General features: G+C 55.5%; 45 protein-coding genes and 1 riboswitch (2 of these 46 cut by a window edge). Of the genes, 16 read left to right on the top strand and 29 right to left on the bottom strand.

The features are described 5' to 3' along the window. Positions 1-109: riboswitch (cobalamin riboswitch) on the bottom strand; it reaches 84 nt to the left of the window's first position. A 1,478-nt stretch (positions 110-1,587) separates the two neighbouring features. From J2Z70_RS23390 to J2Z70_RS23360, 7 genes are all read right to left on the bottom strand, one after another. After that, positions 1,588-4,710, bottom strand: a complete 3,123-nt coding sequence (locus J2Z70_RS23390) for a GAP1-N2 domain-containing protein (protein WP_209877176.1) — start codon at positions 4,708-4,710, stop codon at positions 1,588-1,590. After that, on the bottom strand, positions 4,707-5,969 hold the full coding sequence (locus tag J2Z70_RS23385) for a hypothetical protein (RefSeq protein ID WP_209877174.1): 1,263 nt from the start codon (positions 5,967-5,969) through the stop codon (positions 4,707-4,709). Before J2Z70_RS23385 ends, J2Z70_RS23390 begins: the two co-directional genes overlap by 4 nt. Positions 5,970-6,017: 48 nt before the next feature. Beyond that, the gene (locus J2Z70_RS23380) at positions 6,018-6,653 is read right to left on the bottom strand and encodes a beta-mannanase (RefSeq protein ID WP_209877173.1); all 636 of its coding nucleotides are present in this window, start codon (positions 6,651-6,653) and stop codon (positions 6,018-6,020) included. A gap of 29 nt (positions 6,654-6,682) precedes the next feature. Next, the gene (locus tag J2Z70_RS23375) at positions 6,683-7,954 is read right to left on the bottom strand and encodes a vWA domain-containing protein (RefSeq protein WP_209877171.1); all 1,272 of its coding nucleotides are present in this window, start codon (positions 7,952-7,954) and stop codon (positions 6,683-6,685) included. A gap of 948 nt (positions 7,955-8,902) precedes the next feature. Next, a complete protein-coding gene (locus J2Z70_RS23370; protein WP_209877169.1) occupies positions 8,903-11,329 on the bottom strand; it encodes an FtsZ/tubulin family protein in 2,427 nt (808 codons plus the stop codon). Between the two features lie 4 nt (positions 11,330-11,333). Next, positions 11,334-14,723, bottom strand: coding sequence for a tubulin-like doman-containing protein (locus J2Z70_RS23365; protein ID WP_209877167.1), 3,390 nt, complete (start codon positions 14,721-14,723; stop codon positions 11,334-11,336). 85 nt (positions 14,724-14,808) lie between these two features. Continuing rightward, entirely contained in the window at positions 14,809-16,629 is a 1,821-nt protein-coding gene (locus J2Z70_RS23360; RefSeq protein WP_209877165.1) for a vWA domain-containing protein, read from the bottom strand. A 244-nt stretch (positions 16,630-16,873) separates the two neighbouring features. Between J2Z70_RS23360 and J2Z70_RS23355 the strand changes: the two genes are divergently transcribed. The 3 genes from J2Z70_RS23355 to J2Z70_RS23345 are packed head-to-tail and all read left to right on the top strand — an operon-like array spanning position 16,874 to position 19,802. Further along, positions 16,874-17,026, top strand: a complete 153-nt coding sequence (locus J2Z70_RS23355) for a hypothetical protein (protein ID WP_155991665.1) — start codon at positions 16,874-16,876, stop codon at positions 17,024-17,026. Next, positions 17,019-17,942: a hypothetical protein gene (locus tag J2Z70_RS23350; RefSeq protein ID WP_209877163.1), complete on the top strand. Its 924-nt coding sequence runs from the start codon at positions 17,019-17,021 to the stop codon at positions 17,940-17,942. Before J2Z70_RS23355 ends, J2Z70_RS23350 begins: the two co-directional genes overlap by 8 nt. Before the next feature lie 57 nt (positions 17,943-17,999). Next, on the top strand, positions 18,000-19,802 hold the full coding sequence (locus J2Z70_RS23345; protein WP_209877161.1) for a hypothetical protein: 1,803 nt from the start codon (positions 18,000-18,002) through the stop codon (positions 19,800-19,802). A 481-nt stretch (positions 19,803-20,283) separates the two neighbouring features. On the opposite strand, the gene J2Z70_RS23340 is transcribed toward J2Z70_RS23345, so the two are convergent. The 9 genes from J2Z70_RS23340 to J2Z70_RS23300 form a co-directional block, all read right to left on the bottom strand. Beyond that, entirely contained in the window at positions 20,284-20,619 is a 336-nt protein-coding gene (locus J2Z70_RS23340; RefSeq protein ID WP_209877159.1) for a hypothetical protein, read from the bottom strand. 80 nt (positions 20,620-20,699) lie between these two features. Continuing rightward, positions 20,700-22,112 carry an MFS transporter gene (locus J2Z70_RS23335; protein WP_209877157.1) on the bottom strand — a complete coding sequence of 471 codons (1,413 nt, stop codon included), beginning with the start codon at positions 22,110-22,112 and terminating at the stop codon, positions 20,700-20,702. Next, positions 22,109-22,765 carry a cysteine hydrolase family protein gene (locus J2Z70_RS23330; protein ID WP_245368467.1) on the bottom strand — a complete coding sequence of 219 codons (657 nt, stop codon included), beginning with the start codon at positions 22,763-22,765 and terminating at the stop codon, positions 22,109-22,111. The genes J2Z70_RS23335 and J2Z70_RS23330 overlap by 4 nt, the downstream gene beginning before the upstream one ends. Positions 22,766-22,789: 24 nt before the next feature. Beyond that, complete coding sequence (locus J2Z70_RS23325) at positions 22,790-23,836, bottom strand: ABC transporter substrate-binding protein (protein WP_209877235.1); 1,047 nt, start codon at positions 23,834-23,836, stop codon at positions 22,790-22,792. A gap of 42 nt (positions 23,837-23,878) precedes the next feature. Continuing rightward, positions 23,879-24,766, bottom strand: coding sequence for an ABC transporter permease (locus J2Z70_RS23320; protein WP_209877155.1), 888 nt, complete (start codon positions 24,764-24,766; stop codon positions 23,879-23,881). Between the two features lie 31 nt (positions 24,767-24,797). Beyond that, positions 24,798-25,583, bottom strand: a complete 786-nt coding sequence (locus J2Z70_RS23315) for an ABC transporter ATP-binding protein (RefSeq protein ID WP_209877153.1) — start codon at positions 25,581-25,583, stop codon at positions 24,798-24,800. A 118-nt stretch (positions 25,584-25,701) separates the two neighbouring features. Beyond that, on the bottom strand, positions 25,702-26,076 hold the full coding sequence (locus tag J2Z70_RS23310; RefSeq protein WP_209877151.1) for a Na-translocating system protein MpsC family protein: 375 nt from the start codon (positions 26,074-26,076) through the stop codon (positions 25,702-25,704). Positions 26,077-26,260: 184 nt separating this feature from the next. Beyond that, a complete protein-coding gene (locus J2Z70_RS23305; RefSeq protein ID WP_209877149.1) occupies positions 26,261-26,431 on the bottom strand; it encodes a hypothetical protein in 171 nt (56 codons plus the stop codon). A 30-nt stretch (positions 26,432-26,461) separates the two neighbouring features. Next, entirely contained in the window at positions 26,462-27,346 is an 885-nt protein-coding gene (locus tag J2Z70_RS23300) for a hypothetical protein (protein WP_209877147.1), read from the bottom strand. 162 nt (positions 27,347-27,508) lie between these two features. Here J2Z70_RS23300 and J2Z70_RS23295 point away from each other — a divergent pair, with 162 nt between their 5' ends. After that, positions 27,509-28,210: a class I SAM-dependent methyltransferase gene (locus J2Z70_RS23295; RefSeq protein ID WP_209877145.1), complete on the top strand. Its 702-nt coding sequence runs from the start codon at positions 27,509-27,511 to the stop codon at positions 28,208-28,210. Between the two features lie 620 nt (positions 28,211-28,830). Here the strand turns inward: J2Z70_RS23295 and J2Z70_RS23290 are convergent. The 5 genes from J2Z70_RS23290 to J2Z70_RS23270 form a co-directional block, all read right to left on the bottom strand. Continuing rightward, the gene (locus tag J2Z70_RS23290; RefSeq protein ID WP_209877143.1) at positions 28,831-29,757 is read right to left on the bottom strand and encodes an ADP-ribosylglycohydrolase family protein; all 927 of its coding nucleotides are present in this window, start codon (positions 29,755-29,757) and stop codon (positions 28,831-28,833) included. A gap of 36 nt (positions 29,758-29,793) precedes the next feature. Beyond that, positions 29,794-30,792, bottom strand: a complete 999-nt coding sequence (locus tag J2Z70_RS23285) for a Gfo/Idh/MocA family protein (protein ID WP_209877141.1) — start codon at positions 30,790-30,792, stop codon at positions 29,794-29,796. A gap of 111 nt (positions 30,793-30,903) precedes the next feature. After that, positions 30,904-31,695 carry a hypothetical protein gene (locus J2Z70_RS23280; protein WP_209877139.1) on the bottom strand — a complete coding sequence of 264 codons (792 nt, stop codon included), beginning with the start codon at positions 31,693-31,695 and terminating at the stop codon, positions 30,904-30,906. A 217-nt stretch (positions 31,696-31,912) separates the two neighbouring features. Continuing rightward, positions 31,913-32,224: a hypothetical protein gene (locus J2Z70_RS23275; RefSeq protein ID WP_209877137.1), complete on the bottom strand. Its 312-nt coding sequence runs from the start codon at positions 32,222-32,224 to the stop codon at positions 31,913-31,915. Between the two features lie 13 nt (positions 32,225-32,237). Then, positions 32,238-32,951 carry a YceI family protein gene (locus tag J2Z70_RS23270; protein WP_209877135.1) on the bottom strand — a complete coding sequence of 238 codons (714 nt, stop codon included), beginning with the start codon at positions 32,949-32,951 and terminating at the stop codon, positions 32,238-32,240. Between the two features lie 144 nt (positions 32,952-33,095). On the opposite strand from J2Z70_RS23270, the gene J2Z70_RS23265 reads away from it, so the two are divergent. From J2Z70_RS23265 to J2Z70_RS23250, 4 genes are all read left to right on the top strand, one after another. Continuing rightward, a complete protein-coding gene (locus J2Z70_RS23265) occupies positions 33,096-33,776 on the top strand; it encodes a response regulator transcription factor (protein WP_036731306.1) in 681 nt (226 codons plus the stop codon). Next, positions 33,764-35,194 (top strand): sensor histidine kinase, encoded by a 1,431-nt coding sequence (locus tag J2Z70_RS23260; protein ID WP_036731304.1) that lies wholly within the window; start codon positions 33,764-33,766, stop codon positions 35,192-35,194. The genes J2Z70_RS23265 and J2Z70_RS23260 overlap by 13 nt, the downstream gene beginning before the upstream one ends. A 179-nt stretch (positions 35,195-35,373) precedes the next feature. Continuing rightward, positions 35,374-35,889 (top strand): hypothetical protein, encoded by a 516-nt coding sequence (locus tag J2Z70_RS23255; RefSeq protein WP_209877133.1) that lies wholly within the window; start codon positions 35,374-35,376, stop codon positions 35,887-35,889. A gap of 156 nt (positions 35,890-36,045) precedes the next feature. Then, on the top strand, positions 36,046-36,783 hold the full coding sequence (locus J2Z70_RS23250; protein ID WP_209877131.1) for a hypothetical protein: 738 nt from the start codon (positions 36,046-36,048) through the stop codon (positions 36,781-36,783). A 136-nt stretch (positions 36,784-36,919) separates the two neighbouring features. On the opposite strand, the gene J2Z70_RS23245 is transcribed toward J2Z70_RS23250, so the two are convergent. Beyond that, a complete protein-coding gene (locus J2Z70_RS23245) occupies positions 36,920-37,846 on the bottom strand; it encodes a DUF6612 family protein (protein ID WP_209877129.1) in 927 nt (308 codons plus the stop codon). A gap of 212 nt (positions 37,847-38,058) precedes the next feature. On the opposite strand from J2Z70_RS23245, the gene J2Z70_RS23240 reads away from it, so the two are divergent. Continuing rightward, entirely contained in the window at positions 38,059-39,516 is a 1,458-nt protein-coding gene (locus J2Z70_RS23240; RefSeq protein WP_209877127.1) for an amidase family protein, read from the top strand. Between the two features lie 63 nt (positions 39,517-39,579). On the opposite strand, the gene J2Z70_RS23235 is transcribed toward J2Z70_RS23240, so the two are convergent. Beyond that, positions 39,580-40,137 carry an SLOG family protein gene (locus tag J2Z70_RS23235; RefSeq protein WP_036731292.1) on the bottom strand — a complete coding sequence of 186 codons (558 nt, stop codon included), beginning with the start codon at positions 40,135-40,137 and terminating at the stop codon, positions 39,580-39,582. Between the two features lie 238 nt (positions 40,138-40,375). On the opposite strand from J2Z70_RS23235, the gene J2Z70_RS23230 reads away from it, so the two are divergent. From J2Z70_RS23230 to J2Z70_RS23220, 3 genes are read left to right on the top strand one after another with little or no spacing between them, the layout of a single operon-like run. After that, positions 40,376-42,028, top strand: coding sequence for a spore germination protein (locus J2Z70_RS23230; protein ID WP_209877233.1), 1,653 nt, complete (start codon positions 40,376-40,378; stop codon positions 42,026-42,028). 28 nt (positions 42,029-42,056) lie between these two features. Beyond that, positions 42,057-43,160 carry a GerAB/ArcD/ProY family transporter gene (locus tag J2Z70_RS23225; RefSeq protein WP_209877125.1) on the top strand — a complete coding sequence of 368 codons (1,104 nt, stop codon included), beginning with the start codon at positions 42,057-42,059 and terminating at the stop codon, positions 43,158-43,160. Continuing rightward, positions 43,153-44,346: a Ger(x)C family spore germination protein gene (locus J2Z70_RS23220; protein WP_209877123.1), complete on the top strand. Its 1,194-nt coding sequence runs from the start codon at positions 43,153-43,155 to the stop codon at positions 44,344-44,346. The genes J2Z70_RS23225 and J2Z70_RS23220 overlap by 8 nt, the downstream gene beginning before the upstream one ends. 86 nt (positions 44,347-44,432) lie before the next feature. Here the strand turns inward: J2Z70_RS23220 and J2Z70_RS23215 are convergent, their stop codons facing one another. Then, on the bottom strand, positions 44,433-46,463 hold the full coding sequence (locus tag J2Z70_RS23215; protein ID WP_209877121.1) for a beta-galactosidase: 2,031 nt from the start codon (positions 46,461-46,463) through the stop codon (positions 44,433-44,435). A gap of 119 nt (positions 46,464-46,582) precedes the next feature. Here J2Z70_RS23215 and J2Z70_RS23210 point away from each other — a divergent pair, with 119 nt between their 5' ends. After that, a complete protein-coding gene (locus tag J2Z70_RS23210; RefSeq protein WP_209877119.1) occupies positions 46,583-47,419 on the top strand; it encodes an AraC family transcriptional regulator in 837 nt (278 codons plus the stop codon). 105 nt (positions 47,420-47,524) lie between these two features. Here the strand turns inward: J2Z70_RS23210 and J2Z70_RS23205 are convergent, their stop codons facing one another. Beyond that, positions 47,525-48,439 carry a LysR family transcriptional regulator gene (locus J2Z70_RS23205; protein ID WP_209877117.1) on the bottom strand — a complete coding sequence of 305 codons (915 nt, stop codon included), beginning with the start codon at positions 48,437-48,439 and terminating at the stop codon, positions 47,525-47,527. Between the two features lie 147 nt (positions 48,440-48,586). On the opposite strand from J2Z70_RS23205, the gene J2Z70_RS23200 reads away from it, so the two are divergent. Further along, the gene (locus J2Z70_RS23200) at positions 48,587-48,817 is read left to right on the top strand and encodes a hypothetical protein (RefSeq protein WP_076078884.1); all 231 of its coding nucleotides are present in this window, start codon (positions 48,587-48,589) and stop codon (positions 48,815-48,817) included. On the opposite strand, the gene J2Z70_RS23195 is transcribed toward J2Z70_RS23200, so the two are convergent. The 4 genes from J2Z70_RS23195 to J2Z70_RS23180 form a co-directional block, all read right to left on the bottom strand. Next, positions 48,807-50,903, bottom strand: coding sequence for a beta-galactosidase (locus J2Z70_RS23195; protein WP_342593048.1), 2,097 nt, complete (start codon positions 50,901-50,903; stop codon positions 48,807-48,809). The genes J2Z70_RS23200 and J2Z70_RS23195 overlap by 11 nt on opposite strands. Positions 50,904-51,006: 103 nt before the next feature. Next, a complete protein-coding gene (locus J2Z70_RS23190; RefSeq protein ID WP_209877116.1) occupies positions 51,007-52,311 on the bottom strand; it encodes an ABC transporter substrate-binding protein in 1,305 nt (434 codons plus the stop codon). A 59-nt stretch (positions 52,312-52,370) separates the two neighbouring features. Further along, positions 52,371-53,204: a carbohydrate ABC transporter permease gene (locus J2Z70_RS23185; protein ID WP_209877114.1), complete on the bottom strand. Its 834-nt coding sequence runs from the start codon at positions 53,202-53,204 to the stop codon at positions 52,371-52,373. Next, positions 53,204-54,085: a carbohydrate ABC transporter permease gene (locus J2Z70_RS23180; protein WP_076078881.1), complete on the bottom strand. Its 882-nt coding sequence runs from the start codon at positions 54,083-54,085 to the stop codon at positions 53,204-53,206. Before J2Z70_RS23180 ends, J2Z70_RS23185 begins: the two co-directional genes overlap by 1 nt. A gap of 132 nt (positions 54,086-54,217) precedes the next feature. Here J2Z70_RS23180 and J2Z70_RS23175 point away from each other — a divergent pair, with 132 nt between their 5' ends. Together J2Z70_RS23175 and J2Z70_RS33415 are read left to right on the top strand one after the other, a co-directional pair. Next, positions 54,218-56,056: a sensor histidine kinase gene (locus tag J2Z70_RS23175; RefSeq protein WP_209877112.1), complete on the top strand. Its 1,839-nt coding sequence runs from the start codon at positions 54,218-54,220 to the stop codon at positions 56,054-56,056. Further along, positions 56,053-57,671, top strand: partial view of a helix-turn-helix domain-containing protein gene (locus J2Z70_RS33415; protein WP_245368466.1) — the 5' portion only. 319 nt of this gene lie beyond the right edge of the window; the window shows 1,619 of its 1,938 coding nt (coding positions 1-1,619); it begins with the start codon at positions 56,053-56,055; its stop codon lies off the right edge, out of view. The genes J2Z70_RS23175 and J2Z70_RS33415 overlap by 4 nt, the downstream gene beginning before the upstream one ends.

Here is a 57,671-nt window from a genome sequence, read left to right as displayed (position 1 = left end):
CTCAGGAGTTGCTCCGTATTTACAGTGGCGGGACCGCGCCGGACTTACACCGGGCTTCCCTTTTAAGCAGATTCCTCTATTAGACATAGCCCTGCCAGCATCTGCTAGCGACAGCGCACGGCCTCTAAGGCAATCTGCACCTTTTCCCAAAGCTTATTAAATTTTAATATTCTCAAACCATCATATCGACTATTCCCCTGTATGTCTATAGACAAGCTATTTCTATTCCATCCACTCGAGTCCCGCCCATTCTGCACAAAAATCCTGAATAGCACATGCCCGCTCCCCCGGCACATCGTACTATTCAGGACTATGGAGTGACTCTTCTGCTGTTAATTAAGCCGTTGGCGTTACTAACGGAGACAGCGGCAGCAGGCGATTGTATTATGTACATTAGAATTCGTGTAAAAGCGGCCGATAACGCATTCTGCTGCATTTTATACAATCGATTGTGGCAAATAACCCTCCGCCGGGCCAAATTCCCAAAATCTAATGTACCGAATACAACAGAACACCATATTAGGCTCGATATGCCTCATTCTAGTGTACAAAGTGCACTAGAGCAGCTTCATTCGGACACTAGCACACTTAACTAATTACTTTACGCTCGTATCAGCCTGCCGGAGCGCAAATCATTGTACTACATAAAGTAGTATGCACCAGGCTCTGACCAGCCCACCATGCCGCGCTGTATGCGCCCACAGCAGATCAGCTACCGCTAATCGATCATCAGATTCTAACTAATCAGCATTCATTTAATCCCCTAGCTTGCTGGGGGGCTGCCGTACCCCGACTAACTAAGGTACTATTCTAGCTCCAAACGTTATGCTTAAATGCAATCTGTACAACTAAATCGTCTGATTTACTGCCAAATGTACTTTTAGCTGTATTTCGTACATCTAAAATGCTTCTGTATCCGCCTTTTAGCCCATTCGGGCAAATTTAGTTGTATAGAATACAGTTAGGAGAGGTGCGCCTTCCTTTTTACTGATTTTAGTTGTATAGAGTACACCTATCACTGTAAGCAATGCTACTCAGTACCATCACTTGGTATCGACTCAAAACCGTCAGTTAGTTGTATAAGTCGGCTGAGTGACTAAGGAGCGTTACTCGTTAGCGTTAGTTAATAGTGCTACTCAGTAACGTCAGTCGGTTGAGTGAGTCAGTAGCGTTGGTCGGTAGCGTTGGTCGATAGCATCCGTCGATAGCGTTAGTCGATTGCGTTGGTCGATAGCATCAGTCGGTAGCGTTAGTCGATTGCATTGGTCGATTGCATCAGTCGGTAGCATTAGTCGATTGCGTTGGTCGGTAGCATCAGTCGATAGCGTTAGTCGATTGCGTTGGTCGATAGCATCAGTCGGTAGCGTTAGTCGATTGCGTTGGTCGATTGCATCAGTAGGTAGCATTAGTCGATTGCGTTGGTCGATTGCATCAGTAGGTAGCGTTAGTCGATTGCGTTGGTTGATAGCATCAGTCGGTAGCGTCAGTCGATTGCGTTGGCCGGTAGCGGCAATCAATTGCGTCAGTCGATTGCATTATCCGATCGCGTTAGTTAAAAGCTTACGCAGCCTGCTTGTTGCCGCTGTGTTATTCCGCATCCTTGTCCGCTTCCGGGCTTGCGGAAGCGGACGGGTCCGCACTAGGCGCGGCTGTGGCTGTAGTCTCCGGGGCGCTGCCCGGATCTGCCGCCAGCTTCAGCGAGTATCTTCCAGCGGTGATCATATCACCTGCTGCCAGCTTCGCGCCTGCTGATAGCTCCACCGTCACCTCGTAGACGCGTGACGGAGGAGTCCCCGCCGCCGCCGGAGAGGCGGCAGCTCCACTATCCGCGCCGCTGTCTACTCCAGCTCCTGCCTCACCCTTCGCATCGCCGTCCGCTCCAGCTCCTGCCTCACCCTTCGCACCGCCGTCCACTCCGGCGCCTGCTTCACTCTTCGCACCGCCGTCCGCTCCGGCGCCTGCCTTACCACTCGCATCACCGTCTACTCCGGCTCCTGCCTCACCCTTCGCATCGCCGTCCGCTCCAGCGCCTGCTTCAACCTGGCAACTGCTAACCGTTGCCTTAACCTCGTAGTCCGTAACGCCGCTGGCGGACTCCACGCCGATCCGCTCCGGCTTGAAGGCGGAGCATTCCGCAGCATCAGTGAAGCTGAACAACAGCTTAACGCCGTTATTCTTACCCGCTTCTCCGCTTCCCTCATCACCGCTACTATTCCCGCCAGTCCCCGTGTCACCGCCGACAAGCCGGACAGAGACCGGGGCCGCTACAGCGGCTTGTCCGGTCACTGCCGGAAGCGGGCTGGGGCTGGCCACCGGCGCAGCTGTATCCTTGCCGCGTCCCCCTAGCTGGCTCAGCAGGATAACCGCCGCAATCAGAATGATCCCGAGGATGCTCCCTGAGATCAGGATTTGAAATCGGCTGCGGCTGACCCACCGCGCCAGCGGCGAAGCCAGCTGGGCGCGGGCTTCATTGTAGACAGTCTGCATGGCAGGCGTTGCTGTGTCGAGATGGTTTTTGCGGAATTCACGGTTCTTGAATGCCTCGCGGTCGCTCTTCAGGAAATATCTCAGCACAGCCCGCTTGTAATTCGGCCACAGCTTCTTGCCAGAGCTTGCGAACAGCCAGCTATGCTGCGACCAATCCAGGAACCGGTACACCGTCTCCTTGTCATTGCCCGCCTTGCGGACCACCAGATCCAGCAGCGCATCATAATCCAGCGGCCCGCCTTCACGTTCACTGCTGTGATAGAAGGCCAGCGGCAGCCGGTCGAACGGCTCCAGGCTCCGCGCTTCCTTCAGCCACCGCGCACCGAGCAGCTGTACATCGTCCAGCTCACGGGGCGTCAGTCCGGCAAAAATCTCCTCGTCCGGCGACTCCTCCCCGAACCAGCGGTAGGCTGCGCGTAGCGCATTCGCTTTGCGCTTCGCAATCGCGTCGAGCGGCGGCTGCCAGTCTGCCGTATCCCGGTAACGCAGGAACGAGATCTCCAGCAGCTGCTCCATTGTCAGCTCGTCCAGCGAGAGCCGGTTCAGCAGGAAGCGGTCAGCAACCGTGCCGAGCTCCTCCATAACGGACAAGGCCTCCGGGTATACGCCGCCTCTGCGGCGCTGCTTCTCTGCCTGCTGGACCGCTTCATGAACAGCCGTTACCGCCGCTACTGGATCGGATTCCCGCTGCAGCTTCTCCAGCAGATATTCCTTAAAGGTATCCCGTACCGCTGCCTGCTGAAGCACCTCCGGAAGACTCCGGCCGAAGTGGCCCACGAGGCGGAGGATATCCGCCGTTCCGGCAGCGGCAGCCAGCCGGGATTCCAGATACGGCTCGAACAGCGCCCTGCGGAAGAGAGATTGGGACAGCACTTTTTTGAAGAACGCCTCACTAAGCTCCGCATCGCTCTCAATAATCCCGTAAGCCGCCGCCAGCACATCCTCCCGGCCCCCGGACTGGCAGTTCAGCATCCCGTTGATGAAGTAATCGACGATCTTCACCCGGTAATTATGGCCCGGCAGAGCGTAATACGCCTTGAACTGTTCCAGGATCTCCGTTGACGGAATCCCCTTCTTACGGATCAGATCATATTCGCGGTCGAACCGCTCCAGGAACATATCATTCAGCCGCACCCGCGAATCCAGCTTCCCCTCCGGCTTCAGATAGGACAGCAGGCCGCCGAGTATAGCGTTCTTGTTGTCTGTATATAGGGCTTCATTACCTTGCTCGATTTCATAAAAGACCGCCAGCTCATTGTAGAGCGCCAGCGACAGCTTACGCTCCGCACTCTCCCCGAGCAGCAGGCTGTCGGCAAACTTAGCGAAATCACGGAGGCTTCCGCCCTTCTCCACCAGCGTCTTCCAGGCCAGATCGGCATAGATCTGCCGCGACTCGCCGAAGTCGGTATTCAGGAACCTTGCGCCGGCCAGATCGAAGATATAATCCTTCTCGATATTGCGGTCGCCCGGACGCAGAGAGCCCTTCTCGACGAAGGTCAGGTGAATGTATTTGCGGCTCTGCGGCTCCTTGGCATACGTGATCACTCCCAGCCTGCGGCGGAAGTCATACGGCAGCGCAGCGAAGAGAACCTCCGTCAGCCGGGCCGCACGCTGCGACAACTCACTGATCGGCACATCCAGCGCTACATAGATTTTCTTCTTCCCGGCTACGGACAGCATCACCGCCTGCAGCAGGGCCTTGAACAGCTCTTCTGTGAATCCTAGACCTGACAGCACCGTACGCGGATCAGACGGCTCGTCCAGCTCGCGGGTTGCCACAGGAATCGAATCCAGCTCAGGCAGGGTTCCGCCAGGCTCTCCCTCATAGCTCCGGGCAAACCCCGCATGCAGCCAGTCTCCGTACCCCTCGACAATCTCTTCGGAGCGGATAGGCGGCACCACGAAATTATGGGCAAAAAAAGCGCTCCGCTGACCCGTGAAATCCGCCGCCAGATAACGGCTCTCTCCGATCACAGTCTCGTTGCTCTCCGTATGGAACAGATGCAGCGCAGCCGGATACAGCTCCTCATCCTTCTCGCCGCGTGCCGTAAGCTCAGCCGGGGCATCGTAGAGGCAGAAGGGATGCAGAATTTTTTTGACAAAATTATTATCGAGACTCTCCGATTTCGCTACCGTATCGAAGCCCTCTGTAGACCGGTATACGCCCCGGCGCTCGCGGGTATACATCTGCTGGGTGATCATGGACCCTGAGAATCTGTTCACGGCCCGTCGCTCCCCTCAATATAATTCAGCTTGTGCAGCAGCCAGATGAACGGCTCATCGACCCGGATCGGACTGACCACGCCTTCCACCTTCTGATTGACCGGATTGCTGCCCAGCGCAGACACGGCGAAATATCCCGTATTGGCAAAATACACATCCATCGTATCCTTGAACGGACGGTCCACCTTCTCAATAAAGCGCCGGATTTCACCGTCGATGTTGTGGAACTCGTTCAGGTTCAGCGTTTTGCGGTGTACATAGTTGTTGAACACATTGCTGTTCGACTTGATATAGTCGCCATCCTCATCCTTGAGGGAGTGGAGCATATCGCTTTTGGCCAGGACGACTGCGGTCGGAATCTCGGTCTTGCTCTTCTCCTGATAAGCGATGAAATCACCGAACATAGTCAGCACCACATCACGCGGCTCATCATACTGCGATACCCACTCCCCCGGACGGTCACCGAAGTTAATGCGGATCTTCTCCCGGACCGAACGGATCTGGAGCGGATCGACCATGAACAGAATCCCTGCGGAGTTCTTGATATGCTGGCCGTGCAGGCCCAGATAATCCTGATCGACCATGCCTTCACCGGCCACATCGAAGAACACCAGCGTCAGCGGGGGCTTGGACTCATCCTTGAACACGAACTGGAAAATAAACGGCTCCTGCATCTTCTCCTTCTGGGTAGACGCCAGCAGATCCCCCCGCTCGAACAGCGGCTCCTCATACAGGGTGCGGAATTTGCGGCTGATCTCGGCATTCAGCGGCATACAGGCTGCGTCGAAATGCCCTGCCGTTGTATGCTGGAGCGTATGGATCAGCGAGGTCATATAGACAGACTTCCCGACCTGGGAAGCTCCGATAATCGAGATAATATTGCTAGGCACCTTGCCGGCTGTTACAGGCAGCTCGTTATGACAGGACGGACAGAGCCGTCTGCGGGTCATCACCCCATAGCGGTCGGTGAGCCCGGTCAGCACGTTGTCGGTATAATGATGGTACTCCTCCGGGATATCCGCCGGATGCAGAACCGCTTCCATATCATCTACCGTATCGAGGCCGAAGCGCTCCCGGTATTTATTCAGCAGATCATCCTCACCGAGCGCATAATTCTCATCATCCTCACGGCTGTGCATGGCCCGGAACACCACTTCCTCCGGCTCAAAGCGAGTGAAGCAGAAAGGGCAGACAATATCGTAATACAGCGGCCTCGCTGCGGGCTGATTCTTCTTCATGAAACGGCTAAAAAAAGACATCTCTCATCCTCCTCAGGGTGTTGTCAGCACCCGGTATGCTGCTCCCGCTCACTCGGGAACCAGCTCATAATACGCCCCGTATTTAGGCCCATCGGTGAAAAAAATACGGATAAAGTCGTCCTTGCCGACCTCAATCGGCGGGAGCTGGTTGCGCCCGGGAGCGAAGTCCTGGACGAACGGGAACCTTGCACCGTCCTCCTTGGAGGATGGATGCGCATCCCGCTTTTTGACGTAGCAGAGCACTTCCTTCGGCACCGGCACCTCGGCAGTAATCGTCATCTGCACGGTTTTCAGCTTGCTGAATAACCCTTTTTTGTGCTGGACCGCGTAGTAGATCCTCGCTTTACCCGCGCTGACGAGCGCCTGGTTACCGCCATCCTGCTGGCGGACCAGCAGCGTCTCTCCATTCTCGCTAAGCCGCACATAAATGGTGTAAGCCACCATCCCGATCTCGTCCAGCCGGTCCCGGTACCCGTTATTCGCTTTGTATTCTTCACGCGTGTAGAGCTTCATACCCGGAGGCGGATGCTCATGACTGTCCGGTGCCTCCGCAGAGGCCTTATGAATATATACCGCCTGTACACCGTCCGGCCAGCGCCAGCGCAGCGTACAGAACCGGTCCTCCACTCTGGATACAACTTCGGTAATCACCGGTGCTCCAGCGTCTGCCTCGGCGTACTTCATGGCAACCTGCCCCTTTCCCTGCATCTGGCTTAGAACCCTTTACTGCCGCGGTTACGGCGGGGTGAATGAATACTGTCAGCAGGCGCATTACCAGCTCCGGCAGCTCTTCCCCGGCGCGACAGGCGCCCTTCCCCTACAGGCACGATATATGTGAACAAGGTGAGAATAGCCGCCAGAACGAGCAGCGCCAGCAGCCGGGTCATAGGGTCCCAGAGCGTGTCGCCGTTCAGGCCCGATTCCAGAATCAGCCCCGCCACAAGTCCCGATACCGCGCCCCCGATACTGAAGCTCCGGGCCAGATGGCGGTTATCGAACACAATGCCAAGGCCCAGACCCAGCGCCGTGCCGAGCAGCATCAAGGCCAGCACACGCACCACAGCATAATAAGGGCTGTCCGCGGTCTGGTCGCTGCGCTCGGTCAGCAGTGTCCGGTCGCCCAGACGGTCATAAATCTGCTGAAATACATCGCCAAGCCGGTTCGCATCGGCCACATCATAATACTGTCCGCCGGTGCCGCTGGCGATATTCTGCAGCAGATTTGCGCCGGACGGATCATCCAGGGCCAGCCCGATCGTATTTACTTTAATTCCCCGCGCCACATAGTCTGTCAGCTCCGTAGAGGTATTGAACTGGCTGACGCCGTCGGATAAAAGAATAACCATCGCCCCGCGGTCCGCGCCGTCTTCATGAATCACCTTCATTGCTTCGGCCAGCGCGCCGCTGATGTTCGTTCCGCCTTCGGTCGTCTTCAGACTGCTGATGACCTCCATGACCTTCTCGCGGTTCGCCGCTTTGGAGAGCGGGAGCAGCGGCTGGACCACGGAAGCTTCGTTGCTGAAGGTGACAACGGCGACTTTGTTGTCTTTTTTGAGCTGCTGCACCAGATTCTTGGCCGCCGCGTAGCGCCGGTCTGACGGGTCGCTCTGCGACATGCTGCCGGAATCGTCAATCACCATGACGACATTCTTAACCGGCTTGCTGCCGCCGAAGTTCAGCTCGTACACGAACTCGGTCAGCGTGCCCACGCCAAGCAGCAGCACGACCATGAGCGGGAACATTTTCCACGAGGTCCCCAGGTAACGCAGCTTCCAGGACTGTCCGTTCAGCTTGGGCGAGAGCGTCTCTGCCACCAGAGCGCCTATTCCAACACATAAGGCCAAGATGGCAAAATAGATGCCGACCAGCACCATCTGAGGTAAATCATACGGCCTGCGGTCCAGCAGCAGCTCACCGAGCACAAACGCTACACCCGCGCCGAGCAGACTGAACAGCAGCAGGAGCAGATTGATTTTTCGCTGCATTGCATTTCATCCTTTCCGGGAAAAGCTTGATCAACACACGCTTCCCCATTCCATTCTATTGCGCATCCGGCAGCAGAATGAATGAGAATTGTCCTACAAAGCCTGTTAGTGCAGGCCCGTACCCAGGTCCGAGACCCGGAGCCTGGGCATTATTATGGTGAACCCTTGGAATTAGGCCGTCCCCCTGTAATCAGGGGCACTAGTGCTCCTCATTTGGTGGTTCGGCGCACTTTCGGTGAATTCAGGGGCACTAGTGCTCCTCATTTGCTGGTTTGGCGCACTTTCGCTGAAATCAGGGGCACTAATGCTCCTCATTTGGTGGTTTGGCGCACTTTCGCTGAAATCAGGGGCATTAGTGCTCCTCATTTGGTGGTTTAGCACACTTTCGGTGAATTCAGGGGCACTAGTGCTCCTCATTTGGTGGTTTTGCACACTTTCGCTGAAATCAGGGGCATTAATGCTCCTCATTTGCTCATCTGGCGCGCGTACGGCGAAATCGAGATCACTATTACCGACACTCGTCAGCATTAAAGGGATTTATCCCTCTCTTTCCGCCATCTGGCCTACTTTCACCAGCATTAAAGGGATTTATCCCTCTATTTCCGCCATTCGGCCCACTTTCCACCAGCATTAAAGGGATTTATCCCTCTCTTTCCACCATCCGGCCCACTTTCAGCAGCATTAAAGGGATTTATCCCTCTCATCCCGCCATCCAGCACACGGTCAGCCGCCGAACTCGCGTGGACTATAGATCCTGCGGTTGTGTTAGCCTGACCTAATATGATTGTGATAGTCTGACTTAATATAATAGTTTGTCATAGCACTCATCTAATCTAGTCTCCGCTCATCAGCACTCCACTAATCTAATCTAATCTAGTCTCCGCTCACAGCACTCCGCTCATCTCATCCCGGCTCTGCTCATCAGCACTCATCCCATCTATTCGCTACTCATCTCATCTCCGGCAGCTGCTCTTCTTCCAGACCGTGGAGCTGGTATCCGTTGCCGGCATAAGTCTCGTAATAGACCTTGCCGTTGCGGTAGTAGAGCAGATCCTCCAGGTGGAAGCCGCCCATCAGGTTCAGCTTCTCCACGCCGCTGCGGCGCTGCTCATGTACGAAGCCGAGCCGGTAGATGCGGGTGGTCTCGTCTGCACTGAAGGCATAACGCAAGAATTCAGAGGAGCTGTCGCCGAAGAAGTACTTCTCCTCGTGGCGGTGCTCCTGCGTGTACTCGAACAGGCGGACATTCATCGCCGCCTCCTCCTCCAGACTGCGGTAGAGCTGCTTGAACAGCTCCTCCTTGGAGACGATATCCCGGTTCTCGTAAGCTGCTGCAACATTGGCGCGCCGCAGCAGCTCCTCCTCGAACGGGAGCGTGAACGGCCCCGCCGTAAGCAGCTCCCGGCGGCACAGCCCGATCAGCCGCTCAGCCACCGCCTGGCCGCCTCCGTTCACCAGCAGCCCGGAGAGACTGCCCATGAACCGCTCGCTGAAGAAGATCCCCGCCCCGCGCCGGTTCTCGATGTCCTTCATAACCTCATCCGTCACCGTGCGGTAGTACTCCATAATATTCTGATCTACCGTCTCCTTGCTGCGGCCGATGCTGGCCAGAGCGACACTCTGCAGCTCCTCCTCCAGTGCTTCCATCTTCGCAACCTTGGTCTTGCTGTCTGCATGCAGCTGCTCCAGTGCAGCGTCATAGCGGAGACAGAGGGCCAGCTCGCTCTCCAGCAGCAGAAGCTCATACTTCTTGCCGTAGACGGACTCGAACAGGTAATGAATGAAATTGCGCACCGTCCGTTTGTCCAGCAGCGGCACCCGCTGGAACGGCTGGCGCTCCACGCTCTCCGCATAGAGCCGCTCCAGCTCCTCCTGACCGGAGAGCAGAGCGGAACGTAGTCCGCCCATATGCTGGCGCAAGGCCTGCAGGACGCTGCCTCCCTCACCTGTCTTCTCACTGGTCCATTCCGCCAGCTGGTAGAAGGTGACCGGGGAGGCTCCCGCCTCCTCGGCAGCCAGCACTCCGGCCCACTCCCGGGCCGGATCAATCCCGGCAGCCCTACGAGCAGACACCTCCGCAAAATTACTGCGGAAGTAAGCCTGCGCCCCTTCCCCGAACAGCAGCTCCTCAGCCTCGCGCAGCGAGAGCATCCGCAGCTGTGAATAGGACGGGTGTCCGTGGCTCATCAGCCCGGTCATCTCGGCGAGAGCGGACTGCTCCGGCAGCAATTCCGCCGCGCGGTCCCGCAGGGTATCCGCTCCAAGGCCAAGCATCGCCTGCCGCTCCTTAAGACTCCGGGTATGGCCTGCACGCAGCCGCCCGGACAGATAATGCAGTGCATGGTACAGCACCGCCAGTGCAATCTGGCGGTTCGGCCGCCGCACCGCCGAGAAGCCGGCAGACGCATAGCCTTGTCTGCCTGTGCTGCCGCGGATGCCGCTTTTGAACGTCATATTATTGTAGCCGCCGTGCCCGGAGGCCTGATCGGCCGCAGGCCGGACCCGGTTCTTCAGCAGGCTGATGTGGGCGATAATCTCGTAATTGTCGTCCATGCCATGGACCGACATCAGTCCGCGCTCATTCTTGTCGGAGAGCAGATAGACCAGATCGAACAGCGGAGAAGGACCATGCGTCACGGGAATGGACAGCCCTTCCTCCGTCACCAGCAGCGGAGCGCTTAAGGCATAATCCGCCGCCTGCATCCCGTCCAGCTCACGCAGACAAGCCAGCCCGACCGAGCTGGAATAGCCGAAGTTATCCCCCTGCTCACGTTCGTTAATCAGCGCGTACAGATCAATCTGTACCGATTTGAACGACTGGCTGAGAATTGCGCGGGCCAGCAGCACGATCTCCGGCAACAGCACATTCTGCGGGTCATCGACCCGTGTAATGACAGACAGATGGATGACGTCAAAAGAAGAATACAGCCGCCCGTAATCCGCTATGCTGTTGCTTAACTGACGCAGCGTCCGGTTCATTCCGGCTAAATACTGGCTATCCTCATGAAATTCACGGTACAGCTCACGCCGGACCGTACGCGGATCACGCCCTGCCGTATCCGGCAGGGTCATGTGCATCACGCGTTCATGGACACTGCTGTTACCGCTGCCGATCCGCCCCTTGACCCCCTCCTTCTCCTGCGTACTGCCGCTGCCGTTATGCGAACCGGCATGCAGTGCCATTACGCCGCCTGCGTTGTCCCATTTACGCTGGCAGCGTTCCAGCACCGGACCGATGGCCGGGGTCACCTTATCGCCCAGGAACAGGAACAGCGCAGGGTAATGGATACTGCTGCGCCCATCCCCCTTATGATGCTGTGCTTCCTCCTGGGCAGCGTATTGCTCAGCATATTGTAAGGCTTGATCTCTGATCATAGGCCTACTTCAGCTTTCTGCGGATGCTGCCAAGCTTGCCGGTCAGGCTCTTGTAGAAGCCGTACATTTCATCTCCGTTGGCATGCTCTACCCGCTCATATTCCAGAGCATCACGTGCCTCCAGGAACGAGACATACATCCCTTCCAGCTTATACAGCAGCGGAGTTACATCTTCGGCTGCCGTCATTTCTCCGGCCCGGCGCGCTGCCTTGCGGAGCAGGAGACTGCGGCTTTTCTCATCCAGCTCACGGAAATGGCGGTAGACGGCATACTCCACATAGCTGCGTTCCTTCATCAGATTCGCGAACGGCTCCCAGGCATCCTCGTCCTCGTCACGGTCATAGACATAGAGCGCGCCTTTTTTGGTAATGGTATCGGTGTACAACGCCTCAATGAACTGGTCCAGCCATTTGTCTTCATCCAGATGCTGATGCACCAGCGCTTCCAGTTCCGCAGATTTGGCCGCCAGCGCATCGTATTTCGCCAGCTCCTCACGGACACGGGCGATGAGCTGCGGGGAACGGATCAGGTTCTCCTGGGCCAGCTCCAGATTAATACTGCCGAAGATATCCTTCACGGCTTCACGTTCAATACCTGCTGTGCGGAGTGCTTTGAGCTCCTCAGCGGCCTTGCGCACTTCACCCAGATTCGGACGCGGCGCATCCAGCTGCAGATCATAAGCACCCAGCAGCTTGCCCAGATCCAGCGGCTTCGTGAAGATCACGGAGAAGCGGCTGCTGGTGTTCTCGTCCACACCCTTCTCTATGATCACACCGGACTCCAGTGCCCGGCCGAAATCTGCCCGCACTCTGGCATTGTACTCACGAACCCGCGGATTCGCATACGTATCGCCCCAGGACTTCTCCGGGATCGGCGAAGGCAGATAGGTCCAGTTGTCCTTATCGGTCATCACCAGATGGCGGCCGATGCCTTCCTTGTCGAGAATGGTCCGCTCGTAGTTCTCCTCATACACCCGCAGCGGCGTATATACGAACAGCGGCACCCCGTTGCGTGTATTCAGCCAGAAAATACGGTTCTTGACCTCGCTCTCCTTGATCGTGAACTGCGATTTGCCGAGTGCATTGTTCTGATAATTACGGATACCCTTCAGAATCCCCGGTGCCTTCACCGGTACGGAGACGAAGCCCCACGACGGGAAGTGCAGGCTGCCAGAGCTGTTGCTGAGGTGGAAAATCGGCACCGCATCCTCATCCAGACGTCCGGCAATAATCCGCTCCACGAACTTATCCAGCGGCTCCTCGCGCCCGTATTTCATCACCAGGAAATCCTCCATCGAACGGGTAATGAGGTCCCCGAACTTGTCGCTGAGGAACTCGGATATGGAGCGGACAATATCAATCTCCTGCTCCCTTACCCAGCGCCCGGAATGCTTCAGCATCTCACGTGTGAAGTCACGGATCAGATCATCGCCGTCCTTCTGGTCCATGATTTTGGAGATGGTCGCCGAGATATCCGGCACGTTGACGATATTCCAATAGTAGGTTTTGTTGCCCTTGTGGTCGGCCTGCTCTTCGCCGTTAATCAGAATGTCGCCGTTCTTCTCGAAGATCGAGCTGAGCGCGGTCAGAATCTCGGTGAACACACCGTAGATCCGGCTGTTCTCTTCATTCAACAGCTCATACAGATCCTCATAGAACTGGATCATCTGTTCGGTGCGCTCCACATCGGCATGCAGCCAGTATTCATTGATTTTGGCTTCAATATAGGCGTTCTTCTTCTTCTCCTTGGACACAAAAGCGCTCCGCGCATCGCCCAGCTTATCCTCTGCACTCTCCTGTGCGGTCTCAATATCACGCGGCAGGCGCAAGAGACTCTCGCGCAGCGCTTCAATATAAGACTGGATCAGCTTCAGGATGCAGAAGCCCTTCTCGGTGTACAGCAGCCGCGACACATAGAACGGCCCCTGCTCAGGATGCAGGAAGATGCGCTCCAGCTCTTCGCCGAACCGTCCGGCAATCTCACCCGGAAGCTGCTTCTTGGATTTGATATATTCCTCACGCGCACGGGCCAGGAAGTTCTGCTCCAGCTCCGTATCCATGCTGACGACCTGATTCTTGACGACATTGGCATGGCTGAGGCGCTCGCTGTTCTGATAACCCGGCAGCGGCTCCGGCACACGGGACTCGAACGTCTTGATCATCGTATCAAGATCGATGCCGAGCTTGCGTGCCATCTTCTCCACATCCTCCTGATTCGGGGCGTGATGGAACATCTTGTCCATTTTGTCGAAGAGACGGTAAGCCAGGTAAGTTGTCATTTCCTCAATCGGCAGCACGGCCGAGGATGCCCCGATAATGTTGTATTCATAGTTGGCAGGATAGGTCTTGTTCATCTGGGCAATGTTCGTGCGGATGTTGCTGATATAGTCATGGATGGCAAACTCCTCGCCGGAGGCCTTCTCTTCACTGGCCATGAAGTTGGTGATGTTCTCAGCCGTCACGTTCATGCAGTAATCGTAGGCGTTCTCCAGCAGCTTGCCTTCCGTATTCGTTGCGGAGATGAGATGACAGAGATTGAACGGCGGCAGCGGCGAGTTGACGCTAAGAATATTGCCGTACTTCTGGCGGAAGCGTTCGCCCCGGCTGTCCACGTTCATCCAGTAGTCCAGCTCTTTGAGCGCGGCATACCCGTTCTTGCGGATATATTCGCGGGTATGCTCGCTGAGGCTCTTGTTGGACAGATTGACATCCGGTGTGAACAGATAGCCCAGCGTATTGACACGGTCTATCCCGGCTGCGCCGTAGTCACGTTCAATAATGCCGCGCACGATGTAGGCAATATCCAGGAACGCCCCGCTGCCGGTTCCGCCGGACAGACCGGTAAGCAGGAAGACCATGAGCTTCTTGCTGGTGCCGACAGACAGCGTCTTGATCTTCTTGTCGATGGCGGCAACCACCTGGTTGATCTTCGTGAACAGCAGCAAGCGTCCGGCCTGACGCACCCCGGCGGCTCCGTTCATCCCGTCTGTGATGCTCAGCTCCGGCGACAGCCAGTCTGTAATGTAAGAATCCAGGATGCTGCGGTTCTGCAGCAGTCCGCCGATCTCGGCATTGGCCAGCAGCACGAATTCATTCTGCGGGTCGAGGCCGATGCCCTTGTATTTTTTGCCGCGGTCCTGTTCATTGGTCTCGAACGCCAGGAACTCCACGTTGTCGGGCTTATCCCGTTTCTTCTTGGACAACGGATCTTCAGGCAGCTTGAAGCGGCGGTTAATCTGGTATTTGAGCCGCAGCAGGGCATCGATGCCCGTGCCGCCAAGCCCGATAATGAGGATCGGGTTGTCGATGGTATCCACTCTGATCTTGTCGCTGACGATTCCTCCGCCAAGCGATACATCCAGCTGTTGAATATGTTCTCTTACTACCGGTTTCATAGGTTCTCCCCCAAAAGTTGTGATAGCCTACACATCCCGAATCACTTCGCATGATCGCTTCGGGAGCATACACTTAGCCTGCTTATCAGATCAAATATTCCAATAGAATCGTCTTGTCTACCGTCTGCAGAGAGACCGTTACCCGGTCACCGCTCTTCATCTCCAGGCCCCGCGAGGTATCAACAGCACGCCCCGAGCGCTCCACCGAGATCCCTTCGCCCCCGCGCAGCAGGAGCCGGTCATGGGTTCCCGGGGTGAAGATCAGCTTCTCGCTCTCCTTAAGCTCAGGAGCAAGCTGCAGGAGCTGGTGCAGAGTGAACTTGCCGCGGAAGGCAGCGAGCTTCTTGTACTGCGGATAGGTTTTCTCTCCGGTGTTGCCGTCCACCACTTCCACCACCAGTTGCCCGACGAACCCCCGGTTAGCCTTGCTGCGCAGCAGCCAGAATGCGGCGGCAGCAGCCAGTAGCAGCACAATGCCGCCGATGATATAGTACAGCGTGTTCGAGGTCTTCTCCTCAGCAGGCTCTTCGCCCGCAGGAGTGCCTGCTGACGGCGGGGTGGTCGCCACTGTTCCCGTCTTGGCATTGATGGTCAGCACATCGCTCTCCCGATAGAAGCTGCTCTCTTCGGCCCGGACCTTCAGCTCGTATTCATGATTATCCTTGATTTCAAAAGCACCCTTGAACTCGGCGCCCGAGTTATCCAGCGGAATCTCCTGTACCTGGCCGGTGTCCTTATCTGTAACCAGCAGCACGGCCTTCATATCCTGGTACAGGCTGCTCTCCGTTACCTCTGTTCCATTGCTGAACAGATGCGAGGAGATATCCACCGTATCGCCTTTGCCGTAAGACTTGGAGGGCAGAGCATCCAGCTTCAGCTCCAGATCGTAGTTGAATACCAGGTTAATATCGATCTTGTCCTTCGGCACTCCCTTGACCTGGAGCTTCCAGTCTCCCTCCTCCGGCGACAGCAGCTTGATCAGCGTATAGCTGGACGACTTGGATAACAGCACTTTATCGGAGGGAATCGCTACTTCCTTCCCCGCAGGATTACTGAGCTTCGCCGTCACCGGCTTCGAGGACATGATCGAGATATTCGCTTCAAGCACGCTGCCATTAGGCACATTGACCGTAACTTCCTGATAATCGCCGTTTGCCGTAATGGACGGCACCGGCACCACCTTCAGCTTCAAATGGCTGGCAAAAATCTCGCTGAGAATCTGCGGCAGATCATCGGCGGAATTCGTGGTGAACGCCTTGCCGCCTGTCTCGCTGGACAGTCCGGCCAGAATATTCTTGTTCAGCTTGCCGTCCGCATTCAGCCCTATGGTATATACGGGATACCCCTTCTGCTTGGCAGCCTCTACTGCCGCCTTCAGCTCCTTGTCGGAATCGGATTGCTTGCGGCCGCTGGCTTCATTCAGGTCATTGTTGCCGTCCGCCAGCATGACGATCATCGGCTCATGGCCGGGATCGCTGCCGTTCTCCAGCACCTTCACCGCCTCTTCCATCCCGACCGCCAGGTCCGTGTAGGGTCCGCGGCTAAGCCCGTCGATGAAATTCTTCAGATCCTCCTTGTCGCCGGCGGATTTGATGCCGAGCAGCGCCTTCTCGCGCTGCACCTTATCGGTGTAGGCCACAATGCCTACCTTATCGCCTTGGGTGGACAGCATATCTATGAACATCTTCATCGCTTCATTGGCTATCTTGTTCTTGTCGCTCTTGTTCATCGAATTGCTGACATCGATCAGCAGCACAGCGTCAATATGTGAGGGTGCGGCCGAAGCCGCGCTGGCTCTCGAAGCAGCATATGGGGATACAGTGATACATAGAATCATGAGCAATACAGGCAATATGCGCTGCAGTCTATTCTTGGCCTTGCTGAAATTACGTTCGTTACGAAGCATAAATAGGGCTCCTCTTGTGTGAAATTAGGCGGATATGGCAGATCCGTAACGCATAGCTAAATTCTGTCAATAGCATGCCATTATGATATAATTAAACCTTGTAAACATCAACATAGTGACCGCTGGACCGGCACTTCCGCTAGTGGCAATCGCCATCCTGAGCCGGATAGACTATTCTAAGTATACGCTGCAATCCTGAATATTTGATTAAAAGACCGTAACCAGAGCAGAAAGGAAGAGTTCCATGATTACATACGCCATACTCGGGATAACGTTTCTCTATGCTGTGATTCAGATCATTCTATATGCGTCCCGCCAGCGGAAGCCGCTCACCCGTGAGGATATCGACGAGCGCCTGCTGGCGGCATTGAACGGAGGAGATACGGCCCGTGAGTAAAAAGAAACCGGTGATCTTCCGTCCCTTCAAGGCTCCCCGTTACTCCTTCGAGAAGCTGCGCATCTGCCGCCGCTGCCGCCATTACACCGCTCTGAGCGAGGAACGCTGCGCCCACTGCGGCCGCGCCGCGCTGATTCCGGTGGAGAAGTATGCAGTGTCCCTAGCCGGGCGGAAGGTACAGACCCGGCTGCTCGTTATTCTCCTGCTGACCCTGGCCGGAATCTATTTCGGGCAGGATCTGCAGCAGATGGTGCTGTGCGGCGCAGGCGGTCTTGTATTAGCCGGACTGGTCTACTATACGCAGCGGAAAGTACGGCAGAACGAAAATCTGTATGCGCTGAATAAACTGCTTGGCCGCAATATTTTCAGCATCAAGGAAGATCTGGAGCTGAACCGCCAGGAAGCCGTGACGGTACTGCGCGAGAATGATGTGCTCGCTTATGAGAAGCTGCGCGAGATCTCCGTACTGCTGCGCGGAGACCGGATCTCCCGCCAGCGTGTCGCCCTGCTGCACGGGTTCCAGCTGCGCAAGGACATGACGCTGGAGCTGGAGCAGCTGCTGCTGAAGGACTTCGAGCCGCTGCTGGCTGAATATATCGGCGAGATCGCCAGGGTCCGTCCCGAGCTGATCAAGGACCGCACCCTGCGCTATGTCAAGAATTACGAGGTGCAGATTCTCGAAATGGATAAGGGGCTGGACATTATGACGGCCGTTGCCAGTGCTGCGGTTCGCATGAAGCGATACGCGCTGCTCTACTCCGGCATGATCGGCCGCTATGTGCAGGAGCTGCCCAAGGACCGGTTCCTGCGCTTATCCAGACTCATTGCCGCGAACCCTTATGAGCCGTGGAACGGCCTGGATGCCAAGGTGGAGGAGATCCGTGAGCTTAAGTACCGCTGGGACCCTGAAGTATAAGGTTAGAAGCTGACTGCCGCTCTAATCCTTATCTATGAAATAAAGGGGCTATATTATATGACGATCATACGGGCTATAACCCTGCGGAATATTTTGATTATTCTGTGTATTTTGATGCTGCTCCCGCTGGGACAGAAGGCGCTGGGGATTAAGAATAAGCTTCAGGATGTACAAGAAGCTGGAGAACTGTACGCTGCCGGGGAACTTATCGCTGCCGAGAACAAGTACCGTCTTGCAGCGGCCAATCATTCGATTCTATATAAAGAGAACGAAATTTCGGCGAAACTGACAGAGCTGGCTCCTATTACGAGCATCCGCACGAGTCTGAGCAGACTGTCCTTAACGCTGGAGGACCAGCTGACTGTGAAGGATTTTGCAGGGATGATGGAGAGCTATGCCTCCCTGCTCAGCCTGAAGAGCAAGTATATGACGCCGGGAGGACCCTATGAAGCTTATTATCGCCAGCTCTCGGCGGATTCAGGCGTCTCAGACAAGATGACAGCCGGGTTCCGGCAGTTCAAGGATGAGTATCTGGCCGGGCTTGCCGCAGGTGCATCTAAGGGCGCAGATTCAGGGACAGGCAGCGACAGTACAGACAGTCTCAAATGGAGCCTGCTGCAGATTCCGGCAGACTATTACGGGGGAACCGCCGCCAAGGATAAGCTGCTCGCTGCGAGCTTCAAGGCCCATGATACCGCGAGGCTCAAGGCTCTGGCCGCAGCCGGTAGCTTCGGGCCTATGCTGGAGAGCGCCCTCTCTATGGAAGAAGCTTATAAGAATCATAGCTATACCGCACCCTGGCTTAGCAAGCAGGTTCAGGAGAGCGCTTCGCTCATCCTGAACAAGGATCTGGACGGTGACCTCACCGCAGCCTTCGCCGGACATGCCGCCCGCTACCGCAGCTATGCGGCATCAGCCGGCATCACCAGCTCCAAGGTGCTGAAGCTGATCGACAACAGCATCGCCCGGCTGCTCCGCGAGGGCGCGCGCCATGTGCGCGGCGGCCGGTATGCGGATGCCATCAGGCTCTATGCGGAGCTGGCCCCGGTGCAGGACACCTCCGGAGAGACTGCTGCCGCAACGCTTGCCTGGAATACGGCCGAGCCACTCCGGCTGCTGCCGGGCGGAGAAGTGCAGGGCAGCTACTCCCTTACAGCCTCCGTCACCGACAAGTACGGGGCCAAGGTGGCTGTAGCCGGAGTAGACGCTGGCGGCAAGCTGGTCTACGCCGAGATGAGCAGGGACGGCACGGTCTCCACCCGGACCGGGGAGGTGATCCCGGGTTCGGGGATGCTGAGCGCTCTTTCTTTTGACGAAGCGTTGTCTGCTTACTCCGAAGTACCCGTAGTTGTAGCTAACGGCGGTGAGGCTGACGGACGAAGCATCTTCACAGGCTATACCATCCGGCCGGAAGGAATCTCCCTGCTGTTCAGCTTCACAGGCAGCAGCTATGAGCTGATAGCACAGGATGGCTCCATCCGCGTAATGAACACGGATCTGGCTGATGGTGTCGAGGGCAGGACCGCTATTTTCCGCCTGGTGAACGGAGCATATGAATTCTCGGAACTCTATCAGGAGTTCACTTACACCCCTATAGATGCTACACAGCTTGAGCTGTTTCCTTATGAGAAGGTGATGCTGTCCTGCGATATTTACTTTGATGCTGCCGGAAGAGCAGTTGCGCGTTCGAATGGACGTGAGCTGCTGCTTCAGGGCGAGGTGCCGCTAATGACCGGATCTGCCGCAGTCAGCGGCCAGTTCGCGAATGAATTCGGAGAGGTGGAGACGGAGCTTGGGGTGCAGACGGTGCCTGTGTTTGTGGTCGATTCGGCCCAGAGCTTAAGCCTGACGCCGCCTTGATGTGCGGAATACAGAGATTACAGGTCACTGAGGGATGGCTGCGGTGTCATCGCCGGGTGTTGCACGTTTCAGTGATGCATCAAAGAATGGTGTGGTGGAGCGGTGTGTGGGATAATGTGCAGTGTGCGGTGTGCGGAATGATGTCGTTGTGGTTGCGTAATTGTAGCGTGATGGCGGACAACTGGATGCTCCGCGGACTGTGAGGACTCTATTTGGTCAAAAAGACAATTTTTCTGCCCGCCACGGACTGAGAAGGCGTTAAAAGGTGCGGTGACGCTGAAAATGAGGCGATACAGGTTGGTTAAGGACCTCTGAGTCCGGATAGATTACCGGAATAGCGCAAATAGCAAAAATAGCGGCCTTCCAGTCCGCATGGACCGAAAATCCCAAAATGGAACACAAAAACGCAAGAGTCACACGGGATGTATGCCGCCCTGACTCTTGCGTTTTCTTTTGACGCGTGGAGATGCGTGGTTATCGTTCACGAACGGCGGCCCTTAGCGGCCATCAGACGCCCCTTCTTACAGCTGAACAGCCGGAGATACCGCTTCCGGGTAGACAGCACCTCCGCCGATGCGCTCAGCGTCTCCTTCACCTCGCCAAGCACCTCCTGAGTGTCCTTGACCGACTGCTTCATCCGCCCAAGCTCCGACTTCACTCCGTCACTCCGCAGCTTCGCCGCCTCCACCGTCTCCTGCATATTCGCTTTGAACTCATCCACCGGCGCCTTCAGTCCATCGACGGATTGCTTTACCCCGTCCAGTGACTGCTTCAGCCCATCGATGCTGCTCTTGAATTCCTTCAACGGATTGCCCATGTCGTCCCTCCTAAGCTCTCTTTCTCTATATTACCCAGAATAGAGGGAGCGGGATTCAACTTACCTGAAACTCTACTCTATTACGGTATGTGCAGATGCTCCGCGCTTTTGCGCTTGCTGCTGTGCCGGAAGGAATACAGCGGCCAGACGGAAGACAGACCTACTGCCGCAGCACAGGCTACGAACACCGCCACATAGCTTCCGTTCGGCCTGTTCCCCCCACTGATCATCAGACCGCCGGCCGCCGTTCCGAACATCATGCCGATGTTGCGGGATAAGGCCAGTATACTGCTGACCCGGCCAAGCTGCGATTTTGCCGCCAAACCCATAACGATGCTTGTGTTAGGCGAAGTAATCATTCCCATAGCACAGCCTAGCAGCACGACCGGCAGCACCATCGCACCCGCTCTCAAAGCAGGGGAGCCAAGGCCCAGCGCCAGCAGCGTGATACTCATCAGCAGCAGACCGGCGGTCAGGATGCCAACAGGCCCTTTACGGTCCGCAATACTCCCGCTGACAGGGGCAGTTACCACCAGCGCCAGCGGATAGCCAATCATAATCATGCCCACCCACGCAGGCTCAGCTCCGGCTAAGCGCAGCAGCGAAGGCAACGCCAGTTGTGCGGCAAAAGCAGCCATATACGTGATAACCGTAATCACAATTCCGGCAGCAAAGCTCCGGTCCGTGAACAGGCTGAAGCCGTTCTCCGCAGGCGGGGAGTTGCGCTGAGCGAAACGGGCATATCCTGTATAACCCGCTGCCAGCCCTACCGAGACCGCGAGCAGCAGCAGTACGGGTACAGACAGGAATGAGGAGCGGCTGCCGAGATCGACGGCAATCATCAGCGAAGTAAGACAGACAGCCATCCAGGCTGCTCCGGCCAGATTCATCCGGCCTCCGGCGGTCTCTGTATCCCGGGGAATCAGCCTATGCGCGAGCACACCCACGGCTCCCGCAACAACGGCCAGCAGCCAGAAGTTGCTCTCCCAGGCAAACCACTGGATCAGGAAGCCGCCTAAGGCCGGACCTGCCATCGAACCCGCAGCCACGAAGGTGCTCATCAGTCCCAGCGCCCGGCCCCGCTGCTCCGCCGGGAAGAGCGAGACGATCAAGGCCATGTTAGTCGCCTGATACATGGAGGCTCCCGCTCCCTGCAAGACTCTGAAGCCCAGCAGCATGGCTTCATTCCAGGCCAGCGCACAGCCCAGCGCCCCTGCTGCGAAGGCGAACAGCCCCAGATTATGCACCTTGCGGCGGCCGAACCTGTCGCCCAGCCGTCCCATTACAGGCAGCAGCACTGAAATGACCAGCAGATAGATGCTGACCACCCACTGTGCAGAGGCCACGGGAATCTGCAGATCAGCGGAAATATCAACCAGCGATATATTGAACATCCCGGCGGACAGATTGGACAGGAACGCCCCGAGACAGATGACCACCTTAACCGCCGTGAGGTTCACGACCCGTTCCGGTGACGGCATCGTGAGGCTCACGACAGTTGCTGCAGCACAGGCTGGTTCCAGATCTTCCAGCCCGCTTCAATCTCTGCGGCTGAAGCAACCACGCCGAAGTATCCCTTCATATTTTCCAGCGTCATGTCATGCGCCGCCCGGGAATAAGAGGCACAGGCGTCCTGAACCATCACAATCTGATAATCCAGCATGAACCCGTCCCTTGCGGTCGACTCCACGCAGACATTGGTGCTCACTCCAGTCATAATTAGGGTTTCGATCCGCAGCGAACGCAGCACCGAATCAAGCCGGGTGTTAATAAAAGCGCTGTACCGGTGCTTATTTACAATAATCTCCTCCGGAAGCGGGGATACCTCGTAGAATTCAGCCCCCCAGCTCCCCCGGCGGCAGACGCCCAGCGAGCCGCGCCCGGAGCGGGAGGTCCAGACCTGGGAATCGGTCGCTTTTTCATGGTAGGTCTGGATGTAAATGATCGGCACTCCCTGCGTTCTGGCCGCCGTAATCAGCCCGTGGAGCTGCGGCATCATCTCCCGCACAGCGGATACATCATTGCCTCCAGAAGCCAGTGCGCCCTCCTCATGGCAATAATCATTCTGAACATCTACTATAATAAGGGCCGTTTTATCAGGGATAATCAGATCGGCAGTTAACTCCATTTTGGTCACCTCTTTCATTTTTGAAGACCTGTGGGTCTCAGCTTACTTCGCTGCTGTTTTATTCACAAACTGCATATCGACCAGGTCATCATAGGTATACTCGCCTTTGTAGATTCCGGTCTTGATCATTACATCCATATCCTTATCCAGCGCCTCCTGCGAGATCACTCCATCCGGACTCCAGAGCTGGTCGTCATACGCCCGGTCAAGCGCAGCTTGGGCAGCAGCATCGGAGAGTGTAGGGAATTCCGCCTTCAAGACACGCATCGCCAGCTCTTTATCCTCCTGGATCACCTTCAGCGCCTTGACGACAGCATTCACCGCCTTCTGTACCGTTTCCGGGTCCTTCTCCAGGGTAGACTTCTTCACGCTCAGCACCGAGTAAGCATAGTCACCCAGATCATGGAATTTGTAAAAAGGTTCATCCCACACCCCCTTGCTCATCCCGTCACTGATCTGCGGCTCCGCGCCGTTCGCAATATCCGCGGCCCCCTGCTGGACCATCGCCACCACCGTGGAGCCATCCGCCGGCTCCAGCAGCCGGACATCCTTCTGCGGATCAAGCCCCAGCTCCAGCAGCAGATATTGGGTCAGCAGATTAGGCGTACCGCCATGCCGCCCGGCATTCAATTTCTTGCCCTTCAGGAAGGCTGCCAATTCCTCATCGGAGCTGCCTGCCGGGGCGGTCCCTTTTTTGGCCATCAGATAGACGTTCGCCCGGTTCACCACGTTGCTGACCGAGACAATCGGGTCGGAGTTGCCGATATTCGCCAGCGCATTGGACTCCGGCCCGCCGATGACGGCCCAGGCATCCCCGCTGACCACCGAGGTGACATGCGTGCCGCCCGCTGCCTGAAGCATCTCCACCTCAAGCCCCTCCTCCGCAAAATACCCTTCGCGCTGCGCCACGTACAGCGGCAGATAGCCTGTATAATGCAGCGGCTCGGCGATAACCAGCTTCTTCAGCTTCTCCGCACCGTTCCCGGCAGCGGCCGCCTCCACTTCAGCATTGCCTTTGCCGCCGCAGCCGGACAGCAGAATTACGGAGGCCAGCAGGACGGCAGACAGCTTTATTTTCGTAACATTCATCATTGGCTTCTCTCCTCTATCTTTGAAATGATGGCCCGCTTCTTAAGCCTTCTTCATCCCGTATCCCTTAGACAACCACTTCTCCAGCAGCACCACTCCTGCATACATGACCATCGACAGTACAGACAGAACTACAACTCCTACCCAGACCAGATTAATGTCGAGAATGGTCCCCGCATAGATGACCATACGGCCTATACCATGGCTTGAAGCGATGAACTCCCCGACAATCGCACCGGCCAGCGAAAGGGCAATATTAATCCGCAGACTGCTGATCATCCAGGGCATCGCCCAGGGAATGACCACCTTGGTGAACACCTGATGACGCTTCGCCCCAAGCGAATACATCAGCTTCTCCATATCCTTGTCCACACTCTGCACGCCGCTGTGCGCTGACAAGGCCGCCACAACCACTGTCATGGCAAAAGCAAGCGCCACCTTCGAGAAGAAACCGATGCCCAGCAGAATGACCAGCACCGGGGCAAGCGCCAGCTTCGGCATGGCGTTGAGCAGGATCAGAAACGGTTCACTGATGCCGGCAAATTTGCGGGACCACCAGAAGGACAGGCCGAGCAGCGAGCCAATCACCGTTCCCCCGATGAAGCCTAGAATCGTCGAGCTTGAGGTATACGCAATATCCTCCAGCAGCGTCCCCTCAGTCACCTGAGTCCAGGTTGTACTCATAATCCGCAGCGGGCTGCTCCAGTAGTACGGGTCCATCCAGCCGAACCGGGTGAACAGCTCCCAGCAGAGCACGATCAGCAGCGCCACGGACAGCCGCCCGATCCCGATGATCCGCCTCGTCCGGCGTCTGGCGGCTTCTTCATCAATAATGACAGGCTTCTTCTGCAGCTTCTCCGGCTTGACCGCCTGGACCGGAGCCGCCTCCAGCTTGTGAATGACATAGCCTTTCTTCTGTACACTCTCCATGGTTGTCCTCTCCTTCAACAGTTTATGAATTCTAAGAGATACGGGTGGCTGGCTCCTGATCCCCGCTTGACAGCAGATTCAGCAGGTGGGCCTTGAGCTCCATGAATGAAGCGGATACGGTATCCTCCTGGTGTCTGGGACGCGGCATATCTACCGAGATCTTGGAGATGATCCGTCCCGGCCGCCCGGAGAAGACATAGATGTCGTCAGACAGATAGATGGCTTCATCAATATCATGGGTAACGAATAACACCGTCTTGCGGAAGTCCTCCCAGAGCTCCAGCAGCCAGTTCTGCATCGTCAGCCGGGTCTGGGCGTCCAGGGCGCCAAAGGGCTCGTCCAGCAAAATAATATCGCGCTTATACAGCAGCGTACGGAGCAGCGCTGCCCGCTGGCGCATCCCGCCGGACAGCTCTGCCGGGTAATGACCGTCGAAGCCCTTAAGTCCATAGCGGTCCATCAGGGGCTTGGCCCGGGCTACGGCTTCCTTGCGCGGCACCCCGCGGATCTCCATGCCCAAAATAATATTGTCCAGTATCGTCCTCCAGGGCAGCAGCATATCCTTTTGCAGCATATACCCGACATATCCGGTCTTCCCTACGATATCCTCTCCGTCTGCAAGCACACGGCCGGTGGATGGCGGAATCAGGCCCGCGATAATATTGAACAGCGTGGACTTGCCGCAGCCGCTGGGGCCGATAATACTGACAAATCTGCCTTGTTCTATGGAGAGATTCGTCTCCTGCATGGCCATAATCTCCTGTCCGTCACGGCGGAACCACTTGCTGACACCGGCAATCTCAATTTTGGTTTTCATAGAATCAGCTCCCTAAGGTAGTAATAGCCTCACGACGATAAACAAAAAGCCGCCAGTTCAGGACACACCCCTGCAGGGAAATGTCCGAAAACTGACGGCAGGCCGGCTCTCCGGAAGATCAGAGTTCCAACGTAGCGTTCAGATAATGCTCAAGGTCCTTCTCCAAAATTATGATCGTACCGGAATACTCGGTCTCCACATCATAATCTTTAAGAACGGCCTTAATATTGACTTGAAATTCATCCAGAAATGCCTGCTTGATCTCGGCCTTGAATACTTCATGCAGCACCAGATTGATCTGGCGGCTTGCCGTGGGATCATGGGTATCCAGCACCTTGAGTACGGGCACCCGGCTGTTAATGGATAAAATAATAATCTTGTTGCCCACAAAATCGACCTTCTGCTGCTTAACGCCGGCGTTGAACAGCTTCTTGTTGATTTCGTTGTAGATCCGTAGAATGTCCTGTTTCCATTGTCCGGCGGAAGCGATCATTAGCGATCACACCTTTGCTGCAATAGATTATGTTATGAAATGTGACTCCCTAGCGACTATATCGCCTTTTGGCCCACCGCTTATACATCATTATAGATAAAAATAAAGACTTGTCAATAAAAATACGGAAGATAATATCACATAATTAAAAGAAAAATATATACTATGGTAGAATATATAACATTTAAGTCGTCGGGTTCACGCGAAGCTCCTCTAGCAGCTTCATGACTGCCGATTCTTCAACCGGAACAGAATAAGAACCGTCGGCAAAACGCTTCATCCTCCCGATACCGTCCTGAAAGACGAAGCGGATGCGGCCATTGCGTACTTTTTTGTCTGTGTACATCTTGTCCACTATCTGCGCCAGCGTGACTTCTTATTCCATTCAATCCTCGAAGTACTTCCACCATTCCACCAGCCAAGGCTCATCTACGCCGCGCAGGCGGAATTCCTCCAGCAACACCCCGCGGACCCGCTTCTCCATTTTCACAAAGCTGTTATCCTCCTGATACATTGGCGCATAGGACAGATCCTCTTTGAGATATCGCTGGAAGTCCTTCATACAATCAAGCACCCTTTTTCCCACCGTAAGCCGCTCTGCTACCTGTACAAGCCATTTATCATACGGATAGGGGTGGCCCTCCACTGTGATAGCACAGCGTAAGGCCTGCTTGTACACCTCCACCGCCTGAAAAAGAATCGGAAAAGCCTCTCCCCGGCGCACGGGATTATCCAGGCTTTTGGCAGCACTCCGAAGGTCTATGTATGTTTTCTTCCGCAGACTCATCAAATGTTCTGAAGGCAGCGGAACCGCTTGCGCAAACAGCGCCTTCAGAGCCAACGGGTCATGATAGAGACAGGCGACCGATGCATTCCACAGCCAGTCCAGTTGCCCTTTTTCCAGCGCCTGCTCCAGCTCCGATAATTTGAGCAGGGTGTAGTGTCCTGTTTTGCCGCTGGGCAGATGCACATCTACAAACAAGCTGCTTCTCTCCGGGATCAACTCTGCCCGTTCGAAACGGCTCGTAATCGGCTCATAGCATTCATCCCGGCAGACCAGGATCAGATCAATATCCGAGCTGTCATCCACAATCCCGAGCGCCGTTGATCCATCCAGCAGGATGCTGATATGCCCGCAATCCTCCGCAAGCAGCGGGTGATTCAGAATGTGCGTGCTGATATAGCTGCCAATTTCACGAAGTAATTCATTGTGCCGTTGCCGGTTGTCCGGCTTCAGCAGCAGACTGGATAGACTTGCCGTCCATAGCACACGCTTCCCTCCCCTTCATAGAAATTCCGCTCCCGGCAACCAACCGCACAGAACATATTTCCGGAATATTATAACATAATTTAGGAGGGTTACTGTTTGGATTGTCTCATAATCGTACTTTGGGTTTACCGCAAGCTAACAGGAAGGGAGACCTTGAGAAGAATGAACGATGAAACGATTTATAGCCATGAGGACACGCTGAGGATGCTGGACTCTTTTTTCCGGGACGAGGGGGAATGGTGGGATGGGTTCTATGCGGATAAGGAGAAGGGCATTCCTTTTTTCCGGGATTGTCCCGATGAGAATCTGGTGGAATGCTTCAGCGGCGGGAATATAGCACCAGGCCGAGTGCTTGAGCTAGGCTGTGGAGGCGGCAGAAATGCGGTGTACATGGCGCAGCAGGGATGTAAGGTGGACGCTGTGGATATCTCTCAGACGGCAGTCGATTGGGGAATGGAGCGTAAGGCGGCACATCAGGTAGAGGTGAATTTTACATGCGGGAATATCTTTGATCTGGAGCTGACGCCTGGGAGCTATGACCTCATCTATGACAGCGGATGCTTCCATCACATCTATCCACACCGCAGAGCCTCCTATCTGGAGCTGCTGGACCGGGCGCTCACGCCCGGCGGTTATTTCGGTTTGACCTGCTTCGCAGCAGGCTCCATGGGTGCAGAGATTACCGATTGGGAGGTCTACCGTCAGCGGCGGATGAGAGGCGGATTAGGGTTCACGGAGGAGCAGCTCAAGACGTTCTTCGGCAATTACGAGAATATCCAGTTTCGGCGGATGCGTCAGACGGAGCAGAGTGAGAACCTGTTCGGTGAAGCTTTTCTGTGGACGGCCCTGTTCCGAAAAAGATAACTAACGCCTCATTCCCGCAGCAGTCATACGTATGCTGTAGGCGCTGAAACAGTAGTAACTGTATTTTGTACAATGGAATGCTGTAAAAAGGGCATCGAAATAGATTCTATTGCATTCGGTACAATTGAATTTTGAATAAAGGCCTCATTTCGCCCAATACGCAGCATTCCACTGTATGAAATACAATAGAATCTCATTTTACGGTCAAATATGAGTTTTCTATTGCAGGAAATGTAATCAGCTACTTTCAATTCAAGCGTAGAAGTCGGCGATGGGTGCAGAATCTGCCTGATATCATCGTTCATGCCTCCATTAAGGTACAAGCGATTAGCTTAAGTGCAATCTGTACAACTAAAACGTCTGATGTACCATCGAATCGCAGTTTAGCTGTATTTCGTACATCTAAAATACCTCCATACCCCGGTTCTCAACCATTCAGGCAAATTTAGTTGTACAGACTACAGTTAGAAGAGGAATGCTTGCTTTTTCACGGTTTTTAATTGTACACAATACACTTGTCTCTGAATGTTTGCTTCGAACGTAACCTCATATTTGTGCACAACAAAAAGGCGGGACGCACTGAAATGCGCCCCGCCTGCTACATGCACTATCAATCCCGCTTACTGCACCCGCTCCGTAAACAGCCGCCCCGCGTAATCGCTGATCAGCCCGCCCATCGCCAGCTTGCCGCTCCAGTCGGCCGGAATGCCACTGAGCCCATAGTAGGCTCCGGCGATCTGGCCGTAGATGGCGCCGGTGGTGTCGGCGTCATTGCCGAGATTCACGGCGAGCAGCGCGCCTTCCTCGAAGCTGGCGGACTTATGGAACGCCCACAGCGCGGCTTCCAGCGACTCCACGACATAGCCCGAGCCTTGGATCTGCGGCGGCTCCTTCATCTTGTAAGAGCCTTGCTTGATGCTCAGCATATGCGGCGTCAAGGCCTCATCCTCATCCAGCCATTCGCGGAAGGCATCCGGCGCCAGCATCTCCCGCTTACTCCAGCCGTGCAGCCCGGCGAGAATATAGGCCGCGAGCAGGCGGCAGGCAGCAAGACACTCGGCGGCCCCGTGCGTGGTTCTTGAACTCATTGCTGCATAGCGGATCGCCTCAGCGGGCTGCTTCGCGTAGTACATCACCACCGGAGCCAGACGCATAATAGAGCCGTTTCCGGCAGAGAACGGGTCCTCTGAACCGCTGTACGCCTCCCCGCTGGCTTCATACCGGTGCAGCGCTTCACGCGTTGTGTTGCCGATATCGAAGCATCTGCCGGTGCTGCTAAGCACTCCTTCGCGGTACCACTTCACATAACGCTGCATTTGATCTGCCGGATCGAAGCCCTGCATGGCAAGCAGACTCTCCGCAAGACAGAGCGCCATCGAGGTGTCATCTGTCCACTGACCCGGCTGCAGAGCGAATACCCCGCCGCCGACAATATCTGTCATTGGCTTGAAGGTTCCGGGTGCCTGGAATTCTACAGTTGTGCCCAGCGCATCCCCGGCGGCCAGCCCCTGCAGGCAGCCCTGATAACGATCATCAGTCAATGTCACTTGGTCTCCCCCTTCCCGGAAGCTTCCTGCCCGCACTTATTCGCCGGGATACTTCAGTCCCCACTGCGCCCGGACTTCATCCAGCAGCTTCATCAGCGCTACGGATTCATCCAGTGTCATTACCGGGCTCTCGGTAAGCCCCGCTTGAAGGCAGCGGCCCACCTCTTCCGCCTCGAAGCAGTACCCGACCGAAGCACGGTCATCTTCGAACCTCTCAGCCAATTCGCCGTTCACGTAGAGCTCGGCCGATTTTGGATTAACCAAGGTGCCATTGACCACGATACGTCCTTCCGTTCCATAGATGTAGGCTTCATCGTCCAGATTCAGGCGGATACCGGCGTTGAGTGAAGCAGATACGCCATTCCCGTAGGATAACAGCAGTGAGAAGTGTTCATCCACGCCAGTCTCCCCGATATGAACAGTGCTGGCGATCGACTCTGGATGAGGTCCAAGAACCATCGAGGTGAAGGAGACCGGATAGATGCCGACATCCAGCAGCGCACCGCCGCCAAGGGCCGGATTCAGCAGACGTCCTTCCGGGTTCCAGTCAGAACGGAACCCAAGGTCCGCCTTCACTAGCTTCAACTCTCCTATGCGCCCGGCGGCCAGCCATTCCCTCACCTTCACATGTGCCGGGATATACCGGCTCCACATCGCTTCCATGAGGAACAGCTTATGCTCCCGGGCATAGGCCACGACTTCCTCCAGTTCAGCACTATTCACGGTAAAAGGCTTCTCGCACAGCACAGCCTTGCCCGCCCGCAAAGCCAGCAGCGCATTCTCCCGGTGAAACGGATGCGGTGTGCCGATATAGATGGCGTCCACATCAGGATCGTTCACCAGCTCTTCGTAGGTGGCGTATGCGACAGGAATGCCGTGATCGGCTGCGAATTTATCCGCGCTCTCCTGCGAGCGCGAGCCGACTGCATAGGCCACCCCATTGCTGGCGTGGGCCAGATCCGTGGCGAACTGATGGGCGATCCAGCCTGTGCTAAGAATGCCCCATTTTATCGTGTAAGCGTTATCTTCTGCCATAGTAATATCCTCCTCGTAATGAAGCTCAGGTCCCTCTGATTCTATCAAAATCTCCCTGGTGTGTACATGTCCGCCGACCGGCAGGACCCTCCAGCTCCAGACAAGTGTGTATTACAGCCCGAACAACACATTCAGGCGTTCCTTCGAATAACCGTCCTCCCCGCGCCAGTTGGCTACAGCGTTGAAATCATTGTCTCCGCCCCGCCCCTGGCGCGGCTCCTCCTGCGGAACCAGAATTCCAGCATATCCCCAGATCTCCATCACCACATCCCGTTCATGCCGGTTCGAGGGGAATATATCCTTCCAATGCTTCTCCAGCTTCCGTGCACCATCCATGCTGCCGCATAGCTTCACGGCTTCGGCCATATCCTGCAAAATACGAAGATCCTGCGGAGCAGCCTCCACCTCCTCTTCCCGGCTGAACAGCTCCAGATCGAGCCAGCAATACAGCAGCTTATTAAGGCGGATGCCGCCCCATTTGACCCGCTCGAAATTGAGCACATTCAGATCCACAGCGTTGTACTGCTGATCAGACATCAGGTGTCTGGCATCACAAGCAGCACAACTGCTATACCTTGGCTGCTCGGCGGGGGGCTGGGCGAATTCATGTGCAGGCAGCTCCGAGGTCAAAACCCAACTGGACAAGGCGCTCCGCAGATGAACCTTCCGGGTAGACAGGCTGTGCAGAAAAGCCGCCGCCACCTTCTCCCGGGTCACACTCCCGCTGTGCAGCACCCGAAGCTTCTCCACCAGCTCATCATGGGTGATCGTGAGGGGATCGAACATGACCCCCTTGCTCTTCGCATAGTCGAACTCTTCACCGGAAAAAGGCCCGTATGTCCCCTTCCAGCCGCTGGCGCTCCAGAACGATTTTTGCAGTATAGTTTTGGCCTTACGATCCATGTGTCTTAGCTCCCTTCCTTACCTGATGGTCCTATTGAATAATTATGTATCTCTTATACTTAACCTGAAGGCGGGGATTTGCACCGTCACAAAAAAACACCCTACCGGGTGAAAGATGCTTTCATGGCGATGCTCAGCCTCCCCCTCGCCAGTTCTGAGAGTCTTCTCTCACCGACCGCTTGCATGGATAGATTGTTGCACATCTTGCAGGATTTCTCTAAAAAGTCACGGGCTGTGGAGCACGCACCTCCCGCCAGCCCAATGTGTTCGCTTTTTCGATTACATTCCGCTCATACGCCCCGCGCTGGCCTAATGTGTTCGCTTTTTCGGCTACATTCCGGCCACGCACCTCCCGCCAGCCCAATATGTTCGCTTTTTCGGCTACATTCCGGCCACGCATCTCGCGCCAGCGCAATGTGTTCGCTTTTTCGGCTACATCCGCATCTGGCCCACCGCCTTCGCCCCAGCCCCAGTCACAGCAAAAACCCTCCCCGCCAGCCGCGAATCCGCAGCAAACGGGGAGGGTCATCCCCAACCCTATGTTATTTCTTAAGCACTAGCTCCAGGCGCACCTCAAGATTGTTCTCGGTACTGAGCACGATGGAATGCGGATTGCTGAGGCCGAAATCCTCGAAGGTTACGGTAGTCGTACCCGACAGCTTAAGCTCTCCGCCGCTATATGCAGCCTGCGAGTCGAACGTGACTTCCTTCTCGATGCCTTTCACGGTCAGCGTCCCCTGCAGTTGTACCGGCACCGCCGTCCCCTCTGTCCATTCCTTTGGCAGCTCCGAGAAGGACTTCACCGTGAAGGTGGCCTCCGGGAACTCCGCTACGGACAAGAAGTCCGCTCCCTTGACATGCTCGTCCCGCTGGGCGGTTCCCGAATCAAGCGCGCTCATGTCGACCGACCCTTCGCCGGTCATCGCGGAGGCATCCTCCAGATTCACCTTCCAGGTGCCCTTCACGGAAGGATCTACGAAGTTAACCGTTTCTTTGGATGTGGTCACGGACCAGTAGACCTTGGACGGCTCTGCAATGTTCCAGGTTCCGTTCAACTGCTCCGGCGTTACAGCAGCAGCGGCAGCAGCCGCATTGGCCGTTCCTTCCTTCTGGGCTCCGCTGTTCTGCGCCTGCTCAGGAATCACCGATTCAATCTCCACCTTATTGCCAAGGCTGTTATTCACTAAGATGAAGGCAGTGATGGCTCCTGCAATAATTACAATGGCTGCGGTTATAGCAACTGTTCTCTTCTTCATACGATCTCCTCCATTCCATTTTCTGTCTCTGCTCGTTCCAGCTGAATCTCATTCTACCAGAGCAATATGTCGGGAATAAGTCAAAGCATACTAGCCTGCAAATGTGTTAGAATTGTCGTAATTTTAGTTAAGGGACTGAAGCTCATGCAATCGATACTAATCGTAGAGGATGAAGAAGCCATCGCGCGGGTGCTTAGTGCCTATCTGCGAAAAGCAGGCTTTCACGTCACCCGGGCCGCAGACGGCCGGAGTGCCCTGGACGCCTTCGAGGAGGCGCCTCCCTCGCTGGTCCTGCTCGATATCATGCTGCCGGCGATGGACGGCTTCGAGCTACTGCAGCTCATCCGTGAGCGGAGCAGCTGCCCGGTCATCATGCTCACCGCCCGCGACGGGATCAAGGACCGGCTGGCGGGTCTGGACGGGGGGGCGGATGACTATATGTCGAAGCCCTTCATCCCCGAGGAAGTGGTCGCAAGGGTGCGGGCGGTGCTGCGCCGCCCCTCGCAGTGGTCGGACGGCAGCCGCAAGCGCCATTACGGCAGTCTGTTCATCGATTTCTCGGCCCGCAGCATCTTCCTGAACGGGGCGGAGGTCAGCCTCAGCCCGCGCGACATGTCGGTGCTGCTGTTCCTGGCCGAGCGGCCGAACCAGATTTGCACCCGCGACCAGCTCCTGGAGCATGTGTGGGAGATGGATTATGACGGAAGCGACCGTGCCGTTGATCTCTCCATCAAAAGACTGCGCCAGGCGCTCTCGCACTGGCCGGAGGACGAGGGCGAGATCCGCACACTGAGAGGAACAGGTTATCAATTATGGACAACATAAATAAGAGTAAGAAGAACAGCAGCAGGAAAAAGAAGACTACCTCCATTCTCACTTACTGGACGCTGCGGTACCTGCTGATCATCAGCATCGGGCTGCTGGTGACGGCGCTGTTCACCCTCTGGTGGATGCAGCAGGAGGCGATGAGCAACCGGATGCAGACGACCGGCCTGCTGGCGCAGGAGATCGCTGACCGGAGCGTGGATACAGACGGTCAATTAGCGATTACCGGGGGCCTGAATAGGCTGGTAGAGGACCGCAAACGCTTCTTCAAGGTCACTGAGGAAATGTGCGTAATCATCACCGGACCTGAAGGCGAATTGTTATACTCCCAGCCCCCGATGACAGACGAGGAAATGCGACACAAGCTCAATGATAGCCTGACCGATTCGCGAACCTCTGAATACAAGGCCGCCGCCGCACAGATCCAGGGGGACCAGGGCACACTGGGGCAGGTGCTGGTTATGCAGTCCAAGCGCTCCCTGCGTCATATTCCGACAGAGGAGATCACCTTCTTCTCGATTATCATCGTCTTCCTGATTATCCTAAGCTGGCTGACGATCTATCTCTTGTCGATCAAGCTGGCCAAGCCGGTTCAGCGGGTGGCCGCTGCCGCCGCGCAGATCAGCAGCGGCCAATATAATATCGCGCTTGAGACCGGGGCCAAAGAACGTGAGATTCACGAGCTGCTCGTCTCCTTCCAGGAGATGGCGGGCAAGCTGCAGCAGTTCGAGCAGTCGCGGGCCATCATGCTGGCCGGCGTGTCCCATGAGCTGAAGACGCCGGTCACCTCAATCAAAGGACTGCTCCATGCGGTACGCGAGGGCGTTGTCGAAGGCGAGGAGGCCAATGAATTCCTCGATATCGCTCTGCTTGAGACCGGGCGGCTGCAGCATATGGTCGCCGATCTGCTGGACTACAATGCGCTGACAGCGGGCATGGTTGCCGTCCGTCATGATAAGCTCGAAGCGGCCCCGCTGCTGGAGGAAATCCTCTATCAATGGATGCTGACCCAGAACGGGGAGGTTAATAAGCCCATCCTGCTGCTGCCGGAGAACCCGCTTGTGCTGCGGGGAGACCCGCTGCGCATCCAGCAGATTATTGTGAATCTGCTGGGCAACAGTCTGCAGGCGAAGACGCCGGACTGCAATCTCCAATTGAAGCTTGAACTTACGGCTACGCCGCAGGGGCAGGCCGAAATCTCCGTTACAGATAACGGGCCGGGCATCCACCCGGACAGCCGGGAACGGATCTTCGAAGCCTTCTACCGCAGCTCGGGCAAGCAGAGCCTGCTTCGCGGACTCGGGCTGGGCCTGACCTTCAGCAGACTGCTGGCCGAAGCCATGGGCGGCAGCCTGGAGCTGGGCAGCAATCCGCCGCAGGGCTGCACCTTCGTGCTGCGGCTCCCGCTGGCAGAGTAATGAACCGGGGAAGCGCGTTATAGTCCAGCACCCCGCTGCGTGGTATAATCAACTGACTACAAGCGGAAACGGTATTGCCGTCCTTTTAAAGGACGGTACCGTTTCAGCGAGAAATAGAAAGATAATGTATAGCGTGAAACCTATACATTTTTATATTTCAAGTGAACCGGAGGCTGTATATGCTTACTTTTGAACAGAAAATAGCTATTCTTGATTCCTATCCCCAGCTGGAGGCGCGGAAGGTCTCACTGGGACGGGTGAATTATCACCTGGAGCAGAGCCGTCACGACAAGAAGACCGTGGCTTCGTATATTCACCCGAACGGGAACGGCTTCGTCTATGCCGGGCTGCTGCGGGGCTATGAGACGGATGATAAGGGACTGGTCAATATCCGCGATTATTCGGAGGCTGCGCTGCGCGAGCTGCTGGATGCGTCTATCACTTCTCTCTTGATGTACATTCCCGAGGCCCCTGCCCCTTCCAAAAGAAAGAAAAAAGCGCAGACGGGCGGAGCTGAAGCGCAATCACTGTGGACGAATGAGGACGGGCATACGCTGAGCCTGAGATTCGAGGAGGATCTGTGGTATCTCTATGCCGGACTACAGCTTGAGATGGCCTTCGAGACGGTCGCTGAAGCGGAGGAATATCTCGCTGAAGAGGGGTTTGCCCGGGTGGCAGACGAATTACAGGAATAGAATGGGTCCCGGCCCGTAAATCGACGTTTATCGACGATTTACGGGCTTTTTCGCATGAATTTCTGCATATTCCGGCAAATTTATAGAATTTCCCGTTGAGTCCCCTTATACTAAAGCCAGTGGCATTTTCCATATATTTCACAAGGAGGAATCACAATGAACAACCCGGAAGGCGGAACACCCTTCACGAATCCTGAGGGACCTAACAACCAACCTGGGCAACCGCAGCCCCAGCGTAAGGTATCCGAGCAGTTCAATAATCTGCTCAAGGATGAACGTGTACAGCAGGCACAGGCAGTAGGCAAGCAATATTGGAGCTTTTACCTGAGAGCCCTTACCCGCCCGTACAGTACAATGAGGGAAATTCCTGTGGCCCATTTCATGAACAGCCTGATCACCATGGGCCTTACGGCGTTGTTAACGGCCTTATATTTCCTCACCCTGTTCATCAAATGGGATGTCTCGGCCATCTTCGGCCCCGGCTTCCTGAAGCCGCTGTTATTGACGGCGGTTGGCCTGGCCGTTGCTTGCGGAGCCACTTATGCCGTTCTCCGGCTGGAGAAGGTCAGCTTCGATTTTAAATTGCTGATTACCCGGATGGGAACGCTGCTCGTTCCGGCCGTGGCGCTGCTGGTGCTGGCGATTCTCACACTACTTGTCAGCCTGTACTCCTTCTCGACCACACTGGTGGCGTTGTCCTTCCTGTTCGTCTTCATCAGCATGAATACGGCTTTGTTCCAATATCCGCTGAACACTGGCGGCAGCCGGGGCATTGACACCTTATACCCGATTGCCATCGCCAACATTGTGACCGGATATATTTTCTACAAGCTGATCACCTCCGTCATTGCCGGTGCAGCCTTTGGTATGCTGAGCAACTCGTTTAAATTTTAAATTTATATAAAATGCAATTTAAGCTTTGAACTCGAAGCATGGTCGTCGCTGTACATGACAAAACGGCGCTGCCGTCCTAATCAGGACAGTAGCGCCGTTTCCATGTGTTGCACTTCTATTCAGCCCGGTAAGCCTGTTACGGAGTTGTAGGAGCTGCCGGAGCCGCTGGCATTTCAACTTCCTTCGCGTCCAGTGCTTCCTGCGGAACCTTGATCTCGTCAACCTTGTTGTGATCGCTGATGGTCCCCTTCATATCCATATCAATCGATATCGTCTGGTCATTGCTGGTCATATCCATGACCATGGTTACATCGGTGCGGGTTGGGAAGTAGGTCTTCTTATCCACCGCATAGGCGATATTCATGCTCTTGATATTCATCTGCTCCATCATGGCAGCCATCTGCTGGTCAGAGCTTCCGGTCTGGTTCATATAGGTCTTCGCCAGCTCCTTAACGTCATCCCCGGATACCTCAGCAGAGAGCAGATAACTATCGCCTTCCTCGGTAATTTTGGTCTTATCGGTGAGTGCCTTGAATTGTGCCAATTGCTTCTCAGGGTTAGCGGACTGCTGCATAGCAGTAAGGACCTGTTCACCCATCGTAGCAGGCAGCTTCATCCATTGCCCGTTCATCTGGGAATAGAAGCCGTCCTTAGTCACATATTGCTCAATCTTCTGGTCACCCTGGGCCGTCTTCATCTGCACCTCCTGATGCATCATCAGCGGCTCCTTAATGAACGTAGATTTCGTGTTCATATCAGTATCTTGCGCATTGTCCCCTTGTGCCGTCTTTACATTGATCTTCTGCTTCACCTGCATGTCAACTACATAGCTCTTCAGATCACCAGATGCAGCAACCGATTTTTGAACCAATTCATCAACCGTTGGAACACCTTTTGATGTCTGTTCAGCAGGCGCTGCCGACGCGGAGGCTTCCGGAGCCGCGTTTCCTCCAGGTGCTGCTGTTGCAGCTCCCCCCGATGGTTTGAGCTCCTCATTATTGCCGCAGCCAGCCAAGGCGACAGATAGCATAACACCCATGAATAAAGTAGTCCATTTCTTCAAGTTCGATTCCTCCTAGTGATGTTAGCAAGTAGTATTGTTAAATCTTGTGATGTATTTAACCACAGGAGCCCCCCTTTTAATCAGGCGTTTAAAAGTTACATCCAAAGTCATGGTCGTCCGGGCTGCAAAACAACACTATGAAGACAGGCAAAACTGTGCTTATATGAGGAAGAATACTACTAAATCCTAAAGGGAAAGAAGCGTGGACCCGCATGAGTTTTGAAATCGTAGAGGCTACCCTGTCTGACATTCAAGCCGCTCTGGATTCCGGGGAGATCACTTCCAGACAATTAGTCCTGATGTACCTTGAGCGCATAGCGGATCATGACAAAAGCGGCCTGACCGTCAATTCCGTACTGGAGATTAATCCGGATGCGCTGTTCATCGCTGAATCCCTGGACGTTGAGCGCCAGCTTCAGGGTCCGCGCGGACCGCTGCACGGCATACCTGTGCTATTGAAGGATAACATTAATACCGGGGATAACATGCATACCAGCGCGGGCTCGCTCGCGTTGGCGGACTCTTTTGCCGGAGAGGATGCCTTCATCGTCAGGAGGCTGCGCGAGGCGGGAGCTATCATTATGGGCAAGGCTAATATGACGGAATTCGCCAACTTCATGACGAATGGCATGCCCTCCGGCTACAGCTCCCGGGGCGGGCAGGTGCTTAACCCCTATAACATCTCCACGCCGACAGGCGGCTCCAGCGCCGGGTCTGCAGTAGCGGTGGCCTGTAATTTCTGCAGCGTCTCCGTTGGAACAGAGACCTCCGGCTCCATCCTCAATCCCGGCAATCTTGGCTCTATTATCGGTATTAAGCCCACGGTGGGGCTGATCAGCCGCTCCGGTATTCTGCCGCTCTCCAGCACGCAGGATACCGCCGGGCCTATGGCACGAACGGTCCGGGATGCCGTCCTTCTCCTGAACGCTCTGCTCGGTCAGGATGCCGGAGATGCGGCTATGGGTACGAACAGAGGTAAGGTTCATGAGGATTATACGGTTTTCCTGGATGCAGACGGTCTGCGGGGAGCAAGAATCGGAATTCCGCGCGATTATTACTTCGAGGAGCTGACGGAGGAGCAGCTTGCGCTGTTCAATGCCTCTGTGGAGAGAATGCGGGAGCTCGGGGCGACCATTATCGATCCGGCCGAGATTACAACGGCGCGGGAGATCAGCTATTCGTCCGTGGTGCTGAATGAATTCAAAACCTCACTGAACGCCTACCTGGCCCGCCTGGGCCCGGGGGCACCGATGCGTACCTTGAAGGATATTATTGATTTCAATCATGCCCATCCGGTCCAGACGCTGAAGTTCGGGCAAGCGACCCTGCTCGATGCCGAATTAACAACCTCCGGCACCTTCACCGAGCTGCAATATTTGCGTGACCGCATGACGGATCTCAGACTCTGCAAGGAGCTGGGGATTGACGCTACTATGCGCGAACATCAGCTTGATGCCCTGCTGTTCCCCGCTGACTTCGGCGCACGGATTACCTCAAGAGCCGGATATCCGTCGATCGTGGTGCCGTCAGGCTATACCTCAGCCGGTGCCCCCTTCGGCGTAACCTTCTCCGCCCGGGCCTATGAAGAACCGATGCTTATCAGACTGGCTTACGCCTATGAGCAGAACTATAAGGTACGCAAGCCGCCTTCACTCCGCAGCTTCATCTGATCCCGCTTCAGGCCAACATGGGACAGGCTCCAGGTGCGCAGCCCGCAGCTGCGCACCCCCTTCTCAATCATAGTCATGCCGGTTCTCTTCATCGGCAATGCTCTGAATCTCCTCTGCATGCATCAGATGCAGCTCATAATCGCCTTCGGCATGCAGCTTCACGACCCGCTCTTTGGTGAACTTCGCACTGCTCTCCGCCGCATCCTCGTCGTAGAACAACAGAATCCCGTCACTTTTACGCAGCAGCAGATCATCTCTGGCCTTGAACTGCCAGCTCCCGTCATAGGGAGCATTGCTAACGGCTCCGTAGTAGTCCGCACCGGCTACAATGCGGCGGTATTCATTCTGCTTCTCTTCCTTCCACTTCTCCTCCGGTGAGGCATGGGCCGTAATAATGCCCAGCTTCAGCCCGGGGTATTGCTGCTTCAGCTCCAGCACCACCTCGCAGGCCCACAGATCAACACCATATTGCCCGGGAGTAATGACCCATTCCAGTCCCTCCTCCACCAGCGGAATGATCCGGTTGGCGAGTGCTTTTTTGATATAGGGAATGCCCTGATGCTTGCTGTCATAAATGCCGAGCTCATGGGCCCGGTAGCCTGTGACCAGTAAAGTCTTCATGTGCTGCGCCTCTCTCCTGACTGCTTCATTCCGAAATGTATGGGACAACCTGTACTTTATGCATTATATCTTATTTCGCGTGGCAGGGCTGCCGGACCCGGGGAGCATATAAGCCGGACCCACCGTACCAAATTATTTTCGGTAATTACGAGTAAATTTAGATAAAGTTTGGAAAACTGCATGAAGATGAAAACTCGTACTCCGTTATACCCAAATTCAAAAGCTGGGGATGATTACACTGTTCGGTATGATTCTTTCCTATATACCCGGCTGGGCAATCTTCGCCCAAGCGGGTGTGGCTATGCTTGTTCCGCTGCTCTTGGCCTATCTCTATAAATCGCTCTACAAGCTGGTAGGCAGCGGACGCGGCCAGATCGGGTACGGCGCAAGAACCGTTCCTGCGCAGGGGCCGCCGCCGCTGGCTCCAGAGGAATCCTCCGCCCGGTTTACCGGTGATCTCCAGGCCGACCTGCAGGCGGTTAAATCCGGCATCGGCAACAACAGCGATGTCCATTTCAGAGCATTCACAAATGCGAAAACAGGTGCACAAGGAGTCGTCATCCATGTCGACGGCATGCAGAGTGACCGGCTGCTCAGTATGGAAGTTATGCAATACCTGATGCATGAGATGCCTCCCGGTCCGCAGTCTTCTGTTGAAATGGCCGGGCATCGTCTTCCCTTCAGCGAGCTTAGAGAGGAAGAGCATATCAGAGACTTCAATAAGTCTGTCCTCTTCGGCCATGCCGCCCTGCTGATCGATGGGCTGCGCTGCGGGCTCCTGATCGAGATGCCCGGTGCTCCCAGCCGCCAGGCGGACGAGCCGGTCTCCGAAGCGCTGCTCCGCGGCCCCAGACTGGGCTTCACGGAGGTGCTCAGCGAGAATACCTCTATTTTGCGCCGCCAGGGCCTTAGCGATCAGCTTGAGATGGTATCCTTCCGGGCAGGGACCGCTATTGAAAGGGAGATCGTTGTGGCCTACATGAAGGATATCGTCAATCCCGACCTGCTGGAGGAGATTAAGAACCGCATCTGCAAAATCGATATGGATTTCCTGGCCGAATCCGGCTACATCGAGCAGCTGATTGAGGATAATTATCTCAGCCCGTTCCAGCAGCTGCAGAATACAGAACGGCCGGACAGGGTCATCAGTGCCCTGCTGGAAGGACGGGTCGCCATTCTGCTGGACGGCACGCCCTTTGTGCTAATCGCACCGGTGACCTTCAGCATGCTGCTGCAGTCGCCGGAAGATTATTATGAGCGCTGGCTGCCTGGCACTCTCCTGCGGCTGATGCGTTTTGGAGCATCCTTCTTTGCCCTGATGGCTCCAGCCCTGTACATCTCTTTCATCTCCTTTCATCCGGGGCTGATTCCTACAGAGCTGGCGATCACGATCATTAAGACCCGGCAGGGTGTGCCCTTTCCCTCTCTGATAGAGGTGCTGATTCTGGAGGTCGCCATCGAGATTCTTAGGGAAGCGGGCATCCGGTTGCCGAAGCCGATCGGTCCGGCGATGGGCATCGTCGGCGGTCTGATCATCGGCGATGCAGCGGTTCAGGCGGGGATCGTCAGCCCGTTCCTGGTCATTACGGTGGCCGTAACTGCCATCTCCTCCTTCTCCATTCCAATGTACAGCGCCGGGATCACCCTGCGGATGCTGCGCTTCGCCGGTATGCTGTTCGCCTCGGTGCTGGGAATGTACGGGACCATTCTGTTCTTCCTGCTGATCTGCTGCCACCTGACCAAGCTCAAGAGCTTCGGAGTGCCTTATCTGACCCCGCTCTCCCCTTTCCGGCTCAGTGACTGGAAGGATCTGTTCCTGCGCGCTCCGATGGCACTGATGAAGCGCAGACCGAAAATGATGAAGACTAAGCAGAGTAAACGAAGATCATGACCGCGCCTGGTATAAGGAGGAATGCAGTATGTTCATACGCACGGATGATAAAATCACGGCTACACAAACGGCCATTTTCCTGAACAATACCTTGCTGGGCGCGGGTGTGCTCACACTGCCGCGCAGCGTAAGCAAGAGTGTCGGAACTCCGGATGGCTGGATCTCCACCCTGCTCGGCGGGGCCATTGTGATGCTGGTTGTCCTCCTTATGGTGAAGATCAGCCAGCAATTCCCGGGAAAAACCGTCTTTCAGTACTCAAGGCTGCTGACCGGCCGGTTCATCGGCGGCATTCTGTCCATGCTGTTAATCCTGTATTTCATCACTATCGCCGGCTTTGAGATCCGTACACTGGCCGAGGTTACCCTGTTTTTCCTGCTGGAGGGGACTCCGATCTGGGCAGTAATCCTTCCTTTTCTCTGGCTGAGCACCTACCTCGTATACGGAGGCATCAACTCTATTGCCCGTGTCTACACCATTGTTTTCCCGATCAGCATTATGATTCTGCTCATCTCCTTCGTGCTCAGCCTGCGGATGTTCGATATCGATAATCTGCGTCCTGTACTCGGCAAGGGATGGTCCCCCGTATTCGCCGGGCTCAAATCCACCGTGCTTGTATTCACCGGCTGTGAAGTCACTATGACGCTTGTGGCATTCATGGATGACCCCAAAAAGGCTGTCAAAGCTATGCTTGGCGGCCTGGCCATCCTGATGTCCATCTATTTCCTGACCATCATTATAGTGATCGGAGGCATCTCTATTGATTCCGCCATCACCAGCACCTGGCCCACTATTGATCTATTGCGCAGCTTCGAGGTGCCGGGATTTTTCTTCGAGCGTCTGGAATTCCCGTTCATGGTCATCTGGCTGATGCAGATGTTCTGCAACTTCAGCAGCTTCTTTTTCCAGTCCACGCTGGGTCTCTCACAGATCTTCAAGCTTAAGGTGCACCCGATTATTTATGCGTTGGTTCCGCTGCTGTTCATCTCGGCGATGCTGCCCAAATCCTTAGGCGATCTGTTCGCACTCGGAGATACCATAGGCAAGATGGGGTTGGTGCTGTTCCTGCTGGTGCCTGTCCTGCTCTCTGTCGTCTGGCTCATCCGGGTGAAGGGGCTGAAGCAGCATGTGTAGAAGAATCCTGGTGGTGCTGTGCAGTCTGCTAATCCTTGCCACACTGACCTCCTGCTGGAGCAGTAAAGAGATTGAGGATCTGGCCCTATACGCAGGGCTGGCTCTGGATGTCGGAGAGTTCTCGGCCACAGAACAGGAGCTGGAGGACAAGGGCGCTACTTATTATAAAAAGAATAAAATCACCGCCACTGTGCAGATGGTTCCGGCTAACTCCGTGGGAGGGACAGATAAACAAGGCGGCAGCAGCGGCAGCAGTCCACCCTATATGAATGTAACCGGAACCGGAGATTCTGTGCTGGAGATCTTCCGTCAATATTCGATTCTGCGTGAACGGCCGATCATCGGCCACCACCTCAAGGTTATAGTGATCTCCAGTGAACTGCTCAAGCAGCAGAGGATAAACCAGTTAATGGATTTCGTCCTTCGGGATAATGATATCCGTCCCAGCACGATGGTGTTCATAAGCCAAGGCCGCGCAGCAGACACTATGGTCGCGAAGCAAAAAAATGAAATTCCTGCCTTTCACATCAGAGATATGCTGCGCAATCAGAAGAGAACCAGCAAGGTGCTGGACCCTGTTATTTTATCGAAAATGGATGCCAATATGCACTCCAAACGCAGTTATGCACTGCAGAACCTGGTAACGGCGAATGGGGAGGTAGAATTCTCGGGAGCCGGAGTGATCAAGGGAGATACCGGGCACTGGGTGGGCCCGCTGAATCAGGAGGAAACCGAATGTCTGAGCTGGCTGACCAACGGGGGGCAAAGCGGGGTCATCAAGACCTACGACTGGAGCAATGAGCCGATTACCTATGAACTCAAGTCCATGAAGAGTAAAATCACTGCCAAAGCAGACGGCGGCGAGCTGTCCTTTGACGTCAAGCTTGTAACGGAAGGAAGGCTAAGCGAAACCTGGAACGTAGAGGAATACCCTGCGGCCACCCATCTTCCCCAAAAAGCAGAGGAGCTGTTCAAGGAGCGGCTGGAGGGGATGATGAAGAGTATGCTTCACAAGCTGCAGTCGGATTACAAAGCAGATGTGGGCGGATTCTCCACCAGACTCAGCATCCAGGAACCCGCCTTATGGAACAAGCTGGAGGATCATTGGGACGAGGTGTTCAGCCGGACTCCTATTCATGTCACGGTTGATTTGAAGATTACGGACTTCGGCTCCTTCACTCAATAGGGTAATCCCGTTAAGAGTCTGTTTTAAAAAAAGCTGTCCCAGCAGCCGTGTCTAATGAACGGCCTTCGGGACAGCTTTGTCGTGCCTTACTGCTTGTCTGAGAGAATCAGCACTCCGCGCCCGGGAACTGGAGTGGAGCCGCTGAACTTCTTCCCGGTAAGCAGATCGGTCCGCTCTAGGGTACCGATATCCGCACGAAGCTCCTCTGCTGAATGGTTCAGCAGGAACAGATAGGATACGCCGTCCTTCACACGCTGAACGGACTCGATACCTTCCGGCGCGCTGACCAGCGGCGCAATGCCGTTATCGGCGCACAGGTTAGCCAGGAAGCCGCGCAGGAAGCCCTCATCCGGGCTGGTGGCCACATAATAAGCCTTACCAGCGCCGAAGCTGTTCACCGTTAGGGCAGGCATACCTTTATAGAAATCCGCACCATACTGAGCGAGCACCTCTGCGCCTTCGGGATGAATCAGGTCGCAGAGCAGGCCGCAGGCATAAGAACGGTTCAGAGCCCCCCATTCCTTATTCATTACGATTTCATTGCTCATGCCCGGCAGCAGGGCATCGATCTCCTCGGCCCAGATCCCCAGCACCTTACGCAGCTCTCCCGGATACCCGCCAACCGTAACCAGATCATTCTCATTGACGATCCCGCTGAAATAAGTCGTAATGAAGGTGCCGCCGGCCTGGACGAAGGCCTCGACCTTCTCGGCGAAGCCCGGCTTCACCATATACAGCACCGGCGCAATGACAATCTTGTATCTCGACAGATCCTCTTCTACGCCGATCATATCCGCTTCAATATTCTGCTGATAGAGCGCATCATAATACTTATGGACCTCGTCCACATATTTCAGTGCAACAGACGGGCCGCTGGAGAGATCAAGCGCCCAGCGGTTCTCCCAGTCGTAGATAATCCCGATCTGCGCCGCACTGCGTGCATCCAGCAGCTCGCTGCCCAAGCTCTCCAGCTCCCGGCCCAGCTCAGCACATTCGCGGAATACGCGGGTATGCTCATGCCCTACATGCTCAATGACCGCTCCGTGGTATTTCTCGCAAGCGCCGATGGACCGCCGCAGCTGGAAGAACAGCACGGTGTCAGCACCGCGCGCTACCGCCTGATAGCTCCAGAGGCGCATGACGCCGGGACGCTTCAGGGAATTGTACGGCTGCCAGTTCTGCTGGCTTGGCGTCTGCTCCATCAGCATGAACGGCTGGCCGTTCTTCAGGCCGCGCATAAGATCATGTGTCATCGCCGTATGGCTGACCGGCGTGTCCAAGGAAGGATAGTTGTCCCAAGAGATTACATCCAGATATTTCGCCCACTTGAAATAATCCAGCTCCGGGTAGAAGCCCATCATGTTGGTTGTAACCGGAATATCCTGGCTGTGCTCCTTGATTGCCTTATATTCGAGAATGTAACATTCCAGCAGGCTATCCGACATGAATCTCCGGTAGTCCAGAGAGATTCCCTGGAAGTTGGTCCGGTTGCCGTTCCACTCTTCACTAAGCTCATTCGGGACAACGATTTCCTCCCAGTCATAGAAGGTATGGCCCCAGAACCGGGTGTTCCAGGCTTTGTTGAGCGCATCCAGCGTTCCGTAACGTTCCTTCAACCATACGCGAAAAGCCGCCTCGGACTGCTCGGAATAATCATATCCGCCGTATTCATTGGAGATATGCCAGGCTACCAGGCCCGGGTGATCCTTATAGCGCTCAGCCAGCTTACCGGCCAGCAGGGCCGCGTATTTGCGGTAGACTGCGCTGTTCGGGTTGGAGTTGTGGCGACCGCCGAATTTACGCTTCCGGCCCTGAACATCCACGCGGGTTACCTCCGGATAGCGGTGAGCCATCCAGGCCGGATGTGCCCCGGTACCCGTAGCCAGACATACATATGTGCCGTTCTTATATAAGCGGTCGATTAACTCATCCAGACCACTGAAATCGTACGTATCCTCAGACGGCTGAATCAGCGCCCAGGAGAACACATTAATGGTTGCTACGTCTATGCCCGCGAGCTTGAACATCCGCTCGTCCTCCGCCCAGACCGGGGCCTCCCATTGCTCCGGGTTATAATCTCCACCGTACCAGATCTTAGGTAATATCTCGTTGATCACGCTACGCACATCCTTTATAGTATAAGTATATTCTTATTTTAATCGCTACCTCAATCGCTATAAATATAATATTAATGAATTGAAATATAATAATATGGAACACCAGGAGATGAACCAGAATGTCACTGGATACCGTCCGCAGAATCGTATTCGCCCAGGAGAGCGGCCAGCTGCTCCCCATCACCCTCGACAGTATGGGGTATAACCCTGATCAGGAACAAGTCTCCCGGCCGCAAGGCTATCACACCTATCATTGGCTGCAGACGGCGCATGGCAGCGGGATGATCCACTTCGACAACAAGAAGCTCACCCTCACCGAGGGCAGCGGCATTCTGCTGATGCCGGGGACACCGCACCGCTATGAAGCACTCTCCTCAGAGACTTGGCGCACCTATTATCTCACCTTCGGCGGGACCTCAGCCCGGCATATTCTGGATTCGCTCGGGATGAACACCAGCCTGTTCTACCGCTGGGAGAGCGGGGCGCCGCTGAGCTCGATGCTGAAGGAGATGCTGGACCGCCACGATACTTCGAATGACATGTTCAGTCTCGGGGAATCCAGCGATGCCTACCGTTTCCTGCTGACCCTGAACAAATACGGGCAGCTGCATAACAACACGGCCATCTCCCGCAATGTGGACAAGCTTCAGCCGCTGCTGAAATGGATGGACAGCCATTATGGTGATCCCGAGGTAGGCCTCAGTGATCTCGCCTCCCGGCTTGAGGTGTCCGGCAGATATCTGAACAGCCTGTTCCTGCAGACCTTCGGGCTATCGCCTTATGCTTATTTCGTCCGGCTGCGCATCCGCAAGAGCAAGGAGCTGTTGGTTGCGAATCCCCAGCTTACCGTTAAGGCCATCTCGCAGCTGGTCGGCTTCCGCGATGTCAGCCATTTCGTAGCCACCTTCCGTAAGCAGTCGGCGGTTACGCCGGAGCAGTTCAGGAAGCTGCACTAACTCCTGAACATACAGAGACGGATACCATCCACCTAAGTGGGGTATCCGTCTTTTGCGGCACGAATATAGGATCTTATCCTACGTTTATGACTTCACTGCTGCCCGTTACTCCACAGGACCGCTGCCGTTCTGCAGCCTGTCTGTCCCGCTCACCGCTTCCGGCAGCCCTGCCTTCAGCTCTTCGATGAACTCCCGGAACGCGCTCGTCATATAGAGGTCGCGCCGCCGGATGAATACCGTCGGCACCTCCGCATACTTCTCGGGAAACGGATAGATCCTTATCCCCTCCGTGACATTCATCCGGGTGAAATAGGATAACGGCAGCACCGCATACCCTATTCCCGCCCTTACACAGCCGAGTAATCCCTCCATCGTCCCGAACTCCATCATCTTACCCAGCCGTCCGCCCTCTTCCGCCAGCCAGCTCTCCAGCTTGTTCCGGTACAGGCATTCTGCATTCAGCATCAGCAGGGTCTTGTCATGAACAGAGAGGATGCCCTGATAATCCATACTATCGGGAATCACCAGCCCGATCCGTTCGTGGATGAGCAGCTCCTGGACAATCTCCGGGTGCTCCACCGGCCCGTCCATAAAGGCCCCCTGGACTTGATGCTGCAGAACCGACTCGATCAGCTCCCCCGCCCGTCCGACCTGCAGCTGCACCTCCACCTCCGGGTAGCATCCTCGGTAAGTGGACAGGATAGCAGGCAGCCGCACTGCCGCCGTCGTATCCGAGCCGATGGTAATCAAGCCTGTGGGCACCGGCGAATCCAGCACCGCCAGCTTCGCCTCATCCAGCAGATTAAGAATCTTGACCGTATACTCCATGAACGTCCGTCCGGCCGAGGTCAAGGTAATTCCCCGGCTATGCCGGTAGAACAGCGGAGTCTTCAGCTCCTGCTCCAGCTGCTGGATTCTTGCCGTTACATTGGACTGCACATAGTTCAGGCTTTGGGCTGCCTTAGAGATACTTCCTTCTTCGGCAACCGCCAGAAATACTTTGAGAAGACCCGTATCCACGCCGTATCGCTCCCCCCGGATCACCCATCAGCCGCAGTGATGGCCTCCATCATTTCCCTTCATTATACATGATCCGATACACCGTTTATGATGGAAATATAACAGGAATGCGAGACCCCGACTAAAAAATGGCTAGGAGTGAGAGCAGTGGAAAACAAAAAGTGGAAGTTCCAGCTGCCCGGTAATCCGGATGGCATAGAAATAGCTATCGGTACAAGTGAAATCAGAACTGTCCATGACCTCCTAAGCCGGTTCCGCCAAGAGGAGCTTATGGCGGCGCAGAAGCAGCAGGCCGAGAGACGGAAGCCACAGCCGAAAGCTCCTGTGGTCTCCCTGGCCTCCCGCATGCAGGAGAAGAGACGTCACCCTACTGCCTGACTCCAGCTTCCTGCAGGCCAGAGCTTACAGCTTGCAGAATCTGAACAGCAAAAGGCGGAAGCATGACGGTTCCAGTCTCCAGATTGCCGGTTAGCGCGCTGCGGTAGTGCTTCTCCAGCCGGATGCTCTGAGCCGTCCGGCTGAGGTTCAGCAGGAACAGCAGCTCCCGGTTCTCTCCTGTACGCTTGAAGGCCTGAACGCCCTCCGGTAATTCCGCGAACTGCTCAAGCCCTGCGTCCAGCGCGATATCACCCAAAAGCTTCAGCCAATAATCCTCCCCGGGATCGGTTCCGATATAATATACCTTGCCCGCCCCGAAGCGGTTCAGTGTAGCCGCAGGAACTCCGGCATAGTAATCATCTTCATACCAGGCGATCGGCTCCGCTCCCTCCAGACAAAGAATGTCGCACCAATGGCTGCATGCATACAGATTCCCTTCAGCATCACGGAGCGTATGAACCTCGTCTCCAACCGGATCATACTCCTCCACCGTTATGCCGGCCGCACGTGAGAACAGCCCGGGAAGAGGCTGCATTACACAGATATTATTCATGTTCTTCACGCCGCTTCGGCTCATCAGAATGACTGTGCCGCCGCCTTCTGCAAAGGATTCCAGCGCCTGTGCCGCCTCTTCATCATGCAGGTACAGGCTCGGGACGATAACCAGCTTGTAGCCCTCCAGCGGCTGACGCCAGTCCACCACATCACAACTGATGCCACGCTTGGTTAACGCCCGGTGATATTGCTTGATGTTATCATAATAGTCCAGCCCCTCCGCCTGGGGCTGAATCCGCAGCGCAGCCAACTGCTCGTGCGAATACAGGATAGCTGTCTGACTCATGACCAGTGTCCCTTCCAGCAGCGGAGCCAGAGCATTCACCTCACTGCACAGCTGCCCGAATTCGGCAAATCTCCGCCCGGGCACATTGCTGTGGTCGATGAGGCCGTGCCAGAACTGCTCTGCTCCGGCGGCTGCGCTTCTCCAGCGGAAATGCACTACGGTATCCGCACCTCTGGCAATCGCCTGCCAGGCATATGCACGGATCAGTCCGGGATACGGAGTGCGCCACATCGGGAACCAGCAGCCCGGAGGGCCGCTAAGCTGCTCCATGATCCAGAAGCCCCGGCGTTTAATCCCGCGGGTCAGATCCAGGGATAAGGCCCCGCTGTATGGTGCAGTGGCCTGTTTCTTAGGCGAAGGATTCGGATAGTAATCGAAGGCCGCCACATCCAGCTCCTCTGCCAGCCCGTGCATATCCAGCCGCTGCGGATAACTGTGAAAGTTATGGGTGATAAAGTGATGTGGGCAGATCGCCCGCAGCACATCAATCTGCGACTTCTGGAAGGCAATCACTGAATCCCATTGGAACCGCTGGAAGTCCAGCAGCAGCGAAGGGTTCTGAAAAGGTGAAGCGCCATAAGGAACTGTCAGTTCACTCCAGCTGCTGTAGCTTCCGCTCCAGACCACGGTTCCCCACTCCGAATTAAGCTGTTCCAGCGTCCCGTACTTCTGCTGAACCCAGTCCCGGAACGCCAGGTTGCAGCTGTCACAGCAGCAATCCAGCATACTGAATTCGTTATCCGTCTGCCAGCCGATAACCGCAGGGTGACTGCTGTACTGGCGGGCAAGCGCCTCAATAATCCGGCGGCCATATTTCCGCAGGGAAGCGCTGTTATAACAGCGGTGGCCGCGCACGCCCGGATGGAAGACGCCGCCATCCGCGAGTATAGGCAACACATCCGGGTAAGCGGAGGTCAGCCAACGCGGCGGTGTTGCTGTAGGCGTCCCGATCACAATCTGAATCCCGTACGCATGGAACAAATCCAGCGCCCGGTCCAACCAGGCGAAGTCAAAGCTGCCGTCCGATGGTTCCAGCCGGCTCCAGGCAAATTCCGCTACCCGGACAACCTTGACCCCGGTTTCCTTCATTAACTTGATATCCTTCTCCCACATGGACTCGTCCCAATGCTCAGGATAATAGTCGACACCGATTTGCACGTTGCTGTAATCATTCCGCTCCCGAATTGTGCCCAGCTCCCTCTTATCGTAATGTACAAGACTTTGATTCGAGTATACCTCAATCACCAGTTAGCCGAAAACCATAAAGGACGCCCCGCCTCACCTCATTCACTGAGATGGGCATGAGCGTCCCGGCCAAGCCACTCTATCCAATCTGTTCCCTTTCAGATTATTTCTTCAGCTTATCCCAGGCAGCCTGCATGCCCTTCTCCCAGCCGGCTTCATCCACTTTGCCGGCAATCAATTCCTGAATGGAGCTGGCGAATTCCTGTGTAACGCCATCAGGGAATTTGGATGCCTGCAGCCCGTAGACCTTGCCTTCTTTTACATAATTCCAGACATCCGCACCCAGCAGACCGATATCCTCAGGCGTTGCCGGAATGGTGGACAGTGCAGGAATGAACTTCCATTTCTTCACGATATACTCTTTCCCCATATCTGAAGTCACCAGCCAGTTCAGGAACGTCTTCGCTTCTTCCTTGGAGCCGGATTCCTTGTTCACTACCAGGTTCGCCGGAACACCCACCGACAGCTTATCGTTCATCGCCGCATCGTCGTTGATTGGCATCGGGAACATCCCGATGTTCATGTCCGGCGTAATGTTATCTACCAGGGTCTGTGCCCAGTTGCCTTCCTGCATCATAGCCGTTTCGCCCTTGGCGAACAGCGCCAGGTGAGTGTTAGCATCCGTGGTCAGAGGATTCTTCTGGCCGTATTTTACCGTCAGATTCAGCAAGTTGCTCCAATCCTTGAACTTCTCATTCCCTACGATGGATGCGGTTCCGTCGTTCAGGCCCTTGATGAATTCATCCACATTATCCTGCTGTGCAAAAGCTACGCTAATCCCCTGAATCCCCAGCAGCCACCATTCCTGATAAGCGTTGCCGAACGGAGTTACGCCAATCGCCTGCAGCTTTTTAGCTGCTTCTTCAAGCTGTGAGATGGTTTTTGGCGTCTCTGTAATCCCGGCCTTGGCGAACAGGTCCTTGTTGTATACATAACCGATGCCTTCAAGGTTCATTGGCATCCCGTAGGTTTTGCCGTCCTTGGTCATAGGTTCTGCTGCAAGTGGAATCAGATCCTTCACCCAAGGCTGGTCGGACAGGTCTTCGAGTTTGTCTTGCCACAGTGCCATTTCAGCATACCCGCCGTTACTGAAAATATCAGGAGCATCGCCGGAAGCGAATTTGGTCTTCAGCGCTGCACCATAGTCTGCGCCGCCCCCAACCGTCTGGATATCCAGCTTGATGTTAGGATGCTCTTTCTCGAATTCCACCTTCAGCTCGTTCAGGCCTTCCACGATCTCAGTCTTGAACTGGAAAATCTTAACCGTCTTCACAGCGCCGCTGTTGCCAGCGCTTCCATTAGAAGCATTATTTGAGGCAGACTTATCGGCATTACCGCCACAAGCCGCGAGCACTACTGACATTAGCATTACGGATGACATCATCAGTGCAGAATATTTCTTCTTCATTAGATATTTCCCCCTTGAATAATTTAACTGCTTCTTATGTGGAACGGGAGCCCGGTGAATTAACCCTTCACCGAGCCAGCCGCTATTCCCTCAACAATGTAACGCTGCATGAACAGATAGAAGATGACGATCGGTGCAATCCCGATGGTCAGTGCCGGAAGCGCCATATCCCACTGCTTCGTATACTGGCCGAAGAACGAGAAGGTCGCCAGCGGAATCGTCCGCAGTCCAGGTGCTTGAAGAATCAGAGACGGCAACAGATAGTCATTCCAGATTCCCAGCGCATTGAGCACGATAATGGTCATCAGCATCGGCTTGAGCAGCGGCAATACAATCCGGAAGAACGCGGAGATCGGGTTACAGCCATCCACCGTGGCCGCCTCTTCAATCTCCAGCGGCACAGACTTGATGAAGCCGTGGAACAGGAAGATCGCCATCGGAATGCTGAGACCCAGATGGGAGATAATTAGACCTGTGAAGGAGTTATTCACGCCCAGGACGTTCACAACCTTCAAGATCGGAATCATAATCGTCTGGAACGGAACCACCATCGCCGCTACCATCAGCAGCAGCAGAATCTGGTTGAACCGGTTATTGGCACGCACCATGCGGTACGCCGCCATCGCACTGAACAGCGAGATCAGCGCTACACTGATGATCGTAATAATCAGCGAGTTGCGGAAGGCCTCGGAGAACCGGGCCAGCTTCCAGGCATTCACATAGTTCGACCACATGAAGGTCTGCGGCCAGCTGGCCGCGTCGCTCAGAATCTCGCCGAAGGATTTCACCGAATTCGCCAACAGGAAGTAGAACGGAGAGAGGAACAGAAGCGCCAGAAGGATCATCATCACTTCAATGCCGATATTCCATCTGCTTTTGGTCTTGGCATTCATTAAGCTTCTACCTCCTTACTCTTCGTTATACGAACCTGAATGACAGTGATCAGCGCTACAATGAGGAAGAATAACAGCGCCTTCGCCGTACCCAGACCATAACGGTTGTTCAGGAAGGCTTCGTTATAGATGTTCATCGCTACAGATTCCGTAGATTTGAACGGTCCGCCTTTGGTCAGCGAGAGGTTCAGGTCGAACATCTTGAAGGACCAGGAGATCGCCAGGAACAGTCCAATCGTAACCGCAGGCATAATCAGCGGAAGGATGATGTTACGCAGCACCTGCATCCGGGAGGCGCCGTCAATCTCGGCAGCTTCGAGCACCTCTTTGGAGACGTTGCTGAGCGAAGCGATGTAGATGACCATCAGATAGCCGGAGGACTGCCAGATGAAGACCATGACAATTGCCCAGAAGCCGGTGGTCGCATCCCCGAGCCAAGGAAGGTTGAAGAAGGATAGCCCTGTAAGATCGCCCATAGTGGCGAAGCCTTTGATGAAGATGAACTGCCAGATGAACCCGAGCAGCAGGCCCCCGATTACATTCGGCATGAAAAAAATGGTCCGGAGCATATTGCGTGTCTTCAAGGGTTTGGTCAATAGATAGGCCAGGAAGAAGCCTACTATGTTAGTCAAGATCACACCCAGCACGGTGAATCTCACGGTAAACCAGAAGGATGACCAGAAATCGTGATCATTTGTAAAAATACTTTTAAAATTCTCAAAGCCGACCCAGCTTACATTACCGGATACGCCGTTCCAATCCGTGAAGGAGTAGTACATCCCCATCAGAAACGGAACAATCATGATCAAGGTAAAAAACAATAATGCCGGGCCAACGAAAAATACCTGCTGACCGAATTGGGACAATTTATTGCCGCGCATGTATGGCCCCCCTTTCTTTTACTCACTCACTTGTTTATGATCTAAAGATATTATCTGTTTTTTGCAGAGCCTCTTACACCTACGCAAGTGATCTTTAGGGTGTAAAATATTGACCTGGATGTGACCCGCCCCATGAAATGGACCAGTATCCGCACGAAGCTGATCGTCTTCCTGCTTGTGCCCACCTTAATCTGCATTATGGCTACGATGTATGTCAGCTATTCCCACACCACCAAGTCGCTGCGGGACCGGGCGGTCGATGAGAACAAGAATCTGCTCTATCAGGGCTACAAGAACATTAACAGTCTGCTGCAGGAGATCAACCGTCTGTCGCTGAACGTGTATTCTGACGGCGATTTTTACCGGCTGCTGGAAGCAGGGTACGACGATCTGTCCTCCGATATTGCCATCTATAACTCGCTCAGCTATATCTCCACCTCGCTGCCCCACCTCTCACAGGTGTACTTATACAGTGTGAAAGACTCGAAGGCTACGCTGATCACCGACAATACAACACCCAAGCGCTGGCTGGCTAATGCGCCCTACCACCAGTCCAGTCTGAGCGGAAGCTCACCGGTAAGCGTGCAGAGTACACATCTGAGCAATGCTTACGGGCTAAGGCTGCCCTTAACGCAGTTTATACCGGAGCCGGTCTTTACGCTGCACCGCAGAATTGAGCGTATCCCTACCTCGCAGGCGCTAGGCTATCTGTCAATTGATGTGAAGCTGGCAGCCCTCAGTGAGATTGTGGACCAGCTGTACGAGCAGGATCAGGAGAAGCTCTACCTGGTGGACAGCAGCGGCAGGCTGGTCTACAGCCATGATTCCGGGCTGCTCGGCAAACCGCTGAATGCTGATTGGTATAACACTCAGATTGCGGACAGTACGCAGTTGCAGGGTTATTTTGAACAAGACAGCTCTGTATTCATCTATCAAAAGATCGACAGCATCGGCCTCGGCTGGACGCTCGTCAAGCAGATTCCCGTCTCCTATCTGTTCCGCGAAGCCAAGGAGGCCGCCGCGATCAACCTGCTGCTGCTGGCGCTGCTGCTGGTGACGATCATTGTTCTGACGATCCTCGTCTCCTTCCGGATTACCGCGCCGATCAAGCAGCTGACCCGGTATATGAATCAGGTCCAGACCGGGAATCTCAACATTGAGATCCGCCCGGCGGGCAACGATGAGATCGGGGTGGTCACCGAGCATTTCCGCAGTATGATGGACACGATCAACAATCTCATTCTGCGGGAGTACAGACTGGAGCTGGCGAGCCGTACCAATGAGCTGAGGGCGCTCCAGTCCCAGATTAATCCGCATTTTCTGAACAACACTCTCCAGATTATCGGTACGCTGGCCCTGGAGCTGAAGGTGCCGCAGATCTACGGCCTGCTCTCGGCTCTGGCCAAAATGATGCGCTACAGCATGTACAATGATGAGAAGGTGGTGACGGTCCAGAATGAGCTGGACCATGTTAAAGCGTATATCCAGCTGCAGAAGGAGCGTTTTGAGAACAAGTTCAGCTTCCGCTGTGAGGTGGAGGAGCCGCTGCTTCAGGCGCTGATGCCCAAGATGATTATGCAGCCGATTGTGGAGAATTACTTCAAGCACGGCTTCCAGCTTGACCGCCAGGACGGATACATGGAGATTAACGTGGCCGGGCTAACCCCGGAGCGGATGGAGATCAGCATCGCCAACAACGGCCTCCCGATTCCGGCAGGACGGCTGGAGGCGCTGCGCAAGGAGCTGGAGCAGTCCAGCACCGTTGAAGAACGGGAGCTGCTGCAGAACGCCGGACAGGACAGCCCCAGCAGACGCGATGCACCGGGCGCGGGCATCGGCCTCGGGAATGTGCTGGCCAGGCTGCGGCTGGTTTGCGGGGATAACGCCCTGCTGACCGTGGATAATCTGAAGACAGGCGGGGTAATCATCCGCCTGGAAATCGATATTGTAGTGGAGAGTGAACGGATATGAAGGCACTGATTGTAGATGACGAAGCAAGAGTCCGGAAGGCCGTCCGCCTGCTGGTGGACTGGGAGGCCCATCAGATTGAGGAGATTCTGGAGGCGGGTAACGGCAATGAGGCCATCGGTCTGATCCGCCAGGAGAAGCCAGCGCTGGTCATTATGGATATGATGATGGAGTCCGGGAGCGGCCTGGAGCTGATGACCTGGGTGGATGAATTCGCAGGCAGCACCAAGTTCATTGTAGTCAGCGGGCATAATGATTTCGACTTCGTCCGCCAGACCGTCCGCCATGGCGGCATCGATTATATCCTGAAGCCGATTGACCCGGATATGATTAACAGCGCGGTCTCCAAAGCAGTATCCGCCTGGCGGGCCGAGGAGGCGGAACGCAGCCACCGCCAGCACCAGAACCTCCGGCTGAATGAGATCAAGCCGATCTTCGGGGAGAAGCTGCTGTCCGCATTGATCGACGACAAGGTGAATGCCGAGGCCTCGCTGCGCCGCCTGATCCATGACAGCATCATTCCGCCGGACATTAAGATTTCGCGTCTGCTCCTCGTGCAGACGGACAGCGGCAACAATCCGCTGCTGCGGCGCTTCGGCGGCGACAGCGAGCTGCTCTACTATGCCATCGTGAACATCTGCAACGAATTTTTGCAGCAGCAGGGCACGGGCATCGCCTTCCGCTATTGGGGCGGGCCGCCGGAGATTGCCATCCTGCTCTGGGAGCCGCATGAATCCGTCACTTCGCTGATTAGCCGGATGAATCAGGGCATCTTCCTGACGCTGCAATTCCGCATGCATTTCGGAATCAGCACGCCGGGCGCCTTCCCCGCGCATCTGCCGGCGGGACGCGCCGAAGCCGCCGAAGCCCTGCTGCGGCGGAATCTGCTCAGGCATGAGGATTACTGCCATTTTGCGGGAGAGGAGGCGCTGCCGGGCGCGGGGACAAGCATGGGAGCGGGCGCGGTGGCAGGCGGGGAGACTAATGTGGGTGTGATGACGGGCGGGAAGCCAGGCTTGGGTGCGGTGACAGGCGGATTGACTGGCTCGGGAACGGGCGAGGTGACGAGCCGGAAGTCAGGTGCGGGTGCGGCGACAGGCGGATTGACTGGCTCGGGAACGGGCGAGGTGACTGGCCGGAAGTCAGGTGCGGGTGCAGGGCCGGGGTGGGTGACTGGCAATGGTGCTGGCGCAGTGACGGGCAGGGAGCCGGGGACGATACCCGGCGGGAAGCCGCGCGATAAACGGGAGACCGCAGTCCCGCTGAGCTTCGCCGATGTCCAGGAGGACTGGCGGATGGCAGTCATCAGCGGGACGCCCGAGGCCCTGACCGCAGCAGCGCAGCACTGGACCCAGGAGCTGAGCCGCCGGGGGGTGGTTACCCCGCAGATGCTGAACGACTGGAAGGCCGATGCGCTGCTGCTTCGCTCCCGGCTGGTCCGGGAAGCGCTTGGCAGCCAGGCGGCTAACGTGCTGGCTGAGCTTGAGCACGGGGACCAGCAGAACCCCTCTCCGCAGCCCAGCGGCTATTCCTTCTCGCTGTTCGCCTGGCGCGATTGGTCCCTTACCTTCATGCAGCAGCTATCCCGGGCGCTCACGGACAGACAGCAGAAAGAGCG

Origin of the sequence: Paenibacillus silagei, from assembly GCF_017874735.1 — a bacterium.
GTDB classification, from domain to species: domain Bacteria; phylum Bacillota; class Bacilli; order Paenibacillales; family Paenibacillaceae; genus Paenibacillus_AQ; species Paenibacillus_AQ silagei.
The sequence above is the reverse complement of the archived record's forward strand: the minus strand, read 5'-3'. Positions and strand labels throughout refer to the sequence as shown.

Coding starts and splice junctions, on each gene's coding strand:
- J2Z70_RS23360 (WP_209877165.1), bottom strand. CDS start 16,629: ATGCTTCGTAACGAACGTAATTTCAGCAAGGCCAAGAATAGACTGCAG.
- J2Z70_RS23385 (WP_209877174.1), bottom strand. CDS start 5,969: ATGTCTTTTTTTAGCCGTTTCATGAAGAAGAATCAGCCCGCAGCGAGG.
- J2Z70_RS23325 (WP_209877235.1), bottom strand. CDS start 23,836: ATGAATGTTACGAAAATAAAGCTGTCTGCCGTCCTGCTGGCCTCCGTA.
- J2Z70_RS23365 (WP_209877167.1), bottom strand. CDS start 14,723: ATGAAACCGGTAGTAAGAGAACATATTCAACAGCTGGATGTATCGCTT.
- J2Z70_RS23180 (WP_076078881.1), bottom strand. CDS start 54,085: ATGCGCGGCAATAAATTGTCCCAATTCGGTCAGCAGGTATTTTTCGTT.
- J2Z70_RS23275 (WP_209877137.1), bottom strand. CDS start 32,224: ATGACCCTCCCCGTTTGCTGCGGATTCGCGGCTGGCGGGGAGGGTTTT.
- J2Z70_RS23270 (WP_209877135.1), bottom strand. CDS start 32,951: ATGAAGAAGAGAACAGTTGCTATAACCGCAGCCATTGTAATTATTGCA.
- J2Z70_RS23310 (WP_209877151.1), bottom strand. CDS start 26,076: ATGATCGCTTCCGCCGGACAATGGAAACAGGACATTCTACGGATCTAC.
- J2Z70_RS23355 (WP_155991665.1), top strand. CDS start 16,874: ATGATTACATACGCCATACTCGGGATAACGTTTCTCTATGCTGTGATT.
- J2Z70_RS23220 (WP_209877123.1), top strand. CDS start 43,153: ATGTGTAGAAGAATCCTGGTGGTGCTGTGCAGTCTGCTAATCCTTGCC.
- J2Z70_RS23260 (WP_036731304.1), top strand. CDS start 33,764: ATGGACAACATAAATAAGAGTAAGAAGAACAGCAGCAGGAAAAAGAAG.
- J2Z70_RS23370 (WP_209877169.1), bottom strand. CDS start 11,329: ATGATCAGAGATCAAGCCTTACAATATGCTGAGCAATACGCTGCCCAG.
- J2Z70_RS23285 (WP_209877141.1), bottom strand. CDS start 30,792: ATGGCAGAAGATAACGCTTACACGATAAAATGGGGCATTCTTAGCACA.
- J2Z70_RS23375 (WP_209877171.1), bottom strand. CDS start 7,954: ATGCAGCGAAAAATCAATCTGCTCCTGCTGCTGTTCAGTCTGCTCGGC.
- J2Z70_RS23340 (WP_209877159.1), bottom strand. CDS start 20,619: ATGGGCAATCCGTTGAAGGAATTCAAGAGCAGCATCGATGGGCTGAAG.
- J2Z70_RS23185 (WP_209877114.1), bottom strand. CDS start 53,204: ATGAATGCCAAGACCAAAAGCAGATGGAATATCGGCATTGAAGTGATG.
- J2Z70_RS23380 (WP_209877173.1), bottom strand. CDS start 6,653: ATGAAGTACGCCGAGGCAGACGCTGGAGCACCGGTGATTACCGAAGTT.
- J2Z70_RS23210 (WP_209877119.1), top strand. CDS start 46,583: ATGTCACTGGATACCGTCCGCAGAATCGTATTCGCCCAGGAGAGCGGC.
- J2Z70_RS23280 (WP_209877139.1), bottom strand. CDS start 31,695: ATGGATCGTAAGGCCAAAACTATACTGCAAAAATCGTTCTGGAGCGCC.
- J2Z70_RS23295 (WP_209877145.1), top strand. CDS start 27,509: ATGAACGATGAAACGATTTATAGCCATGAGGACACGCTGAGGATGCTG.
- J2Z70_RS23235 (WP_036731292.1), bottom strand. CDS start 40,137: ATGAAGACTTTACTGGTCACAGGCTACCGGGCCCATGAGCTCGGCATT.
- J2Z70_RS23330 (WP_245368467.1), bottom strand. CDS start 22,765: ATGAAAGAGGTGACCAAAATGGAGTTAACTGCCGATCTGATTATCCCT.
- J2Z70_RS23175 (WP_209877112.1), top strand. CDS start 54,218: ATGAAATGGACCAGTATCCGCACGAAGCTGATCGTCTTCCTGCTTGTG.
- J2Z70_RS23265 (WP_036731306.1), top strand. CDS start 33,096: ATGCAATCGATACTAATCGTAGAGGATGAAGAAGCCATCGCGCGGGTG.
- J2Z70_RS23315 (WP_209877153.1), bottom strand. CDS start 25,583: ATGAAAACCAAAATTGAGATTGCCGGTGTCAGCAAGTGGTTCCGCCGT.
- J2Z70_RS23255 (WP_209877133.1), top strand. CDS start 35,374: ATGCTTACTTTTGAACAGAAAATAGCTATTCTTGATTCCTATCCCCAG.
- J2Z70_RS23345 (WP_209877161.1), top strand. CDS start 18,000: ATGACGATCATACGGGCTATAACCCTGCGGAATATTTTGATTATTCTG.
- J2Z70_RS23320 (WP_209877155.1), bottom strand. CDS start 24,766: ATGGAGAGTGTACAGAAGAAAGGCTATGTCATTCACAAGCTGGAGGCG.
- J2Z70_RS23240 (WP_209877127.1), top strand. CDS start 38,059: ATGAGTTTTGAAATCGTAGAGGCTACCCTGTCTGACATTCAAGCCGCT.
- J2Z70_RS23225 (WP_209877125.1), top strand. CDS start 42,057: ATGTTCATACGCACGGATGATAAAATCACGGCTACACAAACGGCCATT.
- J2Z70_RS23250 (WP_209877131.1), top strand. CDS start 36,046: ATGAACAACCCGGAAGGCGGAACACCCTTCACGAATCCTGAGGGACCT.
- J2Z70_RS23190 (WP_209877116.1), bottom strand. CDS start 52,311: ATGAAGAAGAAATATTCTGCACTGATGATGTCATCCGTAATGCTAATG.